Annotated in this window: 29 protein-coding genes and 2 tRNA genes; 11 read left to right on the forward strand and 20 right to left on the reverse strand. The window is 40.5% G+C overall.

The genetic code is table 11. The features are described from left to right. Positions 1-73: 73 nt before the first annotated feature. Positions 74-1000, forward strand: a complete 927-nt coding sequence (locus DD657_RS14880) for a tyrosine-type recombinase/integrase (RefSeq protein ID WP_005785684.1) — start codon at positions 74-76, stop codon at positions 998-1000. A gap of 185 nt (positions 1001-1185) precedes the next feature. Here DD657_RS14880 and DD657_RS14885 read toward each other — a convergent pair whose 3' ends face one another. The 6 genes from DD657_RS14885 to DD657_RS14910 form a co-directional block, all read right to left on the reverse strand. Beyond that, positions 1186-1584: a hypothetical protein gene (locus DD657_RS14885; RefSeq protein WP_005785685.1), complete on the reverse strand. Its 399-nt coding sequence runs from the start codon at positions 1582-1584 to the stop codon at positions 1186-1188. A gap of 34 nt (positions 1585-1618) precedes the next feature. Further along, positions 1619-2560: a relaxase/mobilization nuclease domain-containing protein gene (locus DD657_RS14890; RefSeq protein ID WP_005785687.1), complete on the reverse strand. Its 942-nt coding sequence runs from the start codon at positions 2558-2560 to the stop codon at positions 1619-1621. Next, positions 2550-2858, reverse strand: coding sequence for a MobC family plasmid mobilization relaxosome protein (locus tag DD657_RS14895; protein ID WP_005785689.1), 309 nt, complete (start codon positions 2856-2858; stop codon positions 2550-2552). Before DD657_RS14895 ends, DD657_RS14890 begins: the two co-directional genes overlap by 11 nt. Before the next feature lie 131 nt (positions 2859-2989). Beyond that, a complete protein-coding gene (locus DD657_RS14900) occupies positions 2990-4075 on the reverse strand; it encodes a DUF6371 domain-containing protein (RefSeq protein WP_005785691.1) in 1086 nt (361 codons plus the stop codon). 79 nt (positions 4076-4154) lie between these two features. Next, positions 4155-5531, reverse strand: coding sequence for a DUF3987 domain-containing protein (locus DD657_RS14905; RefSeq protein WP_005785693.1), 1377 nt, complete (start codon positions 5529-5531; stop codon positions 4155-4157). 11 nt (positions 5532-5542) lie between these two features. Further along, the gene (locus DD657_RS14910) at positions 5543-5908 is read right to left on the reverse strand and encodes a helix-turn-helix domain-containing protein (protein ID WP_005785694.1); all 366 of its coding nucleotides are present in this window, start codon (positions 5906-5908) and stop codon (positions 5543-5545) included. 284 nt (positions 5909-6192) lie between these two features. Here DD657_RS14910 and DD657_RS14915 point away from each other — a divergent pair, with 284 nt between their 5' ends. Next, entirely contained in the window at positions 6193-6693 is a 501-nt protein-coding gene (locus DD657_RS14915; RefSeq protein ID WP_005785697.1) for a hypothetical protein, read from the forward strand. A 19-nt stretch (positions 6694-6712) separates the two neighbouring features. On the opposite strand, the gene DD657_RS14920 is transcribed toward DD657_RS14915, so the two are convergent. From DD657_RS14920 to mnmE, 5 genes are all read right to left on the reverse strand, one after another. Further along, positions 6713-7594 (reverse strand): hypothetical protein, encoded by an 882-nt coding sequence (locus tag DD657_RS14920; RefSeq protein WP_005785699.1) that lies wholly within the window; start codon positions 7592-7594, stop codon positions 6713-6715. A 180-nt stretch (positions 7595-7774) separates the two neighbouring features. After that, positions 7775-8137, reverse strand: a complete 363-nt coding sequence (locus tag DD657_RS14925; RefSeq protein ID WP_005785701.1) for a virulence RhuM family protein — start codon at positions 8135-8137, stop codon at positions 7775-7777. Positions 8138-8146: 9 nt separating this feature from the next. After that, positions 8147-9253, reverse strand: a complete 1107-nt coding sequence (locus DD657_RS14930; RefSeq protein ID WP_005785703.1) for a tyrosine-type recombinase/integrase — start codon at positions 9251-9253, stop codon at positions 8147-8149. 84 nt (positions 9254-9337) lie between these two features. Further along, the gene (locus DD657_RS14935) at positions 9338-10243 is read right to left on the reverse strand and encodes a helix-turn-helix domain-containing protein (protein WP_005785706.1); all 906 of its coding nucleotides are present in this window, start codon (positions 10241-10243) and stop codon (positions 9338-9340) included. 250 nt (positions 10244-10493) lie between these two features. After that, positions 10494-11888: a tRNA uridine-5-carboxymethylaminomethyl(34) synthesis GTPase MnmE gene (mnmE, locus tag DD657_RS14940; protein WP_068688382.1), complete on the reverse strand. Its 1395-nt coding sequence runs from the start codon at positions 11886-11888 to the stop codon at positions 10494-10496. Between the two features lie 319 nt (positions 11889-12207). Between mnmE and DD657_RS14945 the strand changes: the two genes are divergently transcribed. From DD657_RS14945 to DD657_RS14960, 4 genes are all read left to right on the forward strand, one after another. Beyond that, a complete protein-coding gene (locus tag DD657_RS14945) occupies positions 12208-12813 on the forward strand; it encodes a DUF4251 domain-containing protein (RefSeq protein ID WP_021986460.1) in 606 nt (201 codons plus the stop codon). Between the two features lie 453 nt (positions 12814-13266). Continuing rightward, complete coding sequence (locus DD657_RS14950; protein WP_287050708.1) at positions 13267-20916, forward strand: S8 family serine peptidase; 7650 nt, start codon at positions 13267-13269, stop codon at positions 20914-20916. A 48-nt stretch (positions 20917-20964) separates the two neighbouring features. Then, positions 20965-22065 (forward strand): type IX secretion system outer membrane channel protein PorV, encoded by a 1101-nt coding sequence (porV, locus tag DD657_RS14955; protein ID WP_068688378.1) that lies wholly within the window; start codon positions 20965-20967, stop codon positions 22063-22065. Between the two features lie 253 nt (positions 22066-22318). Continuing rightward, positions 22319-23965 carry a tetratricopeptide repeat protein gene (locus tag DD657_RS14960; protein ID WP_287050712.1) on the forward strand — a complete coding sequence of 549 codons (1647 nt, stop codon included), beginning with the start codon at positions 22319-22321 and terminating at the stop codon, positions 23963-23965. Positions 23966-24012: 47 nt separating this feature from the next. Here DD657_RS14960 and tnaA read toward each other — a convergent pair whose 3' ends face one another. Further along, a complete protein-coding gene (gene tnaA / locus DD657_RS14965; RefSeq protein WP_021986464.1) occupies positions 24013-25392 on the reverse strand; it encodes a tryptophanase TnaA in 1380 nt (459 codons plus the stop codon). Between the two features lie 358 nt (positions 25393-25750). On the opposite strand from tnaA, the gene DD657_RS14970 reads away from it, so the two are divergent. After that, on the forward strand, positions 25751-26281 hold the full coding sequence (locus tag DD657_RS14970; protein WP_021986465.1) for a DUF7935 family protein: 531 nt from the start codon (positions 25751-25753) through the stop codon (positions 26279-26281). A 282-nt stretch (positions 26282-26563) separates the two neighbouring features. Here the strand turns inward: DD657_RS14970 and DD657_RS14975 are convergent, their stop codons facing one another. Then, complete coding sequence (locus DD657_RS14975; protein ID WP_068688374.1) at positions 26564-27823, reverse strand: DEAD/DEAH box helicase; 1260 nt, start codon at positions 27821-27823, stop codon at positions 26564-26566. 355 nt (positions 27824-28178) lie between these two features. Here DD657_RS14975 and DD657_RS14980 point away from each other — a divergent pair, with 355 nt between their 5' ends. Together DD657_RS14980 and DD657_RS14985 are read left to right on the forward strand one after the other, a co-directional pair. Beyond that, positions 28179-28421 carry a hypothetical protein gene (locus DD657_RS14980; protein WP_021986468.1) on the forward strand — a complete coding sequence of 81 codons (243 nt, stop codon included), beginning with the start codon at positions 28179-28181 and terminating at the stop codon, positions 28419-28421. Positions 28422-28524: 103 nt separating this feature from the next. Then, positions 28525-29703, forward strand: a complete 1179-nt coding sequence (locus DD657_RS14985) for a class I SAM-dependent rRNA methyltransferase (protein WP_068688372.1) — start codon at positions 28525-28527, stop codon at positions 29701-29703. 60 nt (positions 29704-29763) lie between these two features. On the opposite strand, the gene DD657_RS14990 is transcribed toward DD657_RS14985, so the two are convergent. From DD657_RS14990 to gcvH, 3 genes are all read right to left on the reverse strand, one after another. Then, positions 29764-31017: a S41 family peptidase gene (locus DD657_RS14990; protein ID WP_287050720.1), complete on the reverse strand. Its 1254-nt coding sequence runs from the start codon at positions 31015-31017 to the stop codon at positions 29764-29766. A gap of 661 nt (positions 31018-31678) precedes the next feature. After that, positions 31679-33061, reverse strand: coding sequence for a phosphoglucosamine mutase (gene glmM, locus DD657_RS15000; RefSeq protein WP_287050722.1), 1383 nt, complete (start codon positions 33059-33061; stop codon positions 31679-31681). A 173-nt stretch (positions 33062-33234) separates the two neighbouring features. Continuing rightward, positions 33235-33609, reverse strand: a complete 375-nt coding sequence (gcvH, locus tag DD657_RS15005; RefSeq protein ID WP_021986471.1) for a glycine cleavage system protein GcvH — start codon at positions 33607-33609, stop codon at positions 33235-33237. A gap of 205 nt (positions 33610-33814) precedes the next feature. Here gcvH and DD657_RS15010 point away from each other — a divergent pair. Both DD657_RS15010 and DD657_RS15015 read left to right on the forward strand, forming a co-directional pair. Next, positions 33815-33888: transfer RNA gene (locus tag DD657_RS15010), tRNA-Asp, on the forward strand. A 35-nt stretch (positions 33889-33923) separates the two neighbouring features. Then, positions 33924-34000 (forward strand) — tRNA-Asp (locus DD657_RS15015). A gap of 93 nt (positions 34001-34093) precedes the next feature. On the opposite strand, the gene DD657_RS15020 is transcribed toward DD657_RS15015, so the two are convergent. The 4 genes from DD657_RS15020 to DD657_RS15035 form a co-directional block, all read right to left on the reverse strand. Beyond that, complete coding sequence (locus DD657_RS15020) at positions 34094-36436, reverse strand: TonB-dependent receptor (RefSeq protein ID WP_287050725.1); 2343 nt, start codon at positions 36434-36436, stop codon at positions 34094-34096. An 87-nt stretch (positions 36437-36523) separates the two neighbouring features. Further along, positions 36524-38377, reverse strand: a complete 1854-nt coding sequence (locus tag DD657_RS15025) for a YcaO-like family protein (RefSeq protein ID WP_287050727.1) — start codon at positions 38375-38377, stop codon at positions 36524-36526. Positions 38378-39048: 671 nt separating this feature from the next. Continuing rightward, positions 39049-40254, reverse strand: a complete 1206-nt coding sequence (locus DD657_RS15030) for an alpha/beta hydrolase (RefSeq protein ID WP_287050729.1) — start codon at positions 40252-40254, stop codon at positions 39049-39051. A gap of 327 nt (positions 40255-40581) precedes the next feature. Then, positions 40582-41844: a hypothetical protein gene (locus DD657_RS15035; protein WP_287050731.1), complete on the reverse strand. Its 1263-nt coding sequence runs from the start codon at positions 41842-41844 to the stop codon at positions 40582-40584. Positions 41845-42655: the final 811 nt, after the last annotated feature.

The raw sequence follows: 42655 nt of genomic DNA on the forward strand, positions 1-42655 counted from the left end.
CGGGAATCTCAAATGGGGAACATCTGGGATTTATTATTCTCTAATTATATGTACAACATATTAATATACGATTATGGGACAGAAAACAATTAGAGAAATCTCGGTTGCATGGAAAGAGTACAAGCAACCTTATGTGAAGCAGTCCACAATGGCTGCTTATGTGCTTATCTTGGAAAATCATATTCTTCCAAATTTTGGAGAAAGCGATACACTCCATGAACAGGCTGTGCAAGAATTTGTTTTGCAGAAAATAGAGAATGGACTGAATGTGAAATCCGTAAAAGACATTTTGATTGTACTGAAAATGGTTATGAAATTCGGCGTAAAAAATGAATGGATGGATTATCAAGAGTGGGACATCAAATATCCGTCTTCTTCAACAACCAAAGAATTGGAAGTACTATCGGTTGCTAATCACAAGAAAATACTCAATCATATTCAAAGTCATTTTTCCTTTGCTGGACTGGGTATCTACATCAGTCTTTGTACCGGACTTCGTATAGGGGAAGTCTGCGCTTTGAAGTGGAGTGACATCAATGTTTCAGAGGGAACGATAACAGTCAATCGTACAATTGAACGGATTTACATTATTAATGGGACGGAGAAATATACCGAGCTGGTTATCAACACTCCCAAGACACAAAACTCATGTCGGAAAATTCCTATGACAAAGGACCTTCTTGCAATGGTAAAACCACTGAAGAAGGTCGTTAATGAAGATTTCTATGTTTTGACTAATGATGAATATCCAACCGAGCCTCGTACTTACCGTAATTATTACGGCAAATTAATGGCGAAGTTAGGTATTCCCAAATTGAAATATCATGGCCTGCGCCATAGCTTTGCCACTCGTTGTATAGAAGCTGGCTGTGATTACAAGACCGTTAGTGTATTGTTAGGACATTCCAATATTTCGACCACTTTAGACTTATATGTTCATCCCAATATGGAACAGAAAAAGCGTTGTATTGCGAAGGTCTTTAAGTCGTTGGGGAAATGATGTAATATGTAGAGCGAAGTAACCTGATACAGTAATTTCTTCGCTCTCAATCATTGCATATATTATGAGAAATGTAGTAATAACACTTTTATTGCCAACATTCATAATAGAGGAATCAGCTCATTAGGGCACATCGAAAAAGAAAAGGAGAGGAAAAATCCCCTCCTTAACTCTAAAACCATGTCTCAGACATTCAAATCCTTTAGTGCTAATGCATAATTGGGACAAAAACCGTCCATGATACACTTTAAGCCAAGTGTCTGATAATACTTGTAGTCATCATCTTCGGTGCAGAGGTATTTGTAACCGTAGCGTGGCATGTACTCCTTGAAGAACCGAGCCAAGTCTTTCAGGTTTTCTTCTTGGTTCTCCTTGAAGTTACTACGCACAATGATGATAGACCAGTCGGGGAAGTTGCCTCTTCCACAGCTATACTCCCAGAAGCGGATATAGCAGTCTAAGTCACGTTCCCGAATGTCCATACAAAAGCCGTTGGCATGTGGCATCACGCTACAGCTTTCTCTGTAGCCAAATTTCTCACACAAGTAGAGATTGAAATCAAGAATTAAATCTTTTTGTACCATAAATAATTGAATTTAAGATGTTAATAATAATGGATTATAAATGAAAGCCTCGCTTGCGCTTAGTCTTTTTCTTTTTCATCAGGCGATTGAACTCTGCTTCTTCTGCGGCAGTGGCATCGTAGGACGAGTTCCCGTTTAGCAAACCGAGACTGATGCCAAAGCCATCATCGGAATGGGAAACGCTTGGCTGTACCTCTTCTTTCTGTTCTCTGAGTTTCTGTTTGGCTGACTCCAACAAGGATGCACAAGCATTCTCTTCCAGTCGGTTGTCGATATTCAAGTAGCTGAACTCTCGACCTACTTTTGAACCGGAAAAAGAAAAGCCGTTATGTTCAAATTTGACACCTTGTATTTCTCGTGTAGTCCGGCTGACCTTGAATTTCATATCAATGTCACGGTCGGCAAGCGCATCTTTCAAGTCTTCCCAACTATAAGCTTTGGGCAGTTCTTCTTTCAATGCCTTGTATATCTCGTGCTTTGCCTTGTCGTAGGGGCGCAAGCGTTCCTCTTTGATATGGTCTTTACCATTGGCAAAGTGCAAGCGATATTTGGCGGTCAGCATTTTGCAGACTTTCTCATTCCTACGGAAATCGTTCTTGTCGCTAATCGTCTTGCCGTTATTATCCACTCGGTTGAAAACGATATGACAATGCGGATGCTCACGGTCGATATGCCGGGCAATGATGTATTGCGTGTTTTCAATACCCATCAGTTTCATATAGTCGTGTGCTATGCTCAGCATCAAAGCATCATCGGACTTTAATCTTGCACTGTCTTCCGGTGAGAAGTTGAGCGAAGTGTGTCCGACAATATTCTTTACCTTGTCGTTGAGTAAGGCTTGTAGCTCAAATTGCTCTGCCATCTGTTCGGGTGTCCCTTCTATTCCGACCGCTTCCAATAGTTTGGATTTTTCCTTTTTGAGGACATAGCGGACGCATCCACCGAACGATGTCCCTTTAGTCTGTTTACCTATCATCTTTCAGCTGTTTTATAAGTTGATTAATGTGCTGAGCCATTTCTTCGCATCTGTCCGCAACAGCAAAGAAACCGTAGGTGTTCGCTTGTCTTGCCAACTGATTGAGATTGGTACTTTCACCAATCAGTTGCCGGATGATGTGAATATGCTCTTGCGTGATTCGTTCACGAACTGAACCGTTCTCGATGAGCGAACGGATGACTTCGCTTTGGGTTTGCTTACTCCGTCTGCAAAGCGCACCAAGCCATGCGTGTTGCTGATATGACAGCCGGAGTGTTATTGTATATTTCTTTTCCATGTGAATTGTTTTTAGTGAATAATTTGTGACCATCGGGAGCTGCCTCCTCTGACTTTTTGAGGAGCAAGTGGTCGGGAAATGTAATACACCGACATTAACTTGCTACAGTAAAAAAGTCTCGATTTCTCTCCCTAAGTCCAAAGTCTGAATCCTCGTTTCTTAGGTGGTGAAACCTTCGGTCGTGGAGTGCCTTGTTGTACGCTGACGAGCTTCAAACCGAATGTCTCTATCAGTGTTTTTAAGACAGGATTTCTCTTAATCATCTGCTGAAGGATGGCTTCGTCGGGCTTCACTTTGAGCAGATAATCGGCTATGTCGTATCCCTCTTTTCGCTCTTTTTCGTTGGCATGGGCTTCCAGATAATCGAACATCTGCACTTCAATTCCATATCTTTTCATCAAACCGATTTTGCTCTGCCAATAGTCTGTCGCTCCCAAATCGGGAAATAATACAACGGTTCTTCCAGCCAGAACGGATAGGCTGTTGGCATTGAAGCAACCGTTCTTTCCACCGGATGCTATCCATAGGAATTGCGGTAGATAGTAGGAGGCAACGAGTGCCGTTTTCTCGCTTTCGACCAGTGCAACAGGACGGCTTTTGTCTTCAGAAAGCAGATGCTCTCCGAAGAAACATTGCTTCAGATTATAATCGCCTTTGTGCAGTACGGAGTGTACCCATGTGACATGATTGTATGGCTCTTTTATCCGCTTGCCAGTTTCGGAATTGTAAAGCATTATCTTACCCGTGCGGACTTTATTCTGATTGTCCGTCTGCCAGAATACGGTTGCACCGTCCCAATATTTGGATGTACCAACCTTGTATTTCTTCATGAGTTTTAATGTTTCTGTTTCTCCGAACTGAGCCGATAGAAATTGAAACAACTTGTTCGTAGGATAGCCACGCAATGATTGGTTGACTATATCCAAATCTATGTAGGATGTGGCTATTGGTTGTATCTCTTTTATAGGTGCATAGTTTCTGAAACTATTCTCTGCGAGCTTATCTTTTTCTGACGGATTCTGCTCAAAGTAATCACGAGGCGTGAAGTGATAACCGCATTTCTGCTCATGGTCACAACGTCCTACATACTTTGGGAATTGGATTTGCTTCTCTGTATCAATGTACTTGGAAAAGCATCTTTGACGGTGACAGTTCGGGCAAGTATGCCGAGTGCTGATACCTTTGTAGGGTTCTAATATGAATCTATGTGTACTCATTGTATGTTTCTTTTTAGGTGTGTCACTTTTGTCGTTATTGTCATTTCTCGTTAGGAAAGTGTCAAAACCGACAAAAATGTCACGGGTTAATCTTTGAATATTCTCCATGTTTCTCTTTTCGGAACAATATCCCGATATTGTCATTGAGAAAGCGTTGAAACGTGCGCTCCTTCATTCCGTTCTGCTCGGCTATCTGTATAGCTTGGGCAGTTGTAAAGGCTGGAGGAAGCAGATTGACTATCGCCTGTTGTTGGCTGTTGAGTGCATTTTCATTGAGTATGTTTTGAACGCTCAATGCGGATTCCTTGAAATACTCCGTCAGTTTAATGGCTCGTTCCACCGTCAACAGGTCGATATAGGTTTTATCACACTCTCCGCAAGTCCATCGGGCTAATTGGATAATCAAGCAGAAGCGGATGATGTATATTTCCAACTTACAATAGATACTCACAATGGTGTCGTTTGTCTCTCGGTCACACAACTCTGAGAAGTGGTGCTGCCATTCATAAAGCCGTTTTTTGGCTTCCTCCGTGAAAAAAAGAATATGCGGTTCTATCTCTCCAAATTCATTGAGAGCGTACTCTTGTTGTATCAGCTTATCAATAATGGCATTCCATTCTTGTTCGATATTCTCCGGCAGTTCCTTGTCATTCCAACGTGCTTTCTGTTGCAGATTGGGCATTACAAACAGAATGCGGTCGATGAATCCATTACTGGAGCGTTCGCCTTTAGCCAGTTCACTGAGAATCTTTTTTTGGATAGTACCGATGACAGAGATATACGGTCGCTTGATGAAGATGGAACTCTTGGCATTCTTGCGGTCGGATATAGTGGTCTTGGCACTGAACACCGACAACCAGAACTGTTCTTCTGAACCGTTGTTGTAACGGTTGAAGTTCTTGAACCAAGCGGACAATTCATCAGCCCATAAGCACAAACCACGTTTATTTTGTGCATGAATCAGACTTAATCCCTCAGGTGTTACATCCGAAATCAAGAAGCGTTTACGGACAGGTTCCTGTGGAAATTGCTCTTCACCGCTTTCTGTGCGTTCTTTGCGGCTCATACTCATCAGTTCATCATACTTTGCAAGTGCTTTTTCAAAGACTTGATTCTGTTGATAGTCGTAATCAAGAAACGGTTTCATTGCAAAACTGAGCGGATGGCTTTTATTCGCTCCCGGTCTTCCAATCAATGCCATATACAGGATAGGACTCTCTATCCAGCCTTGCTTGATTTGAGCAAGATGAGTGTTGCCAATGCCGACTGCTATTGCCGTAAGGATAGCTGCGGCAATGTAGTCAGTCGGGTAGTTATGGCATTCGTGAACCTCACTGATGATGCGTTGGATTTTTGACGGGAATATGCTGACAGGAAAATCAGTACCCGTCAGTCGCATACTTAAATCAACCGCTTCATCAATGATGGATGCCGGATTAATAGAAGATGTATCCATAGTCACAATCATTAAAGTTTCACGGATGATTTGGGCTTATGACGGACACCGCTTTGCATATTTGCCAGCATCTCCTCGTATGTTTGCTCGGAAGTCTTTCTACGCCCGTTCTCAATCCAAGCCAGAAGTTCGTCCTCGTAGAAGTAGAGCTTCTTACCTTTCTTATAGGCAGGAAGTAGCCCTTTGCGTACCAAGGTATAAATGGTAGGCTTGGCTTTTCTGATGATACGGCAAGCATCCTCAATTTCAATCAACACATGTTTGTCTGATGCTGGTGGTTGAAGTTCCGACACCATCCTTTTTAACTCAATGACCTGTTCGGTTAGATAACCTACCGCTTCGGGCAGCTTATCAAATGTTACTGTTTCTTTTTGCATACGTCGCTCGTTTTTAATTGTTCGACGGCAAAGGAAACAGGTGTTTCAATGGTGGAATCATTCACCAAAATATAACTGATGAATAACTTTTTGATGGTGATTGGTAGTGATAATTTATTGATAATAAACAGATAATCAGTGATTACTGGTGTCAATTATGATAGTTGTAGCTTAGAAAGAAGAGTTTTTAGATGAAAAATGTGGAATACAATGATAAATATTAGGATGTAACATTCTAATTGGTAGTTTTTCTGTATTTTTGCAAATAAACAAAGTTTGCCATTATGGATAATATCATTTATAAAATAGGGAATATTAAATATTTATTGGTATTTTCACTCTTACTCTTTTTAACATCGTGTAGTGCAGAAATAGAATCGGCTTCTGCAAATTCGACATCAGCTATTTTAGCAGTATGTGGTGAATATATACTAGCGATATTCTCTTTAATAGTCCTTTTGCTTATTCATTGCATAAGGATTACTGGAGTTGCTATATCTACGTTGGCAATATATATGATTTATAATAATATAAGGATATGGCAATTTGATTCTACCTTGTTCCTATTTATAGGCATTCTATTGATTGTTTTTTCTCTTTGGACTCCTGTTAGATTCTATATTCCGAAAGTCGTGATAGCTAAAAATATAGCAAAAATTGCAAAGCAAGAATCTTCCTCTGATGATTCTCGAAAATGCTTGATATCAGAGATTGTAGTAGGAATTTTAATAGGCATTATTCTGATGATAATAGAACAAAATATAGACCTTACTTTTATCAAATAGTATTTATATAGGGTTATATTCATGCAATCTTTCTATCCAGTTTAATCTTGCACTCAGATTCCGTGTGCGACATTTTGCGCTCAATGGTGGATATTTCCGAATCACGGAGGATATGAGCAAATACTCTTTTTATAAATGTGGCAGTCTGTAGGCGTGGTTTACCGAATGCCTTGCCGATGTTCCAGCCAAAGTGCATGATGTCAATGGTTTTTAATTGAGCATCAACCTTTATCTGTTCAACTTTGGGTAGAGAATCAGAGAAATAGTATTCCGTAATATATCCACATAGGCGATTGAGGTCAGTTTCGCTAAGATAGAGAACCAAGTTCTGTTTCGTATATGTGAGAACCTTATCTAACTTTTCTTGTGATGCTCGCTCTTTCTCTGCCATAGCGTTGGCTCGGAACACCTCATATTCTGTTGGCTGATTGGATTCGATAGATATATTATTGATGCTAGAAGGTGTGGCGTCTTCTTTTGGAAGTTCAGCCACGTCTTCGTTAAGTTCAGGACATGAAAGAATAGAAACTTCTTCTGTGTCAGATGTAGTTTCGATTTCAATTTCGGGATCCGGTTTAGAAATGACGGGGTCTGAATTTATAGTACTTTCGGCAAGTTCCGAGTGTACTATTGAAGTTTCAACCACCACAGCCTTATTGCGGTAACACTCAAATCTCATAAAGCACTTCTCTATTGTTGGTGAAAGGAGTTGTCTGAATACCATTTGCAGATTGAGATAGATTGCACCCATGACAATGGAGCATACCACAAAAATGAGGTAGCTGCTGAACTCATCCCAACCATAGTGTAGTACGGTCTGACGGGCTAAAACACCAATGATAGCGATTGTCCCGAAAACAATCAGATTCAAAGTAATATGTTCTATTTTTTTCTGCTTCATAATAATATATGCTAATCGTTTGTGTGCAAATATATCTCATTAGCAAGATGTATAAATACATTTCCCTGAAAGTGGCAGCATTTGTCACCAAAAGGTAGCATTATTCTAGGTCAACTGTGCCAAAATAGAAAAGAAAAGTCCAACGTAGAATAAAACCAAGTTGGACTTTTAGCAAAGGTATTAGCAATTATATATGTTAGCTGCGCTTATAGGAATAAAGAGAGATATGCCCTTTTGTTTGGAAGCAACTTTACTGATAAGCCATTTTCTGAATGAAGCAGAATGTCCAGTGTCTATTTGATAGGATAGGGCTATAATCATGTTGAGATTATACACATCGGCACTATTCCCATTTTCCAACTTTATACATTGGCAGATGTCATACTTTTTTAAGACATTGGCTTTCAATATTGCTTTTAAACGGGAATTGATTGATCCAACTGTTGTATAGAACAAGTCGGCAATTTCCCAAACGGTCATCCATACTTCTCCATCAGAAATATGGATGCCATGTCCGTTGTTTGTTATGATTCCTCGTTTCATAGCTGTAATTTATTTCAGTGAAATCTTATTGGCTGTCTCTCGTTTCTTTACATTGACCAAATCTGCGTAGATTTGAGTAGTGGAAACGTTCTTGTGGGTTAGCATCTTTGAGACAGTGTAAATATCTGTGCCTAAGGATATTTGGATAACTGCGTAGGAGTGACGAAATCCGTGGAAGGTTATCGGCTTCGTTATTCCTGCCTTTTTGAGCCAGTTCTTCAGCGGATAGTTAATCATGCTCCGTTTCAAGCCCTTGAATACTTTGCCTGTGCCGGGCGTACCACATAGTTCGTAGGCTTCGTAACTGATGGGGAGTGTCGCTTCCGTTTGGGTTTTCTGAGTTCTGATACGCAAGCAATAGCCTTGGTCGGGAGCAATGGCAAAATCTTCCCATTGAAGATTGAGAATATCGCTGATGCGTAAACCTGTCATACAAGCGAATAGAGAAGCTGCTTTCAGAACGGGGATGTCGCAAGGAGTGGCGGCAAGTTTCTTCACTTCGTCCAGTGTCAGGTATTCTTTCTTCACATCTTGTGGTTCAATCTTGTCAAGGTAGTCATTGATGTTTTCTCGAAGCCATTTGTCCCGATAGGCAATCTTCAACAATCCTCTGAAAGTGGAGTAGTAGCCGGATGCCGAATTGAGGGATATAGGGCGGTTGCTGTGTTTAAGTTGCTTGGCGTTCAACAGGTACTCTCTGAACTTCTTACACAAGTCCACATTTACCTCGCCAAAGGTACATTGCCCTTTGACGAAGTTGTAGAAATGCTGATAGACAAACAACCATTTCTGGTCTTTACTTCGGCACATCTTTTTGAAGTAGGCGAGGAAGTCGGCTTTCTGCTTGGTCTTATCCAAGAAACCGAACTCTTCATTGATGAGCGATTGCACTCTGATACAACGGATAGCTTCTGCCTTGTTCAGCATATCATTGTTGAACTCCCGTTCCATTTCGTTTTTGGGGTGGGCATAGATGTAGATGCCGAGATATTCCCGACGGCTCATCTGCATGGTCTCAGGGTTACGGACTGCCGGATAATAATCCAGATACAAGGAGATGCGATTGTTCCGAATCGCTCTCTGACGAACTGTTACTTTTGTACACGTGTGTGTCATACTGTTTAATATTTAGAGTTTTACATTTGTTTGGTGCAAAGGAATGAGGTGATTCAATGGTGGCAACATTCACCGATAAATAACTTATTCTATCTTTGGAGCTTCAAGCAATTTATCCAGTTCGGGTTTAGAGATAAGTGTGTATTTGCCCTTCTTGACCTTTGGGATATTATGATATTTCGCATAATGATAGAGTTGGTCACGGGTAAGATTGAATTTCTCCATTGCTTCGGCTACCGTATAATATTGCGGTTCTTCGGGTGCTGCCACACCTTTGGCTATATCGACATGCTTCTTGGAATAGTACACCATGATACCCTCTTTCTTCTTTGGGATGGCGTTCTTGGAAACAAATGTGTAGATAGCGGATAAGGTCATGCCGAATTTTTTCTGTATTTCTTGTGTGCTATACCATTCTGTAATGTCGGGATCCGGGGCTTTCTTAGCGAAGTAAGCATCCACGTGCTTCTTGCACCAGTAGGTCTTGCCACGATTGAAAGTCCGGGGAATGTTGTTTTTCTTGGCTACCAAGAATATCCATGATTCGTTTACATGATACTTTTCCTTGACTTCGGCTGTGGTGTAGAAGTCGGTGATAGGGGTTTTCTCTTTTGTTGGAGTATGGAACTCTGTTGGATTATTGAATAACTCATCAATATCCTCTTTCTTCAAAAGGTATTTGAAGCCCAATCGAGTAACCTTTAATTCACCTCGTTTAATGTATCCGTAAACGGTAGGTCGGGTTACTCCGAGATAGATTGCAGTCTCGGTAATTGTGAGAAATGGCTTGTCTTTGATTCTTTCAATAGGCTTTTCATCAATCTTCTTCTCCACGAATTGATTGTTAGCTTTGATTGCTTCGTCACGCTTCTTCTTTTTATAAAGAGCGTTGGCGCATTGTTTGGAACAACATGCTGTTGTTGTTTTTTGGGCGATAAACTCTTTACCGCACCAAGCGCAAATTCGCTTAATTTTCAGGTTACTGCTCATTTCAATTCATCTTTATTTCTCCGTTATTACTGTAAATTCCCGTAAAACCGTGTAAAATGGCGTATAGTTTCTCTACTACCTTTCCACTGAATTTTTGGTCTTTGACAAGCGAGCAACAAATACGGTACAAAAATGAGCTGAAAAAGCCCTATAAACGATAACCATCGCTTATAAGGCTAAAAAGAAAGGCGCTCAAAATGAACGCCTTAATAATCATTGGTGATATATGCTAATCGTTGGTAATCACTACCTACTTGCCGATGCAGAAATGTTTAAAGATATTACCGAGGACTTCGTCGGTGGTGATTTCGCCGGTGATTTCGCCGAGGTAGTGGAGGCATTCGCGGATGTCCTGGGAGATGAATTCGCCGCTTAAACCCGAATCGAGGCCGGCAATGGCCCGGATAACGGCATCCCGCGCATGGGAAAGCGCTTCATAATGGCGAATATTGCTGACAATCACGTCTCCCGTGTGGAGTGCATGCGTATTTACGGTATTCACCAATTCGTCGGTAAGCTGTTCCAGGTTCGCGCCTGTTTTAGCTGAAATGGCAATGATTTTCTCGCCGGAGGTCAGTAATTTGATCGTTTCGAGAGTGGTCAATATATCCTGGGCTTTATCTGTTTTATTCAACACAATCAGTAATTCGGCTTCCGGAGAAATCTTTTCCTTTACCTGACTGTAATAACTTTCAAAACAATCCGCCCCACGGCTCAAATCCGTCAATAACAAAACAACACTGGCCTCCCCTATTTTGGCAAACGTACGCTCGATTCCGATATTCTCCACAATATCATCCGTATGGCGTATACCCGCCGTATCGATAAAACGGAAAGCTATTCCCTGCAAATTGATCGTGTCTTCGATAGTATCCCGCGTTGTTCCGGCGACATCCGATACAATCGCCTTGTCTTCTTTTAACAAAGTATTGAGCAAGGTACTTTTCCCCACATTGGTATTCCCGACAATCGCCACGGGGACCCCGTTTTTAATCACATTACCCAAAGAGAACGAACGGCACAATCGAGTCAATAGCTTTTCGATATTTCCGGCGATACGGCGTAATTCCGAACGGTCGGCAAATTCCACATCCTCTTCCGAAAAATCCAGTTCCAGTTCCAATAAAGAAGTGATATGCAGTAATTCGGCCCGCAATTTTATCAATTCTGCCGAAAAACCGCCTTTCATTTGCCGGAGAGCCATTTTATGCGCAGCCGAAGAAGAAGAAGCGATCAGGTCGGCTACCGCCTCCGCCTGTGAAAGATCCATTTTCCCGTTCAGGAAAGCCCGCTGGGTAAATTCACCGGGAGCCGCAAGGCGTGCCCCTTTATTTACTAACAATTGCAATATACGCTGTTGAATATAAACAGAACCGTGACAGGAAATCTCTACGGAGTCTTCTCCCGTAAAAGAATGCGGAGCGCGAAATACCGCAACCAGTACTTCATCGATGACATCTTCCCCCTCCTGCAATTGTCCGAAATGTACGGTGTTAGGCAAACAATCCGCCAACTTTTTCCCCGAGGGAGAAATAAAAACCTCATCTGCCAAAGCAAAACACCCCTTTCCGGACAGACGTACAACGGCAATAGCTCCGGTACCCGGAGCCGTAGAAATAGCACAAATTACTGCTTCATCCAACATAACGCTCTTTTCCGCAAATTTACATCTTTCGTCGTAAAAGAAAAAATAGAATCGGCCGATTCGCCGGATAATTCACTTTTTTAATTTTAAACTTTTTTAAATAATCCGCCCAAACACATGGCTCATTTTTTGCGTATATGTGCATAAATTAAGTTCATTGACCTATTTAATACTTTTCGTAGCCTCTTTAAACAAAGGTTATTGAAGCCTTTAAACAGGTCCTCACGACTTAAATTACTCAATAGTTGGGAAGATATCCTACCGAACAGTGGCCGAGGATATACAATAATACATTAATAAACCAAATAAACTACTTACCATGAAAAAAGTAATTATCCTTCTATTGATGGGACTATTTTTATTCCCTGCAATGGAATTGCTTGCTCAACAACAAGTACAGTCTCAAACACAAATTCAAGAACTGACGAAAAAACAGATTCGTAAAATGAAACGTGACCAAAGACGTCACGCCCGCCAGGTTGCCAACATGGATGCTTTCAATGCTGCTGTAGGCGCAATAAAAGACAACAACTGGGTATTGATGGCCAATACTTTGTACGGCAGACGCGGAAATGCAATTCCGGTATCCGACAATACCAATTTTATCCAATTCAAGGACAATACGGTATACGTACAGTTGGCTTTCAACGGAATCGCCGGACCGAATGGTTTGGGAGGTATCACCGTACAAGGCAGTCCGTCACAAATCAAAAGCTCAACGGACAAGTACGGTAACATCACCTATTCTTTCTATGTCAACGGAACGGCTTTGACTGCACAGATCGTTATCAACTTAAGTTATGGTGATAATTATGCACAGGCTACTGTCTATCCGATGATGAACAACAATAACCTGACATTCTCCGGTATATTGGTTCCGACATCACAGTCCAGTATTTTCAGAAGCGGCTTTATCAGCTATTGATAAGTCATTCCTCGATTTGTTTTCAAAGACCCGGTAACGGGTCTTTTTTTTATTTACCACCTTTTCCGGCACCTTATCATTCGCCTTTACCTCACCTTTTTTTCTTTTCTCTATCCCCCCAAGACATTGCACATTTTTAACTCATTTCAAATATTTTAACTCAATTTGTTATGGTTTTATTAAGGTGTGTTTTTCCCAAAACAACCGTTTTAGCAATAATTCGAGTGGATTTGTTATGGTACTTTAAAAGTAAATTTTAAGTCAAATTTCTTTTCTTGCGACAAATTCTAATAAACATTAATTTTTTCTAAAAAATTTCTGAAAACAGATGGAGTTGAATCTGAACATTTGTTTCTCTGTAATTAAAATTTTTTACATTAAAAATATATACAGTTCACAACCGAATTAATGCTCACAAATTAAAATAGAGAATCAACCTAAACATTTTAAAGTATGCGAAAAACGTGGTTTTTAAGTTGTCTCATTTTATTATCGGTATTCTGGTGCCTACCGATATATGGACAACAATTATCGAGTTATGTCAAAGACGGTGTAATCAGGGTCAAACTTGAGCCTGCCGTAGCACAACAACTGGGAAACACCCCTAAAACCAGAGGGGGAATCGTATCGACCGGCATCCAGCCGCTTGATAAAATCAATAAGGATATCAAAGCCGTAGAAATGAAACGGGTTTTCCCTTATGCGCCGAAATTTGAAGAACGTATGAGAAAACACGGACTTCATTTATGGTATGAAATCAGTTATGATGCAAAATTAACTCCGGAACAAGCCATAGACAAATACAAAGGCATATCCGGAATCAAAATCGCAGAAATCGTAAGAGTCCAGGATTTGCCGAAATACAAATCCGTTCCGGCCAATCTCCCTTCCGGTCCCCGGACACGGGCCGGAGAACCGTTCAATGATCCGGGACTGGTAAATCAATGGCATTATCGCAATGACGGACGAGTACAGGGAAGTATTGCGGGCAGTGATATCAATGCTTTCGAAGCCTGGAAGATCACGACGGGAGCCCGCAATGTGGTTGTTGCCATTATTGACGGAGGTATCGACATCCGACACGAAGACCTGATCGACAATTTGTGGATAAACGAAGCCGAATTAAACGGAGAAGAAGGAGTTGACGATGACGGTAACGGATATGTAGACGATATCTACGGCTATAATTTCTGTACAAATAGCGGAACAATCAGCGCTCACCCGCACGGTACACATGTGGCCGGAACAGTCGGTGCTGTCAACAACAACGGCAAAGGTGTCAGCGGAGTTGCCGGAGGAAGCGGCAATAACGACGGCGTACGCCTGATGTCTTGTCAGGTATTTGACGACAAAGGACAGGGCGATTTCGCCAAACCGTTTGTATATGCGGCCAATGCCGGAGCTGTTATCGCTCAATGTTCCTGGGGATGGCAGTCATCCGGTTATTTCGAGCAAGCCGTATTGGACGCCATAGATTATTTCACCGAAGAAGCAGGTCAGTATGAAGGCAGCCCGATGAAAGGCGGTCTTTGTATCTTTTCAGCCGGCAATACCGAATCGGAAGGTGAATTCTATCCGGGAGCCTATCCGGCAACCGTTGCCGTAACAGCCATGAGTGTAGACTTCAAAATGTCCAACTATTCCAGCCGCGGAGTCTGGACCGATGTCTGTGCCCCCGGAGGAGACATGGACCTGGGCGGCGAAGCATGGGGAGTATTGAGTACCTATCCGAACAACGGCTACCGTTATATGCAAGGTACATCTATGGCCTGTCCTCACGTTTCCGGTATTGCAGCCCTCGTCTTAGCAAAATACGGCGGCAGTGATTTTACAAATGCCGAACTGAGAACCCGCCTGACGGAATCGGTACACGATATATATCCCTATAATCCAGAATACCTGGGTAAATTAGGGAACGGATATATCGATGCTTATATGGCATTGGGACAAAAAAATACAAATCCGCCGGCAGTGATAAACGACATCAAGCTGATTGCATCTCAGGAAGATATTCACACCGAATGGAAAGTACCGGCCGATCCGGACGGAGATCCCGTTTCACGCTGTGTCGTATATTACAGTGAGCAAGCATTTACGGCATCCAGCGATTTATCGGCGCTCAAGTCGATGACTCTTGCTACCCGTTTCAACAAAGCCGGGGATGTTGTACATGTCATGATCCCGAATCTGAAAGCTGAAACCAATTACTGGATTGCCATCCGGGCATTCGACCGCTGGAACAATGCGTCCCCGCTATCCGAAGTTAAGCAGATAGCAACCAACGCCGGCCCCGTAATGGAAATTGCCAAAGACAATTTCACACTCAAAATGGACGTTACCCAATCCTATGATGCCATCGATTCTATGGAAATCAAAAATACAGGAGAAGGTATGCTGAAATGGGAACTCGATATCAGAGGCAACAAACAAAGTTTCACCCCCCGCAGTAATTCCGCCCTCCTGACGATGGCCTCACAGGAACAAGCCATATCAAACAGCTCCGTTTATCACGGATCGGTTACCGGCGTGGAAGAAACTCCGGTGAAAATCATCGAATCCGGAGTGAACATGGACGAATTCCCCCGCAATATTAAATATTACCGGGAATATCTATACCGCATCGGAGAATCCGACACAGCACAGTGGAACTCTTTGGCTCAGTTCTTCTATATCAGTCCGGATTTTTTCCCGAATGGATTTAATTTAACGGGGATACAATTAAACGGTGTCTACAGCAAAGGACAGCCTATCCTGGAAATCTATCAGGGTGTCAGCAATTTCACGGCAGAAGACTGTTTGCTCAGCGATACACTGCCTGCCCGTAATCCGTTTATAGGCGACCTGGTACTCAGCGAAAACGTGTATTTCAAGCCCGGAACCGGTTTCTGGGTGGTTTTTCATATGCCGAGAGGACATAAAAATCCATTGGCATGCGGACATGAAATCGAAAACTCAAATGCAGCCCAATACAGTTACTACAGTTCCGACCGGGGAAAAACATGGTCTACGTTAAAATCGGTATTGAGCGAAGGTAATCTGAGTCAATACGCCAACACGCAAACCTGGATTGTCAGTGCAGTCAGTCATTATCCCGACTGGACGAACTACATCACCCTGACCCCGGCTTCCGGCACGGTAAAGCCCAGTGAAGCACAAAAAGTGTATGTCGCTCCCGAAAAGGTAAAACTTATCAACGGCGTATATAATTTCAATTTATACGTAAACAGCAATTACAACCAGGAGCCCCAGAAGAAAGTTCCAGGTACACTGACGGTATCCGGTCATAAACCGAATTTGCAAAGTGCCAAAATCGTAGATTTCGGCAAAATTTTCGTCGGCGAGAAAAAAACGCTGGAAATCGAAATATACAACGCCGGATACGGTAAATTCAACGGTAAATCAGGCAGTTCCCTCTATGAATACGACGGCAGTATCCAATTCAGCCCCGCAAATAATTTCAAACTTACGGACGGGTATATACAATCCTTTGCAGCCCGGACAACACAGAAAGTCAAAATAGACTTCAAACCGGACCACGAAGATGTCTTTAAATCCGTTTTCAAACTGACCAGCCAAGAAGGACTGACTCATTCGATCACCCTGACGGGAACAGCAATCACCCCTGCTAAAATCACCGTTGATCCGACACAAATCGCTGTCGGTGATCTGGAAATAAATGCAGCTCCTGTAACCAAATCGTTCACGATCAGTAATACCGGATCGTATCCGCTGGAATACATTTTCCCGAAATTCACCGACGAAACCATCGAAGGATTGGGTAAAACATCCCACAAACACGGTTTCGAATACATCAGCAATATTCCGGGCTACAATGAAAATGCAGCCTGCGTATTTCAATGGGAGGAGCTTCTCAATGCCAATGAAGTCCAAAACCAATTGGTCGGCAACCGGGATTTCTGGACGGAAGGAGTCAATATCGGTTTCAAATTTCCATTCTACGACAAAGAATTCGAAACCGTATACATCGGCCAATACGGAGCCCTCTCGTTCAGCGGAGAGGAAGGGACATTACACTCCTGTATGATACCGGATGCCTCGCCCACCTGTACAGGAGGCCTGGATCTGATTTCCGCCCTGGGAAAGCCCCTGACATTCTCTCCGGAAAGTAAGATAATGTATGCCAAACAGAACGGGAAATTTGTAGTCAGCTATGAAAATGTCATACCGCAGTACAGCAATGTTACGGTCAGCTTCCGCATCGCTCTTTCTCCGAACGGAGACATCGATATCGCCTACAAAAAATACGATCCGAATGAAGTATATTTATCCGACGGTATCTTCATTGCCTGCATCGATTACGATGTAAACGACGCCTTTGTCATGGCGAGTGCGGACTTATCCCGCCAGGGAATCGACTTATGGCAATACATCGGAGACGAAACAGCAATAAAGATAACCGCGCCGGGTAAAAACATGATCCGTTCAATTTCCCCGTTATCGGGAGTAATCGGAATGAACGAAACCCAAACGATCGAAGTCACCTTCTCTGCAGACACCACGATGTATAAAGGAGAGTTGACCAACCTGCTGGCCCTGCTGTGTAACGACCCGAATAAATCGACTTCAATCATCCGCTTCGATGCCAATATCACCGGGGATTACTACCAACCCCATGTCATATTGGGCAACGACAGTCTGTTATTCGGAAACATCATGCAACACTCGACTTCAACCGGTGCGGTCAGTTTGATCAACAACGGAAAAGATCAGATCGCGATCACCGATATCACGCTGTCGAATACCGATTTCACAATAAACAAAACCGTTCCGTTTATCCTAAAACCGGGTACGTCCGAAGACCTTTACATTAAGGCAAACACGACGTCGAAAGGTAATTTCGAAACGCTTTTGACGATAAAAACAGAAAAGAACCAGGAATTGACAGCCCATATCCTGTCTAGCGTCGTCGCAGCTCCGGACATTACCGTAACACCGACCATATTCGCCGAAACCATGAAGAGCGGTGACAGCAAAACCGTTCATCTGGACATCAAAAATACAGGAGAAGCCGACCTGAATTACATGATTGTTCCCAACACCTTGTTTTTTCCGGCAAACGATACCCTGAAAGAAGGTGAAAAAGCAGAATACCTGTACAAGTCTTCTTTGGACTTCAACGATGTGACGAACCAATGGGAAGACATTACCGACTCTGAAATTTACTACGGAGAGAAATACTTCCGGACCAACGTAAGTTTTGCACAGGAATTACCGTTTTCTTTTACATTTTACGGTAAAAAGTACAACAAGATATATGTATACGGTCCCGGTTTCATTACGTTCAAAGACTTCCCGCCTTTAGACATGTGGCCGGAAGATTTCAGAGCAGACTTTACGCCTTATATAGCCCCTTACTGGGGACACCATTCTCCGGTCCCTGCCGAGTATTCTCCGACAGGCATTCCGGGTGGTATCTACTATAAGGAAGAGACCGACAGGGTTATCATTTCCTTCCTGAATTACGGCAACGTAGTGAGCCTCGGTCTGTGTTACCAAGCCATACTGTATAAAAACGGAAACATCAAATTCCAATACAAATTATCCGAAGGAGGTATACAGATTGGTGCATTCGGCATATCCGGCCTGGCTTACGAAGGAGCTTCCTACGACAATAAAGAACGTATGACCCTAGCCGAACGTTATCTGGACATGAACAGTGCCGTCGAATTTTATCCGGTACGCACCTCCAGCCTGAAAGCCGGAGAAAATGCCGATGTCGAGATGACAATCAATACGGCAGGCTTGATGGCCGGTCATCACCCGACGAAAAATGTCATCCGGACCAATGTTCCCAACAAAGAGGAAATAGAACTTTTATTGGATCTGACACTGACCGGAACCCCGCAGGGAAGCTGGCCTGAAAAATTGGAATACGCCGACATCACGGTAGGAACTTTTGTGACAACCCCGTATGATTTCTTTTTCCGGAATACCGGTACCGACTATTACCACATCACCGGGTTAAGCTGTAAAACCACCGATGCCAGCCCGGATCCCTGGGATATGCCCGATTTCGATATTTTGTACTGGTCGAAAGATGCAGTCGCCTGGCCTCCGACCCCCGATGGCGGTGAAGGAGCCCTTGTCAGTATCCGCGAAATGCCTATTGATACAGACAACCCGCTCGAAATCGGTAAAAACCCGCAACGTTTCGTTATTCAAATATTCAATACGCAAAATGTAATGAATATGAACGACACGCTGGTGTTTACAACCGATCTGCCGGGACATGAAACGATACGCATTCCATTGGAATACGCTGTTGTGGATTCGGCCGAAGTTACCGTCGATCCGGCAAAAATCGACCTGTATGCACCGAACACTACGTTCAGTTGTGATACAACCGTTGTCATCAGCAATACGGGCAAATACAAACTCACGTATACATTGGATCTGGAATTCAAAGACAATACAACTCCGGCACAGGCAAGCCAAAGCAATAATGCTGCGCCTGCCATAACCAAAGGCTACATACTGGACTATCCGGTAGCACAGGCAACAATGGGTAGCACACAGTCGACACGCAGCGGTGAAGCCTATAACGACAGTTTGAGTTATAATTTCGACTTCGAAGGAAAAATCCTGGTTTTAGGCCCGCAAGCCAGTGCTCTCAGTCCGTACATCGTATGTACCGAATATACGGCACCGGAAAAAGGATTCAATATTTCCACCCTTAAATTTTACGGTTCTTTGATGAGCCTGGAAAGCGAAGATTTTGTTGCAGAAGTACGCACGGGCAACTCTTTCTCTGACAACAAGGTACTGACCAGCGGTACATTAAGAGCAACCGGCGGACCGGAAATAGACGGCGGCCAGCCTATCATCAACATAAAAACCATAGAATTCGACCATCCGGCCTATATCAATCCGGGAGAAAAATTCTGGGTATACATCTACATCAAACCCAATACCGGAATAGCATTGATGTCGGTAACCGACCCCGCAACAGAGGGACGGTTCACAGTACACCTGGAAGGTACCTGGGACGATCTGCTGTCACTCCAATCCCAATACGGCGTACTCGGCTTCTTACAAAAAATATATGAAAAAGAGGCCAGCAGCGCCTGGTTGACAATGGAAGGCGAAGAGAAAACCTTACAACCGGAAGAATCCGTGAAGATTTCCCTGCATGCCAATGCAGCTTTGACCAGAGGCGAAGGTAACAATCTGGCCAACCTGGTCATCAAGAGTAACGATCCCGGAAAACCGACAACCATCGTTCCGGTCACGTTAAAGAAAAACACGGCTCCGGTCATTACGCAATTGGATAAAACCATCCGTGTAAAAGAAGAGGAAGAAGCTACTGTCAGGTTTACAGTCATTGACAATGAAAACGACGACATGGAAATTTCTGTCATTGAAGACGAACAGAACATCGCCAGCCTGACCCGGGATCAAAACAACATCACGGTCACCCTGTCGCCTAAATACGGCCAAAGCGGAGATCATACTTTCACATTAAAAGCCGTAGACGAATTCACGAACGAGCGTCAGTTGAAAGTTGCCTATTATGTAGAAAAAGTAAACCGGGCACCGATCGTGATCCAGCAACCGGGCGACAAGACTGTGAAAATCGGCAAACTAGTCGAAGGTTTGGAACTGGGAACCGTATTTTCCGATCCGGACGGTGACGAACTGACTTATACAGCCATATCATCCCATCCGGACACTGTCGAGGTATTTGTGTCTGCAACCCATACTCTTGAATTTGTTCTCAAAGCCAAAGGCGAAGCGACCGTCACGTTGACGGCAAAAGATCCTGAATTATTACAGGCGACTACTACATTCAAGGTAACCGTTGAAGAAGAAGAGACCAGCGGCAGCGGTATTTTCGAAGCCCAGGTAAAAACTTACCCGAATCCGGCTACAAATGTTCTGAACATCCAATGTTCCGACGATGTCGATGGGGAAGTAATTTTCCGCCTGTACAGCATGAACGGCAGTATCGTCTATACGGAAAAAACGGCTGTAACGACCGGTTCCGTAAAAGAACTGGATATTACCAGCTTGCCCGCAGGCATGTATATTCTGGAAGTAGAACATAAAGGTGACAGAATTACCTCTAAAGTAGTTAAACAATAAGTTTTATCCGGGGAGAGGCACTCCTCTCCCCTTTTATACATTGTCATTATGATCAGAAAGATTTCAATTATAGCGCTTACGGCCTTCGCCTCACTCGGAGTCAGAGCGCAGGAAAACCAAACCGCTTCTTTATACAGCGGCGCTTATTTCCTCTCGATCGCACCGGATGCCCGGTCCGGAGCTATGGGCTCCATCGGAGCTTCAACCTCCGCCGATCCTTATTCGATTTTTTGGAATGCCGCCAAATCGGCATTTTCCGAAAATAATGCGGAATTATCATACACCTATAGCCCCTGGATGCGGGAACTCATCAAAGACATTAACCTGTCGAGCATCGGCTTTTCTTACCGGATCGACGATGTACAGACCATCAATGCTGGTTTCAGGTATTTTTCTTTCGGGGACGTAATGTTCATCGGAGAAGATGGAATGAATATGGGAGAACAAAATCCCTACGAGATGAGCATCGACATTGCTTATGCCCGGAAACTGGGACGCTACCTCTCTGCAGGTGCAACGCTGAAATACATCCGTTCCGAACTGGGGATGGGACAAATGGTAGGCGGAGTAAAAGCCGATCCGGCCAATGCTTTTGCTGCCGACATCTCATTGTTCTTCAACAAAGAGGTCCATTTTTTGCAAGAAAACTCTGTTTGGAGAGCCGGTCTGACATTGGCCAACATCGGTTCGAAATTAAAATACGGCAACGACAACGAAGCTTACCTCCCCGGTGGCCTTCGTCTGGGTACTTCCTACGAAATGAATTTCAACCAACAGCATTCGTTACTGATTGCCCTGGAAGGGAATGCTATTATCACGCCTCAATATAAAGACGGCGAAAAACCGGACAAATCGGGCGTAGGAGGATATTTCTCGTCTTTCGGCGATATCGAGTCAGACAATATTACATGGGCTCTGGCTGCGGAATATTGGTTCGCAAAGACCGTCGCCTTAAGAACCGGATACCATCACGGCAATAAAGACAAAGGACATCCCACCTGGTTCAGTACCGGTGTCGGATTGCGTTATTACAATCTTTTGGCCGATTTTTCTTATGTAGCTGCCGTATCGGACAACAATCCGATGAAAAACAGCCTGCAATTCTCTGTAGGTCTTAATTTCGACATCTTTAAGAAAAAAGCGCAATAACGCTGACGCCTGCGTTATACAACAACAGAGGTTGCCCGGTTACACCGGCGGCCTCTGTTTATCATTTCCGGGTAATCAACTTAGACTCAGAACCCAAACTGTATAACTCATTTTAATTAAAATATAACTCAAAACAGACCGTATTTTCATCCAAAAGAATAGTCATTATTATTGCATGTCAACAATAAACAATAGCTATTATTTCATTTTTTATTTTTTTATCTAAATTTGAGCAGCATTAATAATAAGTTTCATGAGAGCCATTCAATCTATCATCTTCAGCCCCCTGTTCGTTCTGTTTTTTCTGTTTCTCTTTTCAAAAGCTATATCCTCCCCCAGTTATTCCGACACACAAAAAATAACCGACAGTCTTCTGGTCGAATTTCAAAAAACAAAAATTCCCGACAAACAAATACAATTACTTAGCGAACTGGCATTTTTAACCCAACCCCACAACATCAATCTCTGTCTGAAATATACCGAACAGATGCTGGAAATCATCGATCAGAGCGAAACTTTAAAACATACCGGTGTATATTACACAAATGCCGCCATCATTTTCCTCCAATGTGACATCTACGACAAAGCGCTGGAATTTTTTCTAAAAGCGCTCAATATTATGGAAAAAGAAAAAAATGCAGTAAATATACTCTCCATTAAAAATAACATCGGAGGGGTTTATTTCCGCCTGAATAAACCGGAATCCGCACTTACTTACTTCATGGAAGCCCTACACAAAACAGAAGAACTGATACGCCAGGGCGACAGTTGCCAGTACCAAAATTTACATGCTTTTTACAACAACATCGGCCTATGCTACGACCGGCTGGAACAACCGGATAAAGCCATACAATATATCGAGCAGGCCATCGCTCTGTGCGACACGTTAAATTATGAATATCTGGGCCAATACTACAATAATATAGCTCTGTATTACCACGATAAAGGAGAAAAAAACAAAGCTCACGATTGTATCCGGAAAAGCATCGGATATAACCGGAAAATAGACAATGAAATGGGATTAGGAAAAAATTATTTGAAACTGGCCCAATTATTCTATAACGACAACGATACGAAAGAATCCCGTAAATACACGGAAAAAACCATTGCAATAGCCAAAGAGATACACTCCAAATCCCTGTTGCAGCATGCCTATCAGTTATACATCAATCTCTGTGAAATGGAACATGATTATCAGGAAGCCAATGTATATCTGAAAAAACTATTCGACCTGAAAGACGAATTGTTCAACGATACCATTGCCTCTAAGATTACGGCCCTGAAACTGCAATATGACTTTGACAAAAGAACAACCGAAACCCTGATAAAAAACCAGAACAAAGAACTACGTTACCAACTTATTTTAGTCATCATACTTTCTTTATTAGGCGGGATAACCCTGCTCTATTTTCTAGCCAACAGCCGTAACAAACGCATTCGTCTGGAAAAGCAGAGCCTCGAAAAAGACCTGGAATTCAAAAATAAAGAACTGACCAGCAATGTAATGTTTCTACTCCGCAACTCCGATCTCATACATTCCATCATCAGTCGCCTGCATCATCTTAAATCAGACCTGAAAGGACAGCAAGCTACCGAAATCAAGAATATTGTCATCGAATTACAATCCGTTATGAAAAACGATTTATGGGATGAATTCAAAATACATTTCAACCAGGTCTATCTCGATTTTTACAAAAAATTACAGGAATATTGTCCCGACCTCTCTCCGGCAGATCTAAAGCTATGTGCTTTTCTACGACTGAATATGTCGTCCAAAGAAATTGCAGCCCTCTGCGGAGTAACGGTTAAAAGTATAGAGGTGATGCGTAGCCGATTACGCAAAAAACTCAATATTACAAATACCGACGTCAATCTGAACACATTTTTATCCGAATTCTAAAACACCGGATAAACAAAAGAGGCTGCTCCGGCAGCCTCTTTTATCATTTATTTCGCTTTTTCCAATTCCACGGTAAAATGCCGCATAATCGGAAACTCTTTGGTAATCACATAACCTCTGTTAATGGATTCACGACGGTCGTACACATTTTTCAATGCAGCAGCAATCACATCCATGTGATTATTGGTATATGTACGTCGCGGAATAGCCAAACGCAACAACTCCAAACGCGGGTAACGGTTTTCACGGGTTACCGGATCGCGGTCGGCCAGGATAGAACCGATCTCAACCCCGCGGATACCGGCTTCCAGATACAATTCAACTCCCAGTGTCTGTGCGATAAACTCCTCTTTAGGAACATGGGTCAATACCTTTTTAGCATCCACAAAAATGGCATGTCCGCCGGCAGGACGCTGATACGGTATTCCGTATTCGTCCAGTTTAGCACCCAGATATTCTACCTGTCTGATCCGGGTTTCCAGATAATCAAACTCAGTTCCTTCATCCAAGCCTTGCGCCAAAGCATTCATATCCCGGCCTGACATCCCCCCATAAGTAATAAAACCTTCGTTCATAATACAGAACATCTGGCATTTCTTCCACAATTCCTCATTCTTAAAGGCGACAAAACCTCCCATATTTACAATGGCATCCTTTTTAGAAGACATTGTCATAATATCGGCATATGAAAACATTTCCCGGACAATTTCTTTGATCGTCTTATTTTCATATCCTTTTTCCCGGGTTTTGATAAAATAGGCGTTCTCAGCAAAACGAGCCGAATCGATCTGAAGATTTACACCGTATTTCTTACATAAAGCAGAAACTTCACGGATATTCTGCATAGATACAGGCTGTCCTCCGGCCGTATTATTGGTCACCGTCAATACAACTGCGGGGATTTTTTCCTTCGGATATTTTTTCAACACATCTTCCAGTTTAGCCGGATCCATATTGCCTTTAAACGGTATCTCCAACTGGGTATCGGCTGCTTCATCGATCGTACAATCTATCGCAAGCGCTTTACGAAACTCAATATGTCCTTTGGTTGTATCAAAATGGGAATTTCCGGGTAAAACATCCCCTTCCTTAATGATCGTGGAATACAATACATTTTCGGCTGCCCGTCCCTGATGCGTCGGCAAAAAATAATCAAAACCCAAAATCTCCTTGATAGCATTCTTCATTTTATAATAAGAACGTGCTCCGGCATAACTCTCATCCCCTAGCATCAATTCCGACCATTGCTTGTCACTCATCGCTCCGGTACCCGAATCGGTCAGTAAGTCTATAAATACCTGATCACTTTTCAGATTGAAAAGATTGTATTTAGCCTCTTTGATCCATTGCTCACGTTCTTCACGTGTACTTTTACGGATGGTTTCTACCATCTTGATTCGAAATGATTCTGCAAACGGTAATTCCATAATATTTAAATTTAAATTGTAAATTTTAGATTGTAAATTATAAATTCAGATCAATTATGCCGATTTAAATCAACCATTATTTTTGACTCACGATTTATGATTTTTCTTTTTTACAAGGACAGATTGTAGGTGCAATCCAAAATCATAAATCTAAAATTTACATTACGTAAGTATCGGCAAAATGAGATAAAATGAGTTTCAGAAATTAAACTCATCACGCTTTTTAATATTCAAAAAAAGCCGGTTAATCGGTGATTCTGTATATATCATACGCATACGATTGCAAAGATATAAAAAAGGATGAAGGATAAACGATTTTCAATTAAAAAATTATCTTTGTCCAATAAAAAAATATGCTATGACTATCGGAGATTATTTACTATTGCCATTAATATTACTCGCCTTGATGATGTACCCTTTGTTACGGAAAGGTATTTCTTTATTGGAAATTTTCGTCAATAAATATGTACATACCAACCCTAAAACTGAAACGGCTAAAGAGTCGACAACCCAAACACTCTTAAATTTAAAGTTACTGGCCTATGAAAGAATCATTCTTTTCATCGAAAGGATGAAACCAGATTCTTTGATACCCAGAACCCTCCTATCCAATATATCCGGCAGAGAATACCACCGGCTTCTGGCAAACGAAATCCGGCAGGAATATGAATACAATCTTTCACAACAATTGTACCTGAGCGAAAATGCCTGGAACGTCGTGACAGACTTTAAAAACAATATCATAACTTTAATCAATACGGCCGCCGCAGACAGCGATCCGGAAAAGCCTGCCGGAGAATTGGCCAAAAAAATCCTGGAGCAATACATCGCCTCCGATATCAAAGCCGATCAAATCATCCGGATCATTAAAAATGATGTAATGCAATGAAGACAATTTGTAAATTGTAGATTTTAAATTTTAGATTTTAGATTGTTCTCGGAAAGGCCGGGAGCAAATTAAAGGCATCCGCTTAATTTACAGAGTCTTTATTATTTACGATTTTTGATTTACGATTGTAGACTAGACACACAGACAAACCCTGATTACAGATTTAAATACTTAGATCGTTTAGAAAAGTCGAGATTGCATTGCTCCCTAATGATAAATATCTGCCACAGTCGCAAATCTAAATCACAAATGAATCAGCATGATCTGCGGGCTTAGCAAAAATCATTTTTTCTTTCCTTTGTTATTTTTAGCGGACTTCTGGTGAAATGCCCCGCCTCCTTTAGGACGTGGTTTCTTTTGGTATACAATATTGGCAGTCACGACCTTCTCTTCTTCCAATAAAATATCTGAAATCTCCAATTTCTGAGGCAAAGGAAGCATTTCGACAGACTGACCGATCAAACGCTCGATATCGGTAAATCTATCTTCCTCCCTGGGTGCAACCAGACTTATAGCCGTTCCTTCCTTACCGGCCCTGGCCGTACGACCGATACGATGCACATATTCTTCCGCCAAGGTCGGTATATCAAAATTGATAACATGTGACACATCCTGAATATCCAATCCACGGGCCGCCACATCAGAAGCAACCATGATACGGGCCCTTCCTTCCCGGAATGCTTTCAAAGCATTCAAACGGGTATTTTGGGCTTTATTGGAGTGAATGACACTCAATTCATCTTTCCAAAAATCCGCCAGTTTATCAGTAATACGATCGGCGTTTTTCTTACTTTCAGTAAAAATCATAACCCTTGTATATACCTCCTTATCCGCCAACAATAATTTCAACAAATTGATTTTAGTCATTATGTTCGGCACATCGTAACGGTATTGTACAACAGTATCCACAGTCGTCGCCTGAGGTGCAATCTCCACTTTTTCAGGTGCAACCATAAACTCTTCTGCCAACGCAATCACCGTATCCGAAAAAGTAGCGGAAAAAAGTAACGTCTGGTGTTTTTCCGGTATCACCTCCAGTATACTTCTCAACTGCGGTATAAAACCTAAATCCATTAACCGGTCGGCTTCGTCGATTACGACCGTTTTTACGGAAGTGGTTCGGATAATTCCATTCATATAAATATCCATAAAACGCCCCGGAGTCGCCACCAGCAAATCACAACCTTCATACACGGCATCCTGCTGTGTCCGTATATTGGTTCCCCCGTATATTCCCAGACAACGGATATCCATATAAGCGGTCAACAATTCTACACTCTCACACACCTGCACAACCAGCTCCCGGGTCGGCACGATAACAATGGCCCGGGGATACTTACCTTGTGCATAATGCAACTTCATCAGGATAGGTATCAGATAAGCCAACGTTTTTCCGGTACCGGTCTGAGCAATCCCAATCATATCTTTTCCCGAGCGAATTACCGGAAACGCTTCCACCTGTACCGGAGTCGGAATTTCAAATCCCGCTTCATCCAATGCATTCAATATCTGTTTGCTTATCTTTAAATCCTTAAATTCCATATAACCAAAGATTTATAATTTACGAACGTAAACCTTTTATTCCGATCTCCATTAAATACGTTCTAATAGCCGAGATATATTCAAACATCTTTATATGTTTTCAGTAAAGAAATTACAAAAACCCCGAATAAATCTACAGACTTAACATCGGCAAAGATACGAAAAAAAACAGAGCATAAAAATCCGCTTTTATTCATACATTCACCTCCTGATTAAGCGGCTAAAAATGATTTATTTAACATCATTTGTACTGGTCGGGTAATATCTGAACAGAATTAATGCAAACGTTTTATTTGCTTTTTTCAAAAAGAAATCATACATTTATTCCAACGAATAACCATAAAACTTTTGAGATATGACGACAATGACATTCAACGAATTGAGGAGAATCAAAGACCAATTGCCCTCAGGAAGCATGCAAAAAATTGCAGATGACTTAGGCATTGATGTTGAAACCGTCCGGAATTACTTTGGGGGCGATCATTATGAAGAAGGGAAAGCAGTCGGTATTCATTTCGAAAAAGGTCCCGAAGGGGGGATCGTTCAAATTGACGATACAACAATCTTAGAAAAGGCAAAACAAATGCTGGAAAATTAATCTGATCCGGGAGTGCTGAAAAAGGCTCCCGGATTTTTTTCTCTGTTATTCCCGATTTTTATCTATTTTTGCAGCCGTCAGCCAAACAAATAAAAAACGGTTTATGAATTCGATTCTATTAAAAAGCGGGAAAGAAAAATCTGTATTCAGATACCATCCCTGGATATTCTCCGGAGCAATTGCCAAGACAGAAGGTACACTACAGGAAGGAGATATCGTTAAAGTATACAGTGCAGACCGTCAGTTCCTGGCTATCGGACATTATCAGATCGGTTCCATAGCCGTACGTATACTAAGTTTCGAAGACACTGTTATTGACCACAACTTCTGGAGGACAAGAATAACTGAAGCTTACCGGAAGCGTCGTTCCCTGGGGCTTACAGATTCACAAACCAACAACGTATACCGCCTTATTCACGGAGAAGGCGATAACCTGCCCGGCCTTGTGGTAGACATATATGCCAATGTAGCCGTCACCCAGTTCCATTCCGTCGGTATGTATCTGGAACGGGAAAACATTGCCAAAGCCATTGTTGAAGTGTTAGGCGATCAAATAACAGCCATATACGACAAATCCGAATCGACATTACCTTTCAAAGCGGCAATAGAACCGAAAAACGGTTATTTATACGGTCAGGCAAAATCGTTTATTGCTCTGGAAAATGGTTTAAAATTTAATGTAGACTGGCTGGAAGGACAAAAAACAGGCTTCTTTATCGATCAACGGGAAAACCGCAGCCTATTGGAAAAGTATGCACGCGATAAATCCGTACTGAATATGTTTTGTTACACGGGTGGATTTTCTTTCTATGCCATGCGGGGAGGCGCACATTCTGTACATTCTGTCGATGTCTCTGCCAGAGCTATTGAATTGGCAAGGCAAAACGTAGAATTGAACTTCCCGGGAGATCCCAGGCACGAAGCATTTGCCGAAGAAGCATTTCGTTTTCTTGAACACTCCTACGACAAATACGACCTGATTATTCTGGACCCGCCGGCATTTGCCAAACATCAGAATGTATTGAACAATGCCATCCAGGGATACAAAAAGCTGAACCGGAAAGGGATAGAAGTCATTAAACCGGGAGGCATTATCTTTACCTTCTCCTGCTCACAGGTCATGACAAAAGAATTATTCCGGCAAACCGTATTCACTGCCGCCGCCAATACCGGACGCAAAGTAAGCATCCTCCATCAACTGACCCAACCCGCCGATCACCCGATAAACATTTACCACCCGGAAGGAGAGTATTTAAAGGGATTGGTACTATATGTAGAGTAGACGAATATTTTTTACGATTAAAATATCTCTGTTTTTGAGATTACGCTTATTAGCAGCGGTTTATTGTCGTTTTATCCATTCGTAAACAGGGTCAATTCCTTTTATAAAATCGGAAAAACTCATTTCTATTCTAACATCAGGCGTAATCGTATTCACTTCTTCATCCGTTACCTTAAAATATTTGGTGGAATAATTAACCCACAATTTAGAAGCCGGGAGTTGAAAGTTTTTCACTTCACCGAAATGGTTGGGTTTACCCGCGGTTTCTTCGCCAACATACACAGCATTAGTTAATCGTTTGAAATCCATCGCATTTAATATCGCGGAAGAAAATGTCGCCCTACCTAAAACCACATATATCTTTATAGCAGGGTTCGATTCTGAAAATTTTGCCAACTTTTCAATAAATGCTGTACCTTGCGCAGAACTTCCTCCACCATTATAGCGCATATCAAATATTATCTTTCTGACAGATTCATTGGCTAATGTATTAAATATTTTTTCTTCAAATTCTTTAAACGAGGGCAAATTTTCTGCCATTTTCTTATTTCCATATTCCAATGCGACCTCCTTACTAAAACATCTATTGTACAATATGTAATATATTTTTTCGGCAGGATAATAACAATCCGTAAAAACTTGATTTTCATTTTTTGTACAGAAAGCAAGAGAATCAGGCCTAAAAGAAACTCTATTATCCCGATTCATCAACGACGGTCTCAATATGTACGTCTGATTTTGATTTGCCCCTGTTTTTAAACCAAGCTGAACTTGCTCTGTGTTCGTAAAACCAAAATATTCCAGAATTTGTAGGGAAGGAATAGTTTGTGGTATCAGTGATTTTACCATTGCCTGATTATCAATGACAAACAATGTACTCAAACTGTCTATTACGGTAGTTATCGGAACATCATTGATTGATAACACCTGACAACCCAATATCTTTTCATTTTCCGGCGTTGTGTGCAATACATAGAGTCCATCACTCGTCCACAACAAATGGATGGGAAGTATTTGATCCGGATTTAATAACTGACTATAATTCAACATTGTATGCGAATCTCCAAATTTTGCTATTAATTGTTGAATTTTCAAAGCAACCTGAAAGTCATTCAGATCTTTATATTCTTGCTTAATCGTATTTACACCCGATAAAAAATAATCTTTACTTTTTATTTTGAAAAAATTATAATGCTTTTCAGATAACTCTTTTACCAAATAATCTAAATCGCTATTCCAATCCATTTTCTCATTTTGAGAATACATTGTCAGAAACAACATAACACCTGCAATTAATAAGCTAAATTTCTTCATTTTACTAGCATTTATTTTTCAAATTCGTACATACACAACTTCAAATCACAGTTAATCTGATTACTGACATAACTCTGTTACGCCTATCGTACTGCTATTGGGAGATAAAATCGCCTTAAGCTATATTCCGGCTCTTTATCCACCTTTAAATATACTAAAATTTGATAAATAAACACTATAATTAAAAAAAACGAGCGTTGTAGTGCTACAGTGGATTTTTTTACGCCCTTTACGGCCTCTTTATGCGTATGCAAATATTTGATTTATGATTCCAGTGTATAATCCCCGAGTGCCTGCGGACGGTGATACACAAACTGCCGGCGAAGAATGCTTGCAGGTTATCGGTCGTAAGTTTTTTCACGTCTGCATAAGCCAACCCCGTACAAACCGAAAAAATAAAAAAGCCATATACCAACTGATACGTTTTGTTTTTCATTGGAACCTCTACAAATTAACGGCGGTCTACTTCCATACGGATTCCAGCGATGGCAGGCTTGATTTTCTGCCCGGAAGTTTATTTTATAAAATACAGAATAGTAGATATCACAAACTTAATAAACAAAAAAATTGTAAGCTACCTATCAAGAAATTTATCGTTTACACCCGAAACCAGAACGATACCTTCTGAACTTGTAGCTTACAACTTACTTATAATCGTAAATTAATACAGGCTTTTTGCCGTTTCAATCACTTCCTCTGCCAACGCATTGGCAGCAGTTTCGTCTTTGGCCTCCGAATAAATCCGGATAATCGGTTCAGTATTCGATTTACGAAGATGTACCCATCCCCTCTCGAAATCAATTTTCACACCATCGATATCCGTTACCTTTTCATTGGCATACTTCTTTTTCAGGCCCTCCAGAATTTTATCTACATCGATCTCCGGAGAAAGCGTAATCTTATTTTTAGAGATAAAATACTGCGGATAATCTTTTTTCAATTCCGTCATTTTTTTACCCTTTGTCACATAGTGAGACAGGAATAATCCGACTCCTACCAAAGCATCCCGGCCATAATGACTTTCCGGATAAATAACCCCTCCGTTTCCTTCTCCCCCGATTACCGTATGGGTTTCCTTCATTTTAGCCACAACATTGACTTCACCGACAGCGGCAGCGTTATATTCCTGCCCGTATGCTTCAGTTACATCTTTGAGCGCCCGTGAAGAAGAAAGATTGGAAACCGTATTACCGGGAGTATGTTTCAATACATAATCGGCCACAGCCACCAACGTATATTCCTCACCGAACATCTCTCCGTTCTCACTGATTAATGCCAAACGGTCTACATCCGGATCCACGACAATACCGAGATCAGCCCCGCACTCTTTCATCTTAGCCGAAATTTCCGTCAGATTCTCCGGAATCGGCTCCGGATTGTGCTTAAACCGCCCGGTCGGCTCGCAATTCAACTCCACAATCTCCTTGACTCCTAATGCCCGTAACAAACGGGGTATAACAACTCCTCCCACAGAATTCACGGCATCTACCACCACTTTCAGGTTTGCTTTGGCAATTGCTTCTTTATTTACCAGCTTCAAACCTAAAACCTGCTCAATATGATAATCGGTATAATCTTTCTCTGTAATCTGTCCCAAATGATCTACATCTGCATATTCGAAATTTTCCTTTTCAGCCAATTCTAAAACCTGGGCTCCGTCGGCTGCCGTCAGAAATTCACCTCGTCCATTCAGTAATTTTAAAGCATTCCATTGCTTGGGATTATGACTGGCCGTCAATATAATACCCCCGTCTGCCTTTTCTCCTGTCACGGCAATCTCTGTTGTCGGAGTCGTAGCCAAACCGATATTTACAACATCATGCCCCAACCCGATTAAGGTGGCAGATACCAATTTAGCATACATTTCACCGGAAATACGGGCATCCCGCCCCATTACGATCCTGGCTTTTTCTTTACCGGCTCCCTTTTTCAACCAAGTGGCATAAGCAGAAACAAACTTTACGATATCCAACGGAGTCAGATTATCCCCCGGATAACCACCTACCGTTCCCCGAATACCTGAAATAGATTTGATTAGAGTCATTGGAATTCAGATTTTAATTAAATACAAGATTATTGATAGTACAATACAACACCCACAAATTTAAAAATTATATTTTAAAACACAAAGTTATTAAAATATATAACAAAGATTGACTACTTTATCTAAAAAGAGCTGTAATTTCCGCTTGGATATTACAGCTCTCAATATTTTTATCAGATGATAGCCTTATAAGCATCAGCAGTCAACAACCCGTCGATTTCAGCTTCATCACCGAGCTTAATACGGATAATCCAGCCTTTTCCATACGGATCTTTATTTACCAATTCCGGCTCTCCTTCCAATTCTTCATTAAATTCCAACACTTCTCCCCCAACAGGCATATATAAATCGGAAACGGTTTTTACGGCCTCAACTGTACCGAAGGTATCTCCGGCTTCAAGGTTATCCCCGACAGTTTCACACTCTACGAAAACGATATCGCCCAATTGACTTTGAGCATAATCGGTTATGCCTATAACAGCTTCATCACCCTCAACACGAATCCATTCATGTTCTTTGGTGTACTTTAATTCTGCAGGTACATTCATTATCTTAAAGTTTTTTAATTTAAAAATTATTACGCGTTCAAAGTTAAACAAAAATTCTAATCTCCGCCTTCGTTCTCCATTTATTTTTCCATTATATTTTACAAGTAGAAGAAATATTTTTCATTTTTTCCTATCCATTTATTTGCTATTTCAAAAAATCATCCTACATTTGCACCGCTGTTAAGAGATAGCACAACCAAAATCTGGTGCGGTAGTTCAGCTGGTTAGAATACAGGCCTGTCACGCCTGGGGTCGCGGGTTCGAGTCCCGTCCGCACCGCTGAAAAAGTTCTTCTAAAATTTTATGGTTATTTTGGTGCGGTAGTTCAGCTGGTTAGAATACAGGCCTGTCACGCCTGGGGTCGCGGGTTCGAGTCCCGTCCGCACCGCCAACTAGGTTTAATCATTGAAAATCCTGTGATTCTAACGAATCACAGGATTTTTTTATACCATAGCCCCCCCTCCAAAATTCATTTTTCGGGATACTACCGGCTCAATCTACTGTCGTCAACCTGATGGTATTTTGATTGTTTATGATTCTTTAGTCTCCAGATCAATGTAAATTCAACACTGCTTCTCTCATAAAAACGAGTCAGCTTGTACTGGTTACTGTATTCCAACTTAACCGGACGCGGCCTCTGATGGCACAATATGTTGTCATAATTTACCAAAAAAGAAAGCGATTTGGTTATCGTCCATTTGACTCTGCCTGACAACTTCCATATTTCGCCGAGTTTATAGACCCCCTGCCGGGCAGCAGACTGAAAATGTCCGTTGACCTGCAACAATAAATACTCGGTAAGATTAAAAGAATTATTTAAATTGACCACACCGCTTAAGCTTGTATGATTAAATGAATAACCATAAAAATCGTCGATCTTCTCCCGCGAATTTATTCCCTGCAAAGTGATATTGCTGCTAAAGAATTTTCCTTGCTTAACATTCAGTATCACTGCTATTCCCATTCTTAGCAGATAATCATAATTCTCAAAACGATATATTGTCTTTATTTCGTCTGCCGACATATGGGGCAACTGACTGAAATAGTCCGGTGCATACTGAATGAATCCCATAAAAATATACTTGCGATTGCGTATATACATAAACTGCCCTCTGTACATCTTATACGGGCTTAACTCCGGATTACCCACAACCTCCGAATATGAGTTCAATTCTGTCGTTTGAGGATTAATGGCCCAAAATGAAGGATAATACTTATCACTCGTAATATTCAACTGAAAAGTATTTCTCGGATCCAGACTGTAAGTAACGGATAAATTTGGAAATAGCGACCAGTCGTTCCATAAAGTATGCCGGATACCATTATCTGTATAAATTGATTTGAAGTATTCGGTTTTCAAGGAAATGGAGGCCGACAGTTTTTTATTGAACCGGTAGGATGCTTCTATAAAAGGGGTTGCAGTGTATTCTTTCTGACTGCCATCTAAATTTAAATCTCCGGCTTCGATGTAATCATCATTTTGCCTGAATAAATACCGAACTTTCGTATCAGATAAATTATATCCCGCATTTATACCATAATTCAGTTTTAACTTTGAGGAGAAGGTAAGTCCATGATTAACAAATACGGACCATTTTGAAATCTTTTGATCAGAATTATTGATATAATTTTTATTGATTTGATGGTCTTTTTCATCGGTATAATGCTGGTCTGTCGGATTTTTGTAAAAAGTGTATTCGGCTCCTATGTTGAATCTTCTGTTTGAATACTGTATATAGGCGTTGTGCAACTGCCGGTTATCTTTCGTGTGATTCAAGCTGTTTAAGCTATATTGGTTTATATCGGTATAATCGTTCGTTGCAAAACTTTTGCCGTTTTTTTTCTCTTTATTAAGGAAATATGAAAAAATAAGTTCACTGTTTTTGTTAAATGTATAAGCTGCTTCTGTTCTGAAATCTATATCCAGATAATTATTTCTGCTATTGATGAATTCATTTATTTTTACAATTTTGTCTTTCAGGGAATGCCGGGAATAGGATTTGTTTTTATCCCAACTTTTCCCGGTATTAACCGTGGCCGAAAAATCAACTTTGAATTTTGAATTATTATAAACAAGATTGATCCGGTCAACGTTTGATGCATAGACCGATTGTTTGTATGATGCTGACACTTCCCCTGTTACAGACGGCTGTTCATCCGTCCTTTTGTTCAGAACGATATTGATCAGAGCTCCCCTGACATTATATTTGGCAGGCGGATTATACATAACCTCAATATTTGCAATATTCGAAGAAGGAATGGTCTTCAGCATATTACTGACCTGCTCTATAGTCATTTTAGTCATTTGTCCGTTTATAACAATGTTTAGCTTTTCACTGCCTATCAATGACAATTGGTTATTGATTTCAAATATACCCGGAATCTCTTTTAACATTTCGTAAGCGGTTGTTATTGCCTTATTTTTTTCTATCGATTGAGCATTATAAGACAACATATTACCGCTTACTTTCATCATTGGTCCCTCTGCTGACACCTGAACTTCATTTAAAGTATATTGCCTGGGAATAAGAGTTATTACAGGCTGTATCTGCATGTTGGCCTGTATATACAATGTATCGGACTCATAAAGTAAATGTTGAATAATCAACCGGTAATTACCGGCCAGAAGATGCTTGATTATAAAATACCCCGTGCTGTCAGTAATTGTACCGTCAATATATTTTACCTGTGAATCCTGTAAAATAACTGTTGCGTATTCAATGGGTTTTTGGTCGGGATTAACAATTCTACTCTCAATAACATTTAACTGCGAGCTCGCGGTATAATGTGAGATCACCAATAACAGAAAAAAGAATATAAACTTCATATAGCTATATATTTAGTTTGAAAACCACTAGTATTGGGATGGATTGAAGTACCCAAAATACCAGTGATTTTTTAATCCGAACAATATCTATTGTGTGTTTCCGAACAAGTGTTTTTCCAAGTCTTTTTGATTTATGACACGCGAATGAACATTAATATTCTTTTCTATTTGAAACACATCAAATAACCTGCATTTATCCGAGACTTTACAATCTTCACAGTTGAAACAATTGGGGAAGGAGTGGTATCTGAATATTTTTTCCGGATCGGATATATCCTCAACTACTTCATTTGCGGTATCTTTTCCATAACCAATTGATAAAATTGCGGCAATTTCATCGTCATTTCTATTTTCTGTATATCTCAGATTCATATAATCCGAAATAGCATAATAATAATCATAGTCATCGCGGCTTTTATCTGATAAGAATAAATTCAGATAATACATTGCTTTATCGTTATTGCGCGCATAATAAAAAAGCATGTATAAAAGTAGCTCTAAATCAAGATCATATAAATCTTGATCCTTGACAGGAACATATATTTTCGTATATTTGAATCTGTCAAGCTTTATCAATTCATAATTACAATCCAGACTGTCAGCTAATAAGGCCGCCTTTTCAACAGTCAAATTGCTCATATTACAAAGATAATTTAATTTACTTCCTAAATTGAGTAATGTACAATTTGATTTGTTTATCACTAATTCACTCATGCCTGGGGCAACAACGTAATAAGCCGGAAAATTAAGTTTCGAATTATCACGAATATAAAGATTAAACCCTAAATTATGGATCAGTTTGATACTGTAGTCCAGATCATACGCATTCGTATTTCCCAACTTATCATTAAAGCCAGTAAACGGATAAGATACTTTGGCAGATAATATAGAAGCAGGCCAATAACCCGAACTATCTACGAATGTGTTTTTCAGATTTAAATACATATAATCAATATCCGATATATAATCAGGTTTCTGTGATTTGTCGAAGAATTTAAAAGGAATACTTTTGAAATATGTTGTACCCTGATAAACTTCATTAATGCATCTTTCCAGCGCAATAGCAGGATTGAAATCTGAACCTAATTTGAAATTGAAAAAATGCTTTTCTTTATCAGTAATGATAAGCCCTATAACAGGTAAACCAAGCCCCAGGGAACAATCTTTTATAATAATTTCATAATTCGGGTTTTCTTTTAATATGTAATGTAAGTTTTCATAGGCCACAGAACCTTTAAATGCGTCATAAGGTATTGTTGGCGGAGTTAATTCTTTCAGATATATTTCTTTTATGGCATAACGCTCAAAAAGCTCACAAACTCCTTGCAGAATAGCCTCCTGTGCAGTATTTCCTGCACACATTCCATTAGAGCCTGTAGCTGACCATAATAACTCAATTGGAAGATAGATGGATTCATGAGTCTGCACATCAAAAAAAGGGACCATTAAAACCTCTTCTGAAGGATTTATCTGTCTTATAAATTCTCCGATATCATCATGATTACTCAATTTGAAAATTTTTCTAAGTTCATCTCCCCAATGGGCATGCAATTTTTCTATAGACCAGTATTCCTCATCCTTATCGAATAAATAATCTAATTCCAGATTTTTTTCCCTTACTTTCTTTACAAATTGAGAGTTCGGATCAAGTTCGTCCAGAAAACGTTTATAACTATATTTTCTTTTCGGTAACAATAAATTATTTTGCAGCCTTTCCAAAAATTCTGCATAACCACTGGCAAGAGAATATTCATAAGTTGTACCTTTTCCGTTTGTTCCATAATTGAAAGAATCTAAATCAGGATACGCAATATTTGTCCGGAAAGAAAAAAATTTGTTGTTTTTTGTATGATTATCTTTTGTCAGAATTCCAATATTTGACAATATTCCTCTTATCTTGTTTACAGTTTCGAGAGGATGACAAGCTTTATATTCTTTCATATAATTAAAATTAATGACTGTTTATTTATTGAAGTTAGCCCTTATAAAAGGGCTAACAAGATTGAGATTAACCTCTATAGGTTATTGACAGGACCTGTAGACACTGTAACCGTGTCTAATGTACCTCCATCGTAAGTTTTGTCTTCTTCCTTAATTTTAGAAGACTGACTCCCTTTGGGGGAATAGTTTTTGATTTTCATTGATTTTGTTTTCATAGCGAAAAAAATGAAATTAGCCTACTAACAAAGCGCATCAGCATTCGCTTATAATAATGTTGCAACAACTATTATCTTTTATGTTCGCTAATAAAATATATAAGTTATTTAATATTGTTTTATATTTATAATACATACATATTTTGCGTTAAATATATACATAATATTTTATTATACAAATTTTTGTAAAATATATTTTACAAAATATATGATTTACCCGAAATAATCGGCTGAAATAATCAATTGATTTATGAAATTTATCTGCTTAAAGTAAAGGATAAAAGTATTGAGGCAAAAAATGTAAATGATTAATTATATGATATTTATCCGAGGTACTGATTTCCGGACAAATAAGAATTCAGATTCAGTCCGCAACGCCAAATAAATTGATAATCATAAACAAAGTCCTGTTATTCGATCGAATAACAGGACTTTATTAATTATAGACGACACCTTTTAGTGACCCGCTTGTTTTATTTCTGAAATCAGTTCGTTTATTTCCTCTTCGGCATATTTATAATCTTCTTTATCGTACTGGTCATGCTCAGCCTGAAGTGATTTCATCGCATCCTCACAAGCTTTAAGAGCCGATTCGGTATCATTCATATCATCATAAGCCTGAGCCTTCCCCAGATATAAAATATACCGGTGACTGTCTCCTTCATGAATCTTTATCGCCAAATCAGCAATTTGCAATATTTTCCGGGGTTGACCGTTCATTCCCGCCAACACAATCCAATGATTATACAGATTGTAAACACCCGGATAATAACGGTATCCCAGATATTCCTGCCTGTCGTTATAATACTTACTAAAGGCTTTGGCAAAATCATCTTCTGCAAGCATAGCCATTCTCACATCTTCTCCGGGTGTACCATAAGAATACCTGATATATTCTTTGACACTCCTGCCCAGAGAAACAGGCAGCGATTCCATATGTCCAACTTCTGTCAGATAATCTATATGCGCTTCAAATCCCTTGATCCCGGGAGAATTTAAAAGCAAAGAATCAAACCGGCGAATTCCTTTCAAATATCCGGTCTCCGGCTCGCCCGTGTCCCCAATAGACAGATAAACAAACTTATCAAGTTTTACCGGAGCTTTCGCTTTAAAATCTTCCAGCAATCTGTTTTTGCTATAAACCAGATTCGGACTGAACATCATATAAGCGTTAAAGAGAGAATCTCTGTCACACAACGCATGCATAAGCAACGATCCTCCCAATGAATGCCCCACACCTAACCTATGCCGGGTCACATTATAGCGAGACTCGATATAAGGGAAAAGTTCATCTGACATAAAACTTAAAAATTTCTGTGCACGTCCTGTTTCCCGATCCGGATCACCCACCATAAAATCATCCATACGGGTATTTTCAGAAACAACCCCCACGACCAAAAAAGCAGGAATCTCATTATCCATATCGCGGACAAAAGCCAGATGAGCCGCAACCAGATTAACAAAAGCATCATCACCATCCAAAACATATACCACATTCATTTTACAATCCGATTGCCGGCTGGGGAGTGCAGGCACCACCACATTAATATGCCGGATTTGTCTCAGAATCTCCGATTTAACCGTATCTCTGACAATGATTTGCTGCCCGAAACCTATCGAATTTAATGCAAAAATCAAGATCAATAATAAAAATAATTTCATACCATCTCATTTTAATGTTTAATCAAAAACTACGTTTTAATGTGTTAAATATATATATAATATAGACGGCAGACAACTATTTAGAAGGATAAAAGCGGGACACCCCGACCGTTGATAACTCTTATCTTTAGAAAAGTTATGAAATAAAGCAAAAGCTATTTCTATATTTGAGATAACTGATTTCGTTCAAAAGACACAGAAAAATAAGGTAACAAAGCGGTTATACATAAGTTTTAGTGACTCCCTTTTTATTCGTATTTCCGTCGAAGACTTAAAATTATTATTCTACCAAGGAATCTGTCAAACAGCTTAATTTTAATAGTTAAATCAGGCTGTTCGCAAAATCAACGCTAGCAGATATTGGGCAATAATTGTAGAAGAAGCACCGACAAACACCTTTTCACTCAATTTTACCCAATTTTTTTCAATATAATTGAGAAATTTTACCTTGTTGCCTTCCTGCGCCAATTCGAGGAGTTTTGTCATTTCACAAATTTGCTGATCGTTGAACATACCGTTTTTTAAAGCTTCGGGTATTTTCTCTCCGATGAATTTGAAATCGACTTTCGTGAATAATTTTTTAAAATCAGATTTCGTATAACGGTCGGCAAGCTTCTCCACCATACCCTTCAAATCTTCCCAGTTAAATCCGTTAAAATCATTATCGGCATCGAAAGCCATATTCACAATCGGGTTTTGTCCGATACCGAATCGGTTCGGCTGCAATAATTTATATTGAACGGCTTTTATATAGGCGATTGCCCGTTTGCTATTGACGATCTCATTTTTCTTCTGAATACCTGCGTTAAGAAATTTAATGGTCTGGACGACGGTTTGTTTTTCCGCATGAATACGGACCAAAGCCGTCCTCAACCTGTGAAGTATCTTATAATCAATATGGTATTCATCTGTACGCACCACAATCCATACAGGAACTCCTGCATGTTTATAAAAATACAATTTAAATCCCGATTTTTCAAAATCAGCTACTTCAACACTTTCTTCAGGAATAATATTCGGATCTTTCGCCTCTGCACTACTGATTTCAATATAACTCATCAAATCCCCGGTCATATTCCACGATGAAGACATATTTCCGACATTTTTCAAACAACAGGAGGATTTGAGATACAATCCCGATATATATTTTCCACCTTCTTTCAAAGTCGTTTCGTCATACCCGCCAACTGCATTCCTTACAAAAATCTTACTGCCGAAAATTCTGGTCAATACATCGGTTAAAAAAACACCGGGGCGCTGATACACCGTAAAAGATACCTCATAACGTCCCAATAAATCACCGTCGGAGAAAAAACGTCGTCCTTTGCAAATACTCCGAAAACCTTCGTTATATAAACGAACCTCATCAGCATTCAAACGGGAGAAACGAATTGCCCGCCGGCCGTTACAAAAACGACGTTCGCCCGGCCAGCAACTAACACTTAAAGCCTTTCGTTCCTCTACTTTTCCAAAATGCCGGATCGTACTTTTAAAATCAGGACAAGGAAAATCAGGAACCGGTAAACGCTCAACGTCATCCTTGGCAAAATAACGGGCATCTACGATAGGATAATGCAAGATCAGATACATAATTTCAAATTTAAAAAAAGGATGGACTAGCCCATCCTTTAAAATACGACAATTTTACGCCGTATGTACAAACAGCCCATGCTTTCACAGACCGGGGCTTCAGACCACTTAAACTTTCGGAAGACGGTATGATATAATTTCCAAAAGAGTTAAGATAACGATCTTTATAAGCCACTTTTTACGTACTTACATGATACAAATATATAAATTTATAAACAAAAACAAAATATTATAATAATATTTTTAAATGAAATTATACATTTTATCTTTTATATAGTATATACATTAGGACATTTATATAATTAAACAAAAAAGTCCAATCGGACTTGAATTGTCACTCCGATACTTTTAGAATTTATATTGACTTTATGAGCAGGTTTACTAAAACAACATCCCATTGCTTACAAGGTCGTTTTACACCTATAGTACCACAAACAGGGAAGAATCAGCATAAACTTATGATATACAAACAATTGAAATACACCTATATATTACTGCAAATCATTTGCACAAGCAATATTTTGCAGGTATTTTATAATTGGCAAAATTCTAAATCTGTCACGATAATGTCACAATAAATAAAACAGGTCATCACGGAAAAAAACTCGAGGAGGCGTGTCGAGTTTGCGAACAACGACAAAATCCCTGTAAAACACATTAATATCATACTTTTTATGTAATTTTACATTCAAATGGGGTAAACTCCATTCAAAACATATTAGAAATAAGAAGAAGCGTTATGCTGATCTTGTGAATTGGAAACGTAGGAAATTTCACAATTACACACAGGGATGGCATAGTGGTTTTCATG

Source organism: Culturomica sp. (assembly GCF_003524185.1).
Classification (GTDB): domain Bacteria; phylum Bacteroidota; class Bacteroidia; order Bacteroidales; family Marinifilaceae; genus Culturomica; species Culturomica massiliensis.

Coding starts and splice junctions, on each gene's coding strand:
- DD657_RS14880 (WP_005785684.1), top strand. CDS start 74: ATGGGACAGAAAACAATTAGAGAAATCTCGGTTGCATGGAAAGAGTAC.
- DD657_RS14885 (WP_005785685.1), bottom strand. CDS start 1,584: ATGGTACAAAAAGATTTAATTCTTGATTTCAATCTCTACTTGTGTGAG.
- DD657_RS14890 (WP_005785687.1), bottom strand. CDS start 2,560: ATGATAGGTAAACAGACTAAAGGGACATCGTTCGGTGGATGCGTCCGC.
- DD657_RS14895 (WP_005785689.1), bottom strand. CDS start 2,858: ATGGAAAAGAAATATACAATAACACTCCGGCTGTCATATCAGCAACAC.
- DD657_RS14900 (WP_005785691.1), bottom strand. CDS start 4,075: ATGAGTACACATAGATTCATATTAGAACCCTACAAAGGTATCAGCACT.
- DD657_RS14905 (WP_005785693.1), bottom strand. CDS start 5,531: ATGGATACATCTTCTATTAATCCGGCATCCATCATTGATGAAGCGGTT.
- DD657_RS14910 (WP_005785694.1), bottom strand. CDS start 5,908: ATGCAAAAAGAAACAGTAACATTTGATAAGCTGCCCGAAGCGGTAGGT.
- DD657_RS14915 (WP_005785697.1), top strand. CDS start 6,193: ATGGATAATATCATTTATAAAATAGGGAATATTAAATATTTATTGGTA.
- DD657_RS14920 (WP_005785699.1), bottom strand. CDS start 7,594: ATGAAGCAGAAAAAAATAGAACATATTACTTTGAATCTGATTGTTTTC.
- DD657_RS14925 (WP_005785701.1), bottom strand. CDS start 8,137: ATGAAACGAGGAATCATAACAAACAACGGACATGGCATCCATATTTCT.
- DD657_RS14930 (WP_005785703.1), bottom strand. CDS start 9,253: ATGACACACACGTGTACAAAAGTAACAGTTCGTCAGAGAGCGATTCGG.
- DD657_RS14935 (WP_005785706.1), bottom strand. CDS start 10,243: ATGAGCAGTAACCTGAAAATTAAGCGAATTTGCGCTTGGTGCGGTAAA.
- mnmE (WP_068688382.1), bottom strand. CDS start 11,888: ATGTTGGATGAAGCAGTAATTTGTGCTATTTCTACGGCTCCGGGTACC.
- DD657_RS14945 (WP_021986460.1), top strand. CDS start 12,208: ATGAAAAAAGTAATTATCCTTCTATTGATGGGACTATTTTTATTCCCT.
- DD657_RS14950 (WP_287050708.1), top strand. CDS start 13,267: ATGCGAAAAACGTGGTTTTTAAGTTGTCTCATTTTATTATCGGTATTC.
- porV (WP_068688378.1), top strand. CDS start 20,965: ATGATCAGAAAGATTTCAATTATAGCGCTTACGGCCTTCGCCTCACTC.
- DD657_RS14960 (WP_287050712.1), top strand. CDS start 22,319: ATGAGAGCCATTCAATCTATCATCTTCAGCCCCCTGTTCGTTCTGTTT.
- tnaA (WP_021986464.1), bottom strand. CDS start 25,392: ATGGAATTACCGTTTGCAGAATCATTTCGAATCAAGATGGTAGAAACC.
- DD657_RS14970 (WP_021986465.1), top strand. CDS start 25,751: ATGACTATCGGAGATTATTTACTATTGCCATTAATATTACTCGCCTTG.
- DD657_RS14975 (WP_068688374.1), bottom strand. CDS start 27,823: ATGGAATTTAAGGATTTAAAGATAAGCAAACAGATATTGAATGCATTG.
- DD657_RS14980 (WP_021986468.1), top strand. CDS start 28,179: ATGACGACAATGACATTCAACGAATTGAGGAGAATCAAAGACCAATTG.
- DD657_RS14985 (WP_068688372.1), top strand. CDS start 28,525: ATGAATTCGATTCTATTAAAAAGCGGGAAAGAAAAATCTGTATTCAGA.
- DD657_RS14990 (WP_287050720.1), bottom strand. CDS start 31,017: ATGAAGAAATTTAGCTTATTAATTGCAGGTGTTATGTTGTTTCTGACA.
- glmM (WP_287050722.1), bottom strand. CDS start 33,061: ATGACTCTAATCAAATCTATTTCAGGTATTCGGGGAACGGTAGGTGGT.
- gcvH (WP_021986471.1), bottom strand. CDS start 33,609: ATGAATGTACCTGCAGAATTAAAGTACACCAAAGAACATGAATGGATT.
- DD657_RS15020 (WP_287050725.1), bottom strand. CDS start 36,436: ATGAAGTTTATATTCTTTTTTCTGTTATTGGTGATCTCACATTATACC.
- DD657_RS15025 (WP_287050727.1), bottom strand. CDS start 38,377: ATGAAAGAATATAAAGCTTGTCATCCTCTCGAAACTGTAAACAAGATA.
- DD657_RS15030 (WP_287050729.1), bottom strand. CDS start 40,254: ATGAAATTATTTTTATTATTGATCTTGATTTTTGCATTAAATTCGATA.
- DD657_RS15035 (WP_287050731.1), bottom strand. CDS start 41,844: ATGTATCTGATCTTGCATTATCCTATCGTAGATGCCCGTTATTTTGCC.